Annotated in this window: 63 protein-coding genes and 2 tRNA genes (2 of these 65 running past the window's edge); 32 read left to right on the top strand and 33 right to left on the bottom strand. The window is 60.9% G+C overall.

Features of this window, described 5'->3' with window-relative positions; translation table 11 throughout:
* The 3 genes from EGN72_RS10560 to irrA form a co-directional block, all read right to left on the bottom strand.
* Positions 1–707, bottom strand: the 5' portion of a protein-coding gene (locus tag EGN72_RS10560; protein WP_158623176.1) for an ion transporter. Its footprint begins 139 nt before the window's first position; only the first 707 of its 846 coding nucleotides appear in the window; its start codon is at positions 705–707; its stop codon lies off the left edge, out of view.
* 239 nt (positions 708–946) lie between these two features.
* Complete coding sequence (locus EGN72_RS10555; protein WP_127047320.1) at positions 947–1,609, bottom strand: DUF2161 domain-containing phosphodiesterase; 663 nt, start codon at positions 1,607–1,609, stop codon at positions 947–949.
* Positions 1,610–1,618: 9 nt separating this feature from the next.
* A complete protein-coding gene (irrA, locus tag EGN72_RS10550) occupies positions 1,619–2,038 on the bottom strand; it encodes an iron response transcriptional regulator IrrA (RefSeq protein WP_127047318.1) in 420 nt (139 codons plus the stop codon).
* 161 nt (positions 2,039–2,199) lie between these two features.
* On the opposite strand from irrA, the gene fabA reads away from it, so the two are divergent.
* Genes fabA through EGN72_RS10535 form a run of 3 tightly spaced genes read left to right on the top strand, consistent with a single transcriptional unit; the run spans position 2,200 to position 4,764 of the window.
* Complete coding sequence (gene fabA, locus EGN72_RS10545) at positions 2,200–2,709, top strand: bifunctional 3-hydroxydecanoyl-ACP dehydratase/trans-2-decenoyl-ACP isomerase (protein ID WP_127047316.1); 510 nt, start codon at positions 2,200–2,202, stop codon at positions 2,707–2,709.
* Positions 2,710–2,742: 33 nt separating this feature from the next.
* The gene (gene fabB / locus EGN72_RS10540; protein ID WP_127047314.1) at positions 2,743–3,969 is read left to right on the top strand and encodes a beta-ketoacyl-ACP synthase I; all 1,227 of its coding nucleotides are present in this window, start codon (positions 2,743–2,745) and stop codon (positions 3,967–3,969) included.
* A gap of 3 nt (positions 3,970–3,972) precedes the next feature.
* Positions 3,973–4,764 carry an enoyl-ACP reductase gene (locus EGN72_RS10535; RefSeq protein WP_127047312.1) on the top strand — a complete coding sequence of 264 codons (792 nt, stop codon included), beginning with the start codon at positions 3,973–3,975 and terminating at the stop codon, positions 4,762–4,764.
* Positions 4,765–4,805: 41 nt separating this feature from the next.
* Here the strand turns inward: EGN72_RS10535 and EGN72_RS10530 are convergent, their stop codons facing one another.
* The 5 genes from EGN72_RS10530 to EGN72_RS10510 form a co-directional block, all read right to left on the bottom strand.
* A complete protein-coding gene (locus EGN72_RS10530; protein WP_127047310.1) occupies positions 4,806–5,093 on the bottom strand; it encodes a hypothetical protein in 288 nt (95 codons plus the stop codon).
* Positions 5,094–5,105: 12 nt separating this feature from the next.
* Positions 5,106–6,452, bottom strand: coding sequence for a hypothetical protein (locus tag EGN72_RS10525; RefSeq protein ID WP_127047308.1), 1,347 nt, complete (start codon positions 6,450–6,452; stop codon positions 5,106–5,108).
* 113 nt (positions 6,453–6,565) lie between these two features.
* Positions 6,566–6,639: transfer RNA gene (locus EGN72_RS10520), tRNA-Gly, on the bottom strand.
* 65 nt (positions 6,640–6,704) lie between these two features.
* A complete protein-coding gene (locus EGN72_RS10515) occupies positions 6,705–7,367 on the bottom strand; it encodes an SOS response-associated peptidase (RefSeq protein WP_127047306.1) in 663 nt (220 codons plus the stop codon).
* Positions 7,368–7,478: 111 nt separating this feature from the next.
* Positions 7,479–8,999, bottom strand: a complete 1,521-nt coding sequence (locus EGN72_RS10510) for a bifunctional UDP-sugar hydrolase/5'-nucleotidase (protein ID WP_158623175.1) — start codon at positions 8,997–8,999, stop codon at positions 7,479–7,481.
* Between the two features lie 150 nt (positions 9,000–9,149).
* Here EGN72_RS10510 and EGN72_RS10505 point away from each other — a divergent pair, with 150 nt between their 5' ends.
* Together EGN72_RS10505 and EGN72_RS10500 are read left to right on the top strand one after the other, a co-directional pair.
* Entirely contained in the window at positions 9,150–9,518 is a 369-nt protein-coding gene (locus tag EGN72_RS10505) for a DUF952 domain-containing protein (RefSeq protein ID WP_127047303.1), read from the top strand.
* Entirely contained in the window at positions 9,515–10,573 is a 1,059-nt protein-coding gene (locus tag EGN72_RS10500; protein ID WP_127047302.1) for a quinone-dependent dihydroorotate dehydrogenase, read from the top strand. Before EGN72_RS10505 ends, EGN72_RS10500 begins: the two co-directional genes overlap by 4 nt.
* 93 nt (positions 10,574–10,666) lie before the next feature.
* On the opposite strand, the gene EGN72_RS10495 is transcribed toward EGN72_RS10500, so the two are convergent.
* The 5 genes from EGN72_RS10495 to EGN72_RS10475 all read right to left on the bottom strand — a co-directional run bounded on the left by EGN72_RS10495 (position 10,667) and on the right by EGN72_RS10475 (position 15,832).
* Positions 10,667–10,903 (bottom strand): Lrp/AsnC ligand binding domain-containing protein, encoded by a 237-nt coding sequence (locus EGN72_RS10495; protein WP_127047301.1) that lies wholly within the window; start codon positions 10,901–10,903, stop codon positions 10,667–10,669.
* A 56-nt stretch (positions 10,904–10,959) separates the two neighbouring features.
* On the bottom strand, positions 10,960–12,483 hold the full coding sequence (locus EGN72_RS10490; protein ID WP_127047300.1) for an ATP-dependent RecD-like DNA helicase: 1,524 nt from the start codon (positions 12,481–12,483) through the stop codon (positions 10,960–10,962).
* Positions 12,484–12,680: 197 nt separating this feature from the next.
* On the bottom strand, positions 12,681–12,881 hold the full coding sequence (locus EGN72_RS10485; protein ID WP_127047298.1) for a hypothetical protein: 201 nt from the start codon (positions 12,879–12,881) through the stop codon (positions 12,681–12,683).
* Between the two features lie 172 nt (positions 12,882–13,053).
* Complete coding sequence (gene ccrA / locus EGN72_RS10480) at positions 13,054–14,346, bottom strand: crotonyl-CoA carboxylase/reductase (RefSeq protein ID WP_127047296.1); 1,293 nt, start codon at positions 14,344–14,346, stop codon at positions 13,054–13,056.
* A 115-nt stretch (positions 14,347–14,461) separates the two neighbouring features.
* A complete protein-coding gene (locus tag EGN72_RS10475) occupies positions 14,462–15,832 on the bottom strand; it encodes a 1-acyl-sn-glycerol-3-phosphate acyltransferase (protein ID WP_370323243.1) in 1,371 nt (456 codons plus the stop codon).
* 41 nt (positions 15,833–15,873) lie between these two features.
* On the opposite strand from EGN72_RS10475, the gene EGN72_RS19175 reads away from it, so the two are divergent.
* Together EGN72_RS19175 and EGN72_RS10470 are read left to right on the top strand one after the other, a co-directional pair.
* Positions 15,874–16,053, top strand: a complete 180-nt coding sequence (locus tag EGN72_RS19175; RefSeq protein WP_233587105.1) for a hypothetical protein — start codon at positions 15,874–15,876, stop codon at positions 16,051–16,053.
* Positions 16,050–18,017 carry a protein meaA gene (locus EGN72_RS10470; protein ID WP_127047292.1) on the top strand — a complete coding sequence of 656 codons (1,968 nt, stop codon included), beginning with the start codon at positions 16,050–16,052 and terminating at the stop codon, positions 18,015–18,017. The genes EGN72_RS19175 and EGN72_RS10470 overlap by 4 nt, the downstream gene beginning before the upstream one ends.
* Before the next feature lie 62 nt (positions 18,018–18,079).
* Here the strand turns inward: EGN72_RS10470 and lpdA are convergent, their stop codons facing one another.
* From lpdA to mdh, 10 genes are all read right to left on the bottom strand, one after another.
* Positions 18,080–19,465 (bottom strand): dihydrolipoyl dehydrogenase, encoded by a 1,386-nt coding sequence (gene lpdA / locus EGN72_RS10465; protein WP_127047290.1) that lies wholly within the window; start codon positions 19,463–19,465, stop codon positions 18,080–18,082.
* Between the two features lie 79 nt (positions 19,466–19,544).
* Positions 19,545–19,940, bottom strand: a complete 396-nt coding sequence (locus tag EGN72_RS10460) for an MAPEG family protein (RefSeq protein ID WP_127047288.1) — start codon at positions 19,938–19,940, stop codon at positions 19,545–19,547.
* Positions 19,937–20,257, bottom strand: a complete 321-nt coding sequence (locus tag EGN72_RS19675) for a nucleotidyltransferase family protein (protein WP_127047286.1) — start codon at positions 20,255–20,257, stop codon at positions 19,937–19,939. Before EGN72_RS19675 ends, EGN72_RS10460 begins: the two co-directional genes overlap by 4 nt.
* Complete coding sequence (gene odhB, locus EGN72_RS10450) at positions 20,254–21,765, bottom strand: 2-oxoglutarate dehydrogenase complex dihydrolipoyllysine-residue succinyltransferase (protein WP_127047284.1); 1,512 nt, start codon at positions 21,763–21,765, stop codon at positions 20,254–20,256. The genes EGN72_RS19675 and odhB overlap by 4 nt, the downstream gene beginning before the upstream one ends.
* Positions 21,766–21,770: 5 nt before the next feature.
* Positions 21,771–24,731: a 2-oxoglutarate dehydrogenase E1 component gene (locus EGN72_RS10445; RefSeq protein ID WP_127047282.1), complete on the bottom strand. Its 2,961-nt coding sequence runs from the start codon at positions 24,729–24,731 to the stop codon at positions 21,771–21,773.
* A 95-nt stretch (positions 24,732–24,826) separates the two neighbouring features.
* Positions 24,827–25,711, bottom strand: a complete 885-nt coding sequence (gene sucD, locus EGN72_RS10440) for a succinate--CoA ligase subunit alpha (RefSeq protein ID WP_127047272.1) — start codon at positions 25,709–25,711, stop codon at positions 24,827–24,829.
* A 46-nt stretch (positions 25,712–25,757) separates the two neighbouring features.
* On the bottom strand, positions 25,758–25,955 hold the full coding sequence (locus tag EGN72_RS10435; protein WP_127047270.1) for a hypothetical protein: 198 nt from the start codon (positions 25,953–25,955) through the stop codon (positions 25,758–25,760).
* A 99-nt stretch (positions 25,956–26,054) separates the two neighbouring features.
* Positions 26,055–26,558: a hypothetical protein gene (locus EGN72_RS10430; RefSeq protein WP_127047268.1), complete on the bottom strand. Its 504-nt coding sequence runs from the start codon at positions 26,556–26,558 to the stop codon at positions 26,055–26,057.
* Between the two features lie 5 nt (positions 26,559–26,563).
* Positions 26,564–27,757, bottom strand: a complete 1,194-nt coding sequence (sucC, locus tag EGN72_RS10425; protein WP_127047266.1) for an ADP-forming succinate--CoA ligase subunit beta — start codon at positions 27,755–27,757, stop codon at positions 26,564–26,566.
* A gap of 295 nt (positions 27,758–28,052) precedes the next feature.
* Positions 28,053–29,015 carry a malate dehydrogenase gene (gene mdh / locus EGN72_RS10420; RefSeq protein ID WP_127047264.1) on the bottom strand — a complete coding sequence of 321 codons (963 nt, stop codon included), beginning with the start codon at positions 29,013–29,015 and terminating at the stop codon, positions 28,053–28,055.
* 153 nt (positions 29,016–29,168) lie between these two features.
* Between mdh and EGN72_RS10415 the strand changes: the two genes are divergently transcribed.
* Positions 29,169–29,912 (top strand): sulfite exporter TauE/SafE family protein, encoded by a 744-nt coding sequence (locus EGN72_RS10415; protein ID WP_127047262.1) that lies wholly within the window; start codon positions 29,169–29,171, stop codon positions 29,910–29,912.
* Between the two features lie 4 nt (positions 29,913–29,916).
* Here EGN72_RS10415 and EGN72_RS10410 read toward each other — a convergent pair whose 3' ends face one another.
* The gene (locus EGN72_RS10410; RefSeq protein ID WP_127047260.1) at positions 29,917–30,234 is read right to left on the bottom strand and encodes a hypothetical protein; all 318 of its coding nucleotides are present in this window, start codon (positions 30,232–30,234) and stop codon (positions 29,917–29,919) included.
* 214 nt (positions 30,235–30,448) lie between these two features.
* Here EGN72_RS10410 and EGN72_RS10405 point away from each other — a divergent pair, with 214 nt between their 5' ends.
* The 18 genes from EGN72_RS10405 to EGN72_RS10325 all read left to right on the top strand — a co-directional run bounded on the left by EGN72_RS10405 (position 30,449) and on the right by EGN72_RS10325 (position 42,279).
* Positions 30,449–31,297, top strand: coding sequence for a CoA ester lyase (locus EGN72_RS10405; protein WP_127047258.1), 849 nt, complete (start codon positions 30,449–30,451; stop codon positions 31,295–31,297).
* Positions 31,298–31,312: 15 nt separating this feature from the next.
* Positions 31,313–31,855 carry an NnrU family protein gene (locus EGN72_RS10400; RefSeq protein ID WP_127047255.1) on the top strand — a complete coding sequence of 181 codons (543 nt, stop codon included), beginning with the start codon at positions 31,313–31,315 and terminating at the stop codon, positions 31,853–31,855.
* A gap of 3 nt (positions 31,856–31,858) precedes the next feature.
* Positions 31,859–32,062, top strand: a complete 204-nt coding sequence (locus tag EGN72_RS10395; protein WP_127047253.1) for a DUF1737 domain-containing protein — start codon at positions 31,859–31,861, stop codon at positions 32,060–32,062.
* A gap of 98 nt (positions 32,063–32,160) precedes the next feature.
* Positions 32,161–33,189 (top strand): MaoC family dehydratase, encoded by a 1,029-nt coding sequence (locus EGN72_RS10390; RefSeq protein ID WP_127047251.1) that lies wholly within the window; start codon positions 32,161–32,163, stop codon positions 33,187–33,189.
* Position 33,190: 1 nt separating this feature from the next.
* Positions 33,191–33,748: an ankyrin repeat domain-containing protein gene (locus EGN72_RS10385; RefSeq protein WP_127047249.1), complete on the top strand. Its 558-nt coding sequence runs from the start codon at positions 33,191–33,193 to the stop codon at positions 33,746–33,748.
* An 85-nt stretch (positions 33,749–33,833) separates the two neighbouring features.
* Entirely contained in the window at positions 33,834–34,556 is a 723-nt protein-coding gene (locus tag EGN72_RS10380; RefSeq protein ID WP_158623173.1) for a DUF4344 domain-containing metallopeptidase, read from the top strand.
* A 48-nt stretch (positions 34,557–34,604) separates the two neighbouring features.
* A complete protein-coding gene (locus tag EGN72_RS10375) occupies positions 34,605–35,249 on the top strand; it encodes a hypothetical protein (protein ID WP_127047245.1) in 645 nt (214 codons plus the stop codon).
* A 215-nt stretch (positions 35,250–35,464) separates the two neighbouring features.
* The gene (sdhC, locus tag EGN72_RS10370) at positions 35,465–35,851 is read left to right on the top strand and encodes a succinate dehydrogenase, cytochrome b556 subunit (protein ID WP_127047243.1); all 387 of its coding nucleotides are present in this window, start codon (positions 35,465–35,467) and stop codon (positions 35,849–35,851) included.
* 13 nt (positions 35,852–35,864) lie between these two features.
* Positions 35,865–36,236 carry a succinate dehydrogenase, hydrophobic membrane anchor protein gene (sdhD, locus tag EGN72_RS10365; protein WP_127047241.1) on the top strand — a complete coding sequence of 124 codons (372 nt, stop codon included), beginning with the start codon at positions 35,865–35,867 and terminating at the stop codon, positions 36,234–36,236.
* Positions 36,237–36,245: 9 nt separating this feature from the next.
* On the top strand, positions 36,246–36,821 hold the full coding sequence (locus EGN72_RS10360) for a hypothetical protein (protein WP_127047239.1): 576 nt from the start codon (positions 36,246–36,248) through the stop codon (positions 36,819–36,821).
* A 45-nt stretch (positions 36,822–36,866) separates the two neighbouring features.
* A complete protein-coding gene (sdhA, locus tag EGN72_RS10355) occupies positions 36,867–38,669 on the top strand; it encodes a succinate dehydrogenase flavoprotein subunit (protein ID WP_127047237.1) in 1,803 nt (600 codons plus the stop codon).
* On the top strand, positions 38,669–38,989 hold the full coding sequence (locus EGN72_RS10350) for a hypothetical protein (protein ID WP_127047235.1): 321 nt from the start codon (positions 38,669–38,671) through the stop codon (positions 38,987–38,989). Before sdhA ends, EGN72_RS10350 begins: the two co-directional genes overlap by 1 nt.
* 8 nt (positions 38,990–38,997) lie before the next feature.
* Positions 38,998–39,309: a hypothetical protein gene (locus EGN72_RS10345; RefSeq protein ID WP_127047233.1), complete on the top strand. Its 312-nt coding sequence runs from the start codon at positions 38,998–39,000 to the stop codon at positions 39,307–39,309.
* The gene (locus EGN72_RS10340) at positions 39,306–40,061 is read left to right on the top strand and encodes an FkbM family methyltransferase (RefSeq protein ID WP_233587104.1); all 756 of its coding nucleotides are present in this window, start codon (positions 39,306–39,308) and stop codon (positions 40,059–40,061) included. The genes EGN72_RS10345 and EGN72_RS10340 overlap by 4 nt, the downstream gene beginning before the upstream one ends.
* A 13-nt stretch (positions 40,062–40,074) precedes the next feature.
* Positions 40,075–40,851 carry a succinate dehydrogenase iron-sulfur subunit gene (locus EGN72_RS10335; RefSeq protein ID WP_127047229.1) on the top strand — a complete coding sequence of 259 codons (777 nt, stop codon included), beginning with the start codon at positions 40,075–40,077 and terminating at the stop codon, positions 40,849–40,851.
* A 141-nt stretch (positions 40,852–40,992) separates the two neighbouring features.
* Positions 40,993–41,124: a hypothetical protein gene (locus EGN72_RS19575; protein ID WP_255417432.1), complete on the top strand. Its 132-nt coding sequence runs from the start codon at positions 40,993–40,995 to the stop codon at positions 41,122–41,124.
* Between the two features lie 44 nt (positions 41,125–41,168).
* Positions 41,169–41,384, top strand: coding sequence for a hypothetical protein (locus EGN72_RS10330; protein WP_127047227.1), 216 nt, complete (start codon positions 41,169–41,171; stop codon positions 41,382–41,384).
* A gap of 31 nt (positions 41,385–41,415) precedes the next feature.
* Positions 41,416–42,279 (top strand): DUF1989 domain-containing protein, encoded by an 864-nt coding sequence (locus tag EGN72_RS10325; RefSeq protein WP_127047225.1) that lies wholly within the window; start codon positions 41,416–41,418, stop codon positions 42,277–42,279.
* A gap of 4 nt (positions 42,280–42,283) precedes the next feature.
* Here EGN72_RS10325 and EGN72_RS10320 read toward each other — a convergent pair whose 3' ends face one another.
* Together EGN72_RS10320 and glyA are read right to left on the bottom strand one after the other, a co-directional pair.
* Complete coding sequence (locus tag EGN72_RS10320; RefSeq protein ID WP_127047223.1) at positions 42,284–43,267, bottom strand: aldo/keto reductase; 984 nt, start codon at positions 43,265–43,267, stop codon at positions 42,284–42,286.
* A gap of 54 nt (positions 43,268–43,321) precedes the next feature.
* Positions 43,322–44,644 (bottom strand): serine hydroxymethyltransferase, encoded by a 1,323-nt coding sequence (glyA, locus tag EGN72_RS10315; RefSeq protein ID WP_127047221.1) that lies wholly within the window; start codon positions 44,642–44,644, stop codon positions 43,322–43,324.
* A gap of 96 nt (positions 44,645–44,740) precedes the next feature.
* On the opposite strand from glyA, the gene EGN72_RS10310 reads away from it, so the two are divergent.
* The gene (locus tag EGN72_RS10310) at positions 44,741–45,613 is read left to right on the top strand and encodes a LysR family transcriptional regulator (protein ID WP_127047219.1); all 873 of its coding nucleotides are present in this window, start codon (positions 44,741–44,743) and stop codon (positions 45,611–45,613) included.
* On the opposite strand, the gene deoD is transcribed toward EGN72_RS10310, so the two are convergent.
* The 4 genes from deoD to EGN72_RS10290 all read right to left on the bottom strand — a co-directional run bounded on the left by deoD (position 45,610) and on the right by EGN72_RS10290 (position 48,268).
* Positions 45,610–46,317: a purine-nucleoside phosphorylase gene (gene deoD, locus EGN72_RS10305; protein ID WP_127047217.1), complete on the bottom strand. Its 708-nt coding sequence runs from the start codon at positions 46,315–46,317 to the stop codon at positions 45,610–45,612. The genes EGN72_RS10310 and deoD overlap by 4 nt on opposite strands.
* 70 nt (positions 46,318–46,387) lie before the next feature.
* Positions 46,388–46,759 carry a DUF6455 family protein gene (locus EGN72_RS10300; RefSeq protein WP_127047215.1) on the bottom strand — a complete coding sequence of 124 codons (372 nt, stop codon included), beginning with the start codon at positions 46,757–46,759 and terminating at the stop codon, positions 46,388–46,390.
* Between the two features lie 77 nt (positions 46,760–46,836).
* Positions 46,837–47,505 carry a GntR family transcriptional regulator gene (locus EGN72_RS10295; protein WP_127047213.1) on the bottom strand — a complete coding sequence of 223 codons (669 nt, stop codon included), beginning with the start codon at positions 47,503–47,505 and terminating at the stop codon, positions 46,837–46,839.
* Between the two features lie 76 nt (positions 47,506–47,581).
* A complete protein-coding gene (locus EGN72_RS10290; RefSeq protein WP_127047211.1) occupies positions 47,582–48,268 on the bottom strand; it encodes a M48 family metallopeptidase in 687 nt (228 codons plus the stop codon).
* 239 nt (positions 48,269–48,507) lie between these two features.
* Here EGN72_RS10290 and EGN72_RS10285 point away from each other — a divergent pair, with 239 nt between their 5' ends.
* The gene (locus EGN72_RS10285; RefSeq protein WP_127047209.1) at positions 48,508–48,849 is read left to right on the top strand and encodes a TIGR02300 family protein; all 342 of its coding nucleotides are present in this window, start codon (positions 48,508–48,510) and stop codon (positions 48,847–48,849) included.
* Positions 48,850–49,011: 162 nt separating this feature from the next.
* Positions 49,012–49,087 (top strand) — tRNA-Ala (locus EGN72_RS10280).
* A gap of 66 nt (positions 49,088–49,153) precedes the next feature.
* Here EGN72_RS10280 and EGN72_RS10275 read toward each other — a convergent pair.
* A complete protein-coding gene (locus EGN72_RS10275) occupies positions 49,154–50,104 on the bottom strand; it encodes an alpha/beta hydrolase (protein ID WP_127047207.1) in 951 nt (316 codons plus the stop codon).
* Positions 50,101–51,801, bottom strand: coding sequence for an adenine deaminase (gene ade, locus EGN72_RS10270; RefSeq protein ID WP_127047205.1), 1,701 nt, complete (start codon positions 51,799–51,801; stop codon positions 50,101–50,103). The genes EGN72_RS10275 and ade overlap by 4 nt, the downstream gene beginning before the upstream one ends.
* Positions 51,802–51,925: 124 nt before the next feature.
* Between ade and EGN72_RS10265 the strand changes: the two genes are divergently transcribed.
* The 3 genes from EGN72_RS10265 to msrA all read left to right on the top strand — a co-directional run bounded on the left by EGN72_RS10265 (position 51,926) and on the right by msrA (position 53,890).
* The gene (locus tag EGN72_RS10265) at positions 51,926–52,846 is read left to right on the top strand and encodes a DMT family transporter (protein ID WP_127047203.1); all 921 of its coding nucleotides are present in this window, start codon (positions 51,926–51,928) and stop codon (positions 52,844–52,846) included.
* A 76-nt stretch (positions 52,847–52,922) separates the two neighbouring features.
* Positions 52,923–53,381 carry a peptide-methionine (R)-S-oxide reductase MsrB gene (msrB, locus tag EGN72_RS10260; protein ID WP_127047201.1) on the top strand — a complete coding sequence of 153 codons (459 nt, stop codon included), beginning with the start codon at positions 52,923–52,925 and terminating at the stop codon, positions 53,379–53,381.
* Entirely contained in the window at positions 53,378–53,890 is a 513-nt protein-coding gene (msrA, locus tag EGN72_RS10255; RefSeq protein ID WP_127047199.1) for a peptide-methionine (S)-S-oxide reductase MsrA, read from the top strand. The genes msrB and msrA overlap by 4 nt, the downstream gene beginning before the upstream one ends.
* 41 nt (positions 53,891–53,931) lie before the next feature.
* Here msrA and EGN72_RS10250 read toward each other — a convergent pair whose 3' ends face one another.
* Positions 53,932–54,107: the 3' end of an RNA pyrophosphohydrolase gene (locus tag EGN72_RS10250; RefSeq protein WP_370323241.1), read on the bottom strand. 313 nt of this gene lie beyond the right edge of the window; 176 of the gene's 489 nt are visible here — the last part of the coding sequence; its start codon lies off the right edge, out of view; the stop codon is at positions 53,932–53,934.

Raw genomic sequence — 54,107 nt, 5'->3', positions numbered from 1 at the left:
TCGCGCACATCGGTTTCCTTGGCCTGTTCCATCGCGTCGACGATGATCCCGAACAACAGGTTCAGCGTTGTGAACGTGGTGAAAACGATGAAAACGACAAAGAATATCCACGCCCGCGGGTGTTTTTCGATCACGACCGACGCAATATCGGGCCAGCCTTCCAGTGTCATCATTTTGAAAAGCGTGAAAAAGGTTGTCCCCAGATCACCGAAATGCTGCGGCACTGTTTCGCCAAACATGCTGATCCCGATGATCGCGCCGACGTAATACATCACAAACAAAACCGCCGCGACCGAGGCCCCGCCGGGCAGCGCCACGAACATGCCATTGATCACCCGGCGCATCGACGGAATGGCCGTCAGCAACCGCATCAGCCGCAAGACCCGCAACGCCCGCAAGACAGAAAGCGCCCCGGTTGTGGGCAGCAAGGCGATACCGACAACGATGAAATCAAATATATTCCAGCCGTCCCGAAAAAAGCGCCCGCGCCAGACAATCAACTTCAGCGCCAGCTCGGCGCAAAAAATCGCCAGACATATCTGGTCAATCAGGTTCAGCAACCCCATGGCCGCGGGCGACAGATCGAGCGTCATCAGCCCCAGCACAACGGCATTCAACAAGATCACCGCAATAATAAACCCACTCAACCTGCCATCGCCAAGCAGCGTTTCCAGTGTTTTCAAAATGGAATACTCCCAATCAAGCACCACGCAGAAAAAGCTGCGCGCCTTTTTCGTTCCAAGTTCAGAAAAAACAGCGGCATCAGAACCGCCAATACTACCGCCCAAATTGGCGTGGATGTGCTTTGATAATTATGCCCGCCAAGCCTAGCAGATTCGCGCGAATTGTCTCGCACGATCTTGCGGGCAAATATGGGTTCAAGGCTTCGCCTAAACGCCCCCGGCGCAGGCTGGGCGCGCAGGTGCTGGGTTTCATCGAAACGGGGCTACTTTGCCAAAACCTCTGCCATCTCGGCATGTTCCAGCAGGGCCGCCTGCCCCTTTGGGGTCAGTTGATAGATTCCGCGTTCCACCCGTTCGAACCAGCCGTAATGGTCATGCCGCATTTGCTGCGCCGCGCGGGAAACCCCGGCGGCTTTTGCCACCTCTGACGCCTTGCACGGGCCTGCTTGCAAATGCAGCGCGCAACGCAGGGCATCCTGACGATAAGCGGTCATCTTCTTGACGCCGGTAATGCCGCCTTCGTTGGGGTCGCCGACGCGGCGGTCAAATTCCCGCAGCAATCGGGCGGCGGGTTTGGCCTTTAGCCGGGGGGCATAGGGCGCAGGGTCCAGATGTGCCTCTACCCCCTTTGGCCCCACGGCAAGCAGGCCCAGCGACAGGCGGCGGCACAGCGCGATGATGTCGCGGTAGCGCAGCTTCCAGCCTTTGCTGACAGGAACCGCCAGATAGACATGATCAAACAGGCCCTGACGCACCACGCCTTGCATCACCAGTTGCAGCGAAAAGGTCAGCTTCATTTCCACGATGATCGCAGGCTCATCCCCGCGCCGCGCCATGATATCGCAATCGCCGATCTCGGCCTTCACCTCATAGCCTTGCGCTTCAAGATAGGCCTTCAACGGGGCGTATAGATCAGCCTCACGCATGGGGCGGGATCAGGCCTTGCGGCGCAGGCGGATCACCACATCAACCTTGGAAATCTCGGTCCCCGGCGGCAGATCGGGCAGGCGGGCAATTTCCAACTGATCGGCGCGCGCATCGGTCAGTTCGGCGCTGTCTTCCCAGTAGAAATGCGGGTGATCATCCATCCGCGTGTCGAAATAGCTTTTGGAGCCATCGACCACGACTTCCTGCATCAGCCCCGCTTCGCAGAAGGCGCGCAGGGTGTTGTAAACCGTGGCAAGGCTGACGCCGTCGCCCGTGTCGGAGGAGGCGGCGAACAGGCTTTCTGCGGTGACATGACGGTCTACCCCGTCGCCCACCAGCAAGCTTGCCAAGGCCACACGCTGACGCGTCGGCCGCAAGCCACCTTTGGCCAGCCATTCCGTCCCGCGCTGCACTGCTTGATCAAGCATATTCCATCCGTCCCGTTGTCTTCCCCTATATAAGCCCCTGCGCCCAAGTTTTTCAACCCGAATGCACGGAAGGGAGGCCTGCAATCCGCCACCGCCCTTGCCAGTATTCAAGTCTGGGTGTTATTGGGGACAAAAGAGCGGTCAGGGAGGGGAATTGCCGGATGGCACAGTTTCCAACGAGTTTCGATAAAGAAGGTTTGCTGAAATGCGCGCGGGGCGAATTGTTCGGCCCCGGAAATGCGCAATTGCCCGCGCCGCCGATGCTGATGATGGACCGGATCACCGAGGTGTCGGCCGATGGTGGCGAACATGGCAAAGGCCATATCGTGGCCGAATTCGATATCACGCCCGATCTGTGGTTCTTTGACTGCCATTTCCCCGGCAACCCGATCATGCCCGGCTGTCTTGGCCTAGACGGGCTGTGGCAGCTGACCGGTTTCAACCTTGGCTGGCGTGGCTGGCAAGGGCGCGGCTATGCGCTAGGTGTGGGCGAGGTCAAGCTGACAGGCATGGTCCGCCCGGATCGCAAGATGCTGCGCTATTACGTCGATTTCACCAAAGCCATTCAGACCCGCCGCCTGACCATGGGCGTGGCCGATGGCCGGGTCGAGGCGGATGGCGAAACCATTTATCTGGTCAAGGACATGAAAGTCGCCCTGTCCGAAAGCTGACCCCAAGGATTTCCAGGAATAAGGAGTGCGCCCATGCGCCGCGTTGTCATCACAGGTATCGGTATTGTCTCGTCCATCGGGAACAATGCGGCCGAGGTTGAAGCCAGCTTGCGTGCTGGTAAATCCGGTATCGTTGCGGCCCCCGAATATGCCGAACATGGGTTCCGCAGCCAGATCCACGGCATGCCGCAGATCACGCTGGAAGATCACATCGACAAACGCGACCTGCGCTTCATGGGGCCGGGTGCGGCCTATAACTTCATCGCGATGGAGCAGGCGATTGCCGATGCCGGCCTGACCGAGGCCGAAGTCTCCAACGAACGCGCGGGCCTGATCATGGGGTCGGGCGGTCCGTCCACCTCCAACTTCTTTGCCGCGCATAATATCGTCATCGAAAAAGGCGCGCCCAAGCGGATGGGCCCCTTCATGGTGACGCGCTGCATGTCCTCCACCAACTCGGCCTGCTTGGCCACGCCGTTCAAGATCAAAGGCGTGAACTATTCGATCACCTCGGCTTGCTCTACCTCGGCGCATTGCATCGGCAATGGCGCGGAACTGATCCAGATGGGCAAGCAAGACATTGTGTTCGCCGGTGGTGGCGAGGAACTGGATTGGACGCTGTCTTGCCTGTTCGACGCGATGGGCGCGATGTCCAGCAAGTATAACGACACGCCCGAACTGGCCGCGCGCGCCTTCGATGCCACCCGTGACGGGTTCGTCATCGCAGGCGGCGGCGGCGTTGTGGTGCTGGAGGAATTGTCCCACGCGCTGGCCCGTGGCGCCAAGATTTACGCCGAAGTCACCGGCTATGGTGCCACATCCGATGGGGCCGATATGGTGGCCCCGTCCGGCGAGGGTGGCGAGCGGTCGATGAAACTGGCCATGTCCACCCTGCCCGAAGGGCGCAAGGTTTCCTATATCAACGCGCATGGCACCTCGACCCCCGCAGGCGATGTGACCGAGGTGAAAGCCATTCGCCGCGTCTTTGGCGAAAATGCGGTGCCGCCGATTTCCTCGACCAAGTCGCTGACAGGCCACAGCCTTGGCGCGACCGGCGTGCATGAGGCGATTTACAGCCTGCTGATGATGCAAGGCGGGTTTATCACCGCCTCGGCCAACGTCACCCAGCTTGACCCGGAACTGAAACCCGAAGAAATCGCGACCGCATACCGCGAGGTGGAGCATGACAGCATTCTGTCCAACTCTTTCGGCTTTGGTGGCACCAATGCCACGCTGCTGATGTCCAAGTATAAAGGGTAAACCATGGCCGATCTGATGAAGGGCAAGCGGGGCCTTGTGATGGGCGTCGCGAATGAACGGTCCATCGCATGGGGCTGCGCGCGCGCGCTGGCGGCAGAAGGGGCAGAGCTTGCCTTCACCTATCAGGGCGACGCCTTTGGCAAGCGGCTGGAGCCGCTGGCGGCATCCGTCGGCTCATCTTTGATGGTCGATGTGGATGTGACCGATGATGCCTCGCTGGACCTCGCGTTTCAGCGCATCAAGGACGAATGGGGCAGCCTTGATTTTCTGATCCATGCCATCGCCTATTCCGACAAGAACGAATTGACGGGCCGGATCAGCAATACCAGCCGCGCCAATTTCAAGAACTCGTTGGATATCAGTTGCTTCAGCTTCATCGACGTGTCGCGCCGTGCGGCGGAACTGATGCCGGATGGCGGCTGTTTGATGACGATGACCTATGGCGGATCAAACCGCGTGACGCCGAATTACAACGTGATGGGCGTGGCCAAGGCGGCGTTGGAATCGGCAGTGCGCTATCTGGCGGCAGACCTTGGGCCGCAGAAAATCCGTGTGAACGCGATTTCGCCCGGCCCGATGAAAACCCTTGCCGGGGCAGCCATTGGCGGGGCACGCGCAACTTATCGCCACACCGAAACCAACGCGCCGCTGCAAACCAATGCCTCGCTGGAATCGGTGGGCGGCACAGCGGTTTACCTTGCCTCTGACTACGGGATGCACACCACCGGCGAGATTATCCGCGTCGACGGCGGCTATCACGTTCTGGGCATGCCACGGGCCGAACATATTTCCTGACCCTGTTCGGGGGCAGGGCCAACCTGCCCCCGAACGGTGCATCACCCCCGCGCGGGGTAAGCGCCCCCTTCAAACAGATAGCCATAGATTGCGGCCAGATAGGCCTGATACTCGGCATCGTCTTCGAATTCGTCATCCGTCAGCGCCTCATATTCGCTGCGCGACAAGGCCCCTGCCATCAACTCCCGCCATTCCGCCTGAAAGATCGCCCGAACCTCGCCCGCCTCGGGGTCATCAAGGTTGTCGCGCAATTCTTCGTAATCCTGCGAATTGACATGCACAAAATTCCGCAAACGATCCTTGAGGATCTCAAATTTCTCAAAACTCATCGGGGCGCCTCATCATTTGGGGTTCGGGAACATTGTGATCAAAGTCATACTGCCGTCGCGCGCAATCTGATACCGCGCAATCAGATCGCAGTTCTCCAGATTGGTATCCACTGATCCGGTCGGATGGTTCCGGCTGCCCGTGCGCGTTTTGCCTTCGACATATTTCTTGTAATCATCGCCCAACACCTCTTTCAGCGGCACGATCACCTCTATCCGGTTGCTGCGAAAACGGATTGCATTGCGCTTTGCTGCCACGGTTCGGCGATCGTTGCGCATGAATTCTTCGGCATCGACATAAGCTCCCGGATCGGTAAACCGCGTCGCGTCCTTTCCGTAGCCATGCGGCTTGGTTCGCGCGACATCATCGAACTTCGTGCCTGTCTGCGGGTTGATCCCGTTTTTCGCCCGATCACTCAGTTGGGCTGGCGTCACCGCCCCCTCATGACGCTGCGGGCCATGGCCTTGAAATTTCAGATCTTCCAGGAAAAGGTCATCCAGCTTTTCCTTCATTTTCTTCAGCTTGGCCAATTCCTCCTCCGAGGGGTCATCTGCGATGGCCTGTTTGAAACTGTTGCGCAAATCCCGCAGACGGCTGGCGGACTGGACAAAGAACGTGCGATCGCCCAGCGCCTTTTTCACCACCGTATCCACCTGCCCGGCCTTTTCCAGCAAAGCGGCCTTGTCCACTTTGCCCTTCGGCGTCTTGCCCGGATCAATCTGTGACGGTTTGGCAACCGAGATCAGCCCTTCGCGCAAAATGGTCAGCTTTTTCAAGGCGTCGGCATAGTCCTCGCGGGCCATTGCATCCTTGAAGGCTTTTATCGCCCCAAGGATCGGGGCTTGGTCGATGGGCTTGCGTGCGGCGATTTCCTGTTTCAGCAGGGGCGCGAATTTGTTGAACGCATCCTCCAGCTTGCTGCGCAGGTCTTTCTGCGCACCGTCCTCGCTTGGTGCGGTTGGGGCATCGCCCGAGGCCTGCGTGTCGTCCTCCTCGTCGCCCTCCAGCACCTTGCCCGCGAAATCGAGAATCATGACCTTGAAATTCAAGCCCCGCTCCTTGAGGTGGATCTTGAATTTGCGGCCAAGCATGGCGGGCGGGTCTTCCCCTTCGGCGCAGGTGAATTTCAGCGTCTTGCCTTCAATGTCCACGATGCCCAACGCGCCCTTTGCGGCATTGCCACCCGCCGTTTTCGCCTCCGTTTTCAACGCGATGGTCGATTTGGTCTTATGCACCGCCAGATGCACCGCATCGCTGCCCATGAGCAGTGCGAAATTATGCGGCCCTTTGCGAATATCGGCGATGGCGCTGGTCAGGACTTTGCCTTCTTCGACCAGCTCGGCTTTGGTCTTTTTGGCCATGAAACACCCATTCAAATCAGGGGGAAAAGCAAGTGAAAATAGCGGAACAATGCCAGCAGCCTGACGCAAGCTGACCCGTCAGGCAATCAAAATTTTCAATGGGGAGAAGAAGGTGGAGCGGGTGACGGGAATCGAACCCGTGTCTCTAGCTTGGAAGGCTAGGGTCTTACCATTACACAACACCCGCGCTGCGTTTGGTATAATCAGCATCCCCGCCCTGTGCAAGCCGCCGAGGCGCGATCCGGCGCAAAATCAGGCCTCGATGGGCTCTATCAACTCTGGCCCCTGCGCCCGGTTGGAATTCACCGCCGGTGAGACGCGATGCGCCTGCAACACGCCCGGCCCACGCGCCACCATCAAAGGTGCGGCACCATGCCCCGCCTCGCCCAGCCACAGCGGCCAATCATCCGGCTCAAGGATCACAGGTTCGCGGTGATGGATCGCCGCAAGGCCGGGGCCTGCCTCGGTCGTGACCATGGCGCAGGTGGTCAGATCGCCCCAATCCTGCCAGATCGCGGCAAAGGCCATGGGCGCACCATCGCTGCGCGTTACCAACCACGGCAGGCGTGCGCCCCCCTCGCCCGCCGACCATTCATAAAACCCATCCGCCGGAATGATGCAGCGCCGCTGGCGCACCGCCGCGCGAAAGGCTGGTTTCTCGGCAATCGTATCGGCGCGCGCATTGATGATCAGCGGGCCGTCAGTGGCGGTTTTATACCACTGCGGCACAAAGCCCCAGCGCATCTTGCGCAAGCGCCGCGCTTCGGCCCCCGTAGCCGACGCCGTGACCACCGCCACATCCTGCGTTGGGCAAATGTTATAGCGCGGCACCTCGGGCAGATCATTGTCAGGCGCCGCCCCGAACAGCCGCGCCATCGCGTCATTGGGATGCGTGATCAAGAAACGTCCGCACATTGCCCGCTCCCTTTCCCTTCATCTTGGCCCAAATACCTATAGGGCGGCAGCCCAAAGCACAAAGGCCACGCACAACGCGCGGCCTTTGCCAAGCTTACAGGTCTGGCTGGATCACTCGCCAACTTTCTTGATGCGGCCTTCGACCTTGCTGGTCACCCCGCCCATCTTCACGATGTAATCCATCACATCATTGGCCATCAGATTGCCATTGCCGCCATTGATCAGCACATTGCCGCCCCCCAAAGCCGAGAACCCATCGCCCCCCGCAAGGATGAAATCATTGGCCGCAACCTTGTAAACCTTGTTCGGGTCCAAAGGCGCATCACCCACCATCGCTTCGGCAATCCGCGATCCCGCCGGGGCGGTCGGATCATAAACGATGCTTACGCCCGAAAGCTGCAAGAACCGCCCTGCACCCTTCTCAACCTGGCTCACCCCATTTTCCAAAGCCGCCAGCACCTGACTGCCCGGCAATTCGGTCAGCACGGTCGCATTGCCAAAGGGCAGCTCGGTCAGCACATCGCGGCGCGTCAGCATCCGGCCTGCATCATAGGTCGTATCGCCGCGGATACCGCCACCATTGGCAAAGCCGATATCCGCCCCTGTCGCATCACGAATCGCATCCGCGATCAGGTTGCCCATGGCCGATTCCTCACCCCGGATCACGTTGCGGCGCGAATCCAGCATGTTTTCCGTGACCCCGATCTCGACATTCAGGCTTTCATCCAGCTTGGTCTGGAACGCATCCACCATTGCCTGGCTTTCGGGGTCCGGCTCTACCGCTGCGGTGTCGATAAAGCGGAACATCGGCGTCCATTTCACCGACCGTTTGCCATCCTTTTCTGTGACATCAACCATCAGGTCCAAAGGCGACAGAAACTTGCCGTCGATCGAGGTTTCGACATAGGCCGTGATCCCGTCATAGGACGTGCCATAGCTGTGGTCATCGCCTGACAAGATCACGTCAAACGCCTTGGAGGCGATCAGCAACTCGTCATTCGCCTTGTTGGTCTGCACCACACCAACCACCAGATCGGCACCATCTTCGCGCGCTTGGCGGGCAGCGGCCACACCCATATCGACCGTGGGGCCGAACTTCAGATCACCCGTTGACGACACCGAAGGCGAAGTATCCTGCGCCACCGGAATCAGCGCGACTTTCAAGCCCCCCACCTCTTTCATCATCACACCGCCGACACCCGGCAAGGGCGAGCCATCGGCCTGGGTGATATTGATCGCGGCCCAAGGGTATTTGGACGCAGCGACTTTTTCATAAAAGTTTTCGGGCCCGAAATCGAACTCATGGTTGCCCGGAACCGCCAGATCAAACGGCACGAGGTTGGTCAGATCAATCGTGTTCTGCCCCTTGTCAAACCCCGACAGGATCGAGGGCGACAGCATATCGCCATCAAACACATAAATCGTGTTGGGGTTGGCCGCGCGCTCTGCCTTGGCAATCGCGTTCAGACGGGCAAAACCACCCCGGCCATTGTCATCGGCAAAGCTGTAGATGTCGCCAACGCCCAGCAGGGTCAGCTTGATGGTTTCGGCCAGCGCCGCATTCAGCGGAAAGGCCACCAAAGCCGTGGCCCCCATCAGCAACGCCGAAATGCGCTTGGTCAGCATGGTCATGTTCATTCTCCCCATAGGTGTATGGCCGTATCATTGCGCCGCAGGATCAGCCTGTCAAAGCCCTTTGCAACTTTGCCGCGTCTGGATGACAGCGCCGTGACGGAACGCGCCCCATTGACGCAAATTTCCGCGCAGTGCATGAACACGGCCATGTTGATATACAAAATCTTCCGCCGCCCCGAATGGAACCATCTGCGCGACACCGGCGAAACCGCAGGTGCGCCGATAGATCTGGCCGATGGCTATGTGCATTTTTCGACCGCCGCTCAGGTGGCCGAAACCGCCGCCAAATACTTCGCCGATCAATCCGATCTGGTGCTGGTCGCGGTGGAGGCTGACACGCTTGGCCCCGATCTGAAATGGGAAGCCTCTCGCGGCGGGGATTTGTTCCCGCATCTCTACCGCGCCTTGCGCCTGTCGGATGTGACATGGGACAAGGCGCTGCCACTGGGGGCCAGCGGCCATATCTTCCCCGAGGCCCATATGTTCCACGGCCCCAAAACCGGACCCAGCGCATGACCCCTGTTGAACGTATCGCCCTTTCCGCCCTGCACACACTGGACCCAGAGCGCGCACATGGGCTGTCTCTGCTGGCCCTGCGCATGGGGCTGGTGCCAAAACCCGGCCCCTATACCTCGCCCCGCCTTGCCAGCACGGTCGCGGGCCTTGCGCTGCCCAATCCGGTCGGGCTGGCCGCAGGCTATGACAAGAACGCCGAGGCGCTGCCTGCCTTGATGCGCGCGGGCTTTGGCTGGCTGGAAGTGGGAGCCGCCACACCGCTGCCGCAACCGGGCAACCCCAAGCCGCGCCTGTTCCGTCTGACCGAAGATCACGCCGCCATCAACCGCTTTGGCTTCAACAATCAAGGGATGCAGGCGATTGCCCAGCGCCTTGCCGCACGGCCAAACGGCGTGCCGGTGGGCCTTAACCTTGGGGCCAACAAAACCTCTGCCGATCGCGCGGCCGATTTCGCGCGCGTGCTGGCCCATTGCGGCCCCCATGCCGATTTCGCAACCGTCAATGTCTCCTCTCCCAACACCGAAAAGCTGCGCGACCTGCAAGGGCCGGCCGCCTTGGCAGGCCTGCTGGCCGGGGTGATGGAGGCCCGCGCCACCTTGCCAACCCCAATCCCGGTGTTCCTGAAAATCGCCCCGGATCTGACCGCCGATGAACTGGCCCAGATTGCCGAAGTGGCGCTCTCCTCTGGCCTCTCGGGCATCATCGCCACCAATACCACCCTGTCCCGCGATGGCTTGCACAGCCCGCAGCGCGACCAAGCGGGCGGCCTGTCCGGTGCGCCCCTCTTTGAAAAATCGACCCGCGTTCTGGCCCAGCTTTCCAAATTGACCGAGGGCAAACTGCCCCTGATCGGGGTCGGTGGCATCAGCACCGCCGATCAGGCCTATGCCAAAATCCGGGCCGGGGCCTCTGCCGTGCAAATCTACACAGCGATGGTCTATCACGGCCTCAGCCTCGCAACCGATATCGCAAAAGGCCTCGATGCGCTGCTCCAGCGGGATGGCTACAGCACCATCGCGCAGGCCATCGGCACCAACCGCGACAGCTGGCTCTGACCCGCTTTCTTTTCGGCACAAATATCCTCGGGGGGGTGAATTTGCCTCAAGGCAAAGAGGGGGCGCGATCGCCCCCTGCCCGGCCAGCGCGGCTTAGAACGCCTTGAAGGTCATCGTCGTCAGCGTCCGCACGATGCCCGGAATGTCGAACAGCGATTCTGACAGATAATGCCCCACATCCTGCCCCTCAGGGATATAGATCTTGGCAATCAGATCATATTCGCCCGAAGTGGAATACAGCTCCGACACCACCTCACGCGCATAGATCGCATCGGCCACCTCATAGGTCTTGCCGGGGGTGCAACGAAACTGAACGAAAACGGCGGTCATGGCAGGCTCCTGTGCTTTGCCCAAAACATAAGCGCCGAATGCCCGCGCGGAAAGCCCTATTCCTCGGATTGCAGTTCAAGCGGCGCGGGCTTGGCGATCAGGTCTGACACGCCCAATTGTTCCACCGGGCGGGCAAGCCGGTTGCGCACCACCCATAGCAGACGATCCTGCGCGCGGGTGATAGCGACATAGGCCAAGCGTTTCCACAAGGGCATCCCGGCCTCCATCCGTCCGGCCTGCGCTGCCGCCCACAGATCCGGGGCAAAGACCTGCACCGTATCCCATTGCGACCCCTGCGCCTTGTGAATCGTCACCGCCGCCCCATGCAGAAACGCCGCCCCCATCTTGGCCGCCGATGGGATGAAGGGTTCATCCTCATCGGGCTTTTCGATCTTGATGATGCTGGCGGCAGAAACCTGCGGCTCCTCGGCGCCCACCACATGCAAGCGCGCGAACCCGTCGCGGTTGCCCGGCCCCAGATAGATCACCTGCGCACCTTTGATCAGGCCGCGCGCCTCCAGATCAATGCGCTTCTTGCGATGCTTCAAGGGCAATTCGATACCGTCACAGATCAACGGCTCACCGGGGATCAACTCAAACTCCGGCGCGCCATGGGCGGCACGGAAGGCCGTGATCAGGCGAATGCGCGTGGCATTGCGCCACACCAGCACAGGCGAGCGCGCCATCAGATCGCTGTCCACCCGCTGCGCCATTTCCACACGCGGGTCGCTGGCGGCGGCATCTTCGACCATCCGCTCAAACTGCTCAAAGGTCAGGTCCGGGTCGGCAAGTGCATGGGCCAGATCAAGGATCGGGTTGCCTTCGGCCTGACGGTGGATGCGGTTCAACTCCAGCCGCCGCGTGGGGCCAAGCTTGTCAAACACCATCTCGCCGGAGTTGCCGACCGGGGCCAATTGCGCCGGATCGCCAAACAGCACCAGCGTCGGAAAAATCTCGCGCAGGTCATCGAACTGGCGCTGGTCCAGCATCGAGGATTCGTCGACGAAGCCCACATCCAGCGGCTCCTCCCGCCGCTTCCAGCCTTTGATGAAGTCGCTGCCGCGGAGACCTGCCGCCGCCAAAGCACCGGGGATAGAGGCAACCGTGTCATAAAACGCCTTGGCCCGGTCCAGCGCCAAATCCCCCAAACCTTCGACCACCGGGCGCGGGCCATTACCCGCCAACCACTCGGCGATCATCTCATATTGTGGGTCATACAGGGGGGTATACAAAATGCGGTGAATGGTGGTGGCAGGCACGCCGCGCAACCGCAGCACCGATGCTGCCTTGTTGGTCGGCGCCAGAATCGCCAAAGTCCGCCGATCCTTGCGCTTTTTGCCCTCATAATCACCCGAAACCACGTCCACACCTGCCGCGACCATCGCCTTATACAGGCTGGCCAACAGCATGGTCTTGCCCGACCCGGCCTTGCCAACAATCGCCATCACGCTGGCCTTGCCTTCGGCCCCCGGCGTCAGGCTGGCGTCATCCAGATCAATCCCCATGCCGCGAAGCTGGTCGGCAAGCCGATCCCAAGCCTCTGCCTGATCATCCGAGAAGGTAAGTGCGGTGTTTTTCATCGCGCGACCATAGCCAAGCCGCGCCGCCAAGACCAGCGAGAGCGACAGGCTTTCCGCCCGAATTCATCCAAATCTTGCCAAACCTGCGCGGCAAGGCATCAACCGAAGGCTGTCAAAGCACCCACCCGGCTTCGGCAAAGCCTGCGCGGATTCCCTGCCATCACCAGCCGGGAAAAACGGGCCACGTCCAGCAAACCCTAATGCGCGCGGCGCCGCTTTTCGGCCAAGTCAAAAAGCCTGTCCTCCAGCCCCGAAGACACAGGGCCGGGCGCTGCACCGATTTCCAGTTCCGCCACTTTTTGCAAAACGGAAACCTGTTCCGCCAAGACAGGCAGGTTATTCGCATCCGCATAGGTCCGCAAATCGGCCAATACGTCAAAGATCCAGTCATGGCGCATTGCGCCCCCAATTCAACACGTTGAACAATAAAACCAACCGCAGATCGGCCTGTCATCAACTTATCCGTCAATCCGTCAATAAATAGTAACCAGCGGAAATAAACCATCAAACAAGCGAAAAGCCGCCGCTCTTTTCAAGGGCGGCGGCTTTGCGATAGCGATGCAAAAGAGATCAGCGGTTCTTGCTGGCTTCCAGCGTGTCCTCAAAGGTTCGCAGCCCGGTGCGCGGGGCCTGCACCAGCACCGACATATTGCCGGGCTTATGCTCATTGCGGCGCATTTTCATATGGGCCGCAGGGATTTCATCCCATGGGAACACTTCGGACATGCAAGGATCAAGGCGACGCTCCAACATCAGCTTGTTGGCCGAAGAGGCCTGCTTGAGATGGGCAAAATGGCTGCCCTGAATGCGCTTTTGGTGCATCCACAGATAGCGCACGTCAAAGGTGCAATTGAACCCGGTTGTGCCTGCGCAAATCACCACCATGCCGCCCTTTTTGCAAACGAGTGTGGACACAGGGAAGGTTGCCTCGCCGGGGTGTTCAAACACCATATCGACGTTGTTGCCCTTGCCGGTGATGTCCCAGATCGCCTTGCCAAATTTGCGCGCCTCGGTGAACCATTCCTTGTATTCGGGGGTATTCACCTTGGGCAATTGGCCCCAGCAATTGAATTCCTTGCGGTTGATCACGCCTTTCGCGCCAAGCCCCATGACAAAATCGCGCTTGTCCTCTTCCGAGATCACGCCAATCGCGTTCGCACCAGCCGTATTGATCAACTGGATCGCATAAGACCCAAGCCCGCCCGAGGCGCCCCAGACCAGCACATTCTGGCCGGGTTTCAGGTCATGCGGCTCATGGCCGAACAGCATCCGATAGGCGGTGGCCAGCGTCAAAGTGTAGCAGGCGCTTTCTTCCCATGTCAGATGCTGGGGGCGCGGCATCAACTGCTGGGCCTGCACATTGGTGAACTGCGCAAACGACCCATCCGGGGTTTCATAGCCCCAGATGCGCTGGCTGGTGGAAAACATCGGGTCGCCGCCGTTGCATTCTTCATCATCGCCATCGTCCTGATTACAGTGGATCACCACCTCATCCCCGACTTTCCAGCGCTTGACCTTATCGCCTACGGCCCAGACGATGCCCGAGGCATCGGAACCCGCGATGTGGAACGGTTGCTTGTGGCCATCAAACGGACTGATCGGCAACCCAAGCGAGGCCCAGACGCCGTTGTAATTCACCCCGGCGGCCATCACCAGAACCAGCACCTCGTTGCTGTCGATCTTGGGCGTATCCACCACCTCAACCAGCATCGCGGTATCCGGCTCACCATGACGCTCGCGGCGGATGGTCCAAGCATACATCTGCTTGGGCACAAAGCCGAGCGGAGGCATTTCGCCGATTTCGTAAAGGTCCTTCTCGGGTGCATCATAGGCAACGATATTGTGCTGCGTATCCAGTGCCATGCGGGCCTCCTGTCTCAGTGTTTCATGCCGCATCGCAGAATCGATGCCAGCTTGACAGCAGGAATACGCAGGCTTGCGCAATATTGCAATAGCTCAACTGGTGTTTTTTGTAATTTTATGTCTGCCGCGTTGCGGCATTGCCTGCGATGCCTTCCAAAGCCTGCTCCACCGAGGCGGCGTAATAGGCAAGCATAGCGGCCTCCGCTTCGGCCACCCGCAACTGCCCCCCCTGTTCCAGAACCACTCCGCGCTGCACCAAAGGCGGCAACCCATCCGCGATGGCTTCTGCCTCTTTTCCCAGCCGCAGGGCATAGCCATGGCTCCGCAACAGGGCCGCTTTCCGGGTAATCGCATCGACCAGTTCCGCGCGGGTCGTGGCGCCGGAACGCAGTGCGGCGGCAACCATTGGCACAGGCAGCACCGGCACCGAATGGGCAATCCGCGCCATCAGATCGGCGGCCAAAGCCTCTGCCCCCGGCTCGGGCGCGGTTGCCTGCCAATTGCGCAACGACACCGGCGCCCCGAATCCGGCAGAAGCGACCCCAAAGCCCTGAAACCGCCCGCACAGTTTTTGCCAGATCATGCGCCCTGCAAAGCGCGCCATCACCCACAGCCGCGCGCGAAACTTTCGCGTGCCGGTCGCCCGCGCCTCGGCCAGCACCCGATCTTCCAGCACGCGATCATAGGTCAACCCAACCGGCACAAAAACGACATCGCGCCCCGCCGGGTCAAACCCCTGCACGATATAGCTGAGCAGCCCCAGCTTGGCCGCGCCCACCCGGCCATCAAGGCTTAAGCCGCCTTCGGGGAACATCGCCTGCGTGGTGCCTTCCGCCGTTGCCATCTGCACATAGCGGGCCATCACCCGGCGATACAGCACGTTGCGGCTGCGGCGCCGGATGAAATAAGCCCCCATCGCCCGGATGATCCGGCTGAGTGGCCAGACCCGCGCCCATTCCCCCACCGCATAGGACAGGGCAGAGCGATCCGCGACCAGCCAAGTGACCAGCAGATAATCCATATTGCTGCGGTGGTTGATCACAAAGATCACCGTGGCCTCCGGGTCTATGCCCTTCAACTCAGCATCAATGCGGCCAATTTTGACGCGGTAAAGCTGCATGGTCAGCCAGCGCGTCAGACGGGTTGCCACACCGAAATACAGCAAGGTCGAAAAGCCGGGCACAATCTCGCGCGCATAGGATTTGGCTTCCTCAAACACTACGTTTTGCGGGCGATTGGTGTCGCGCGCGTGGTCTGCAATCGCCTGCATCACCTGCGGGTCATAGATCAGCCGCACAATCTTGTCCTGCCGCCGCATCAGCTTGAACGGGTCCACCGGGCGCTGCAACCGCGCGTTCAGCCGTGCCAGCCCACGCTCTGCCCGCCCCCGCAAAAACCAGCGCACCGAAGGAAACAGGAAATGCGACGCAAAGGTCACCGCCCCGAAAAGCAGGATCAGAACAAGCAGCCAAATCGGTAGGGTCACTGTGCCGGTCATGCAATCCAGCCTAACGCATTGTCGGGCCGGTGAAAGCCTTGGCCGTGCGTTTTCTGCACGCGGTGACGCGAATTCCACGCGGGGTCGATGCCGCAGGTGCAAATCAAACCCCGCTGCATCGCAGCGAATTGACATTGGCACAAAATTTCGCCTATCAATCCCTCAACGTAAGAAAATTGCGCGACCTGATTCAAGGAGGCCCGCCATGACCACCCAGAGCAAAGACAAACCTTGGCTGTTCCGCACCTATGCCGGCCATTCGACGGCAGCCGCGTCCAATGCGCTTTACCGCAGCAATCTGGCCAAGGGGCAAACCGGGTTGTCGGTGGCCTTCGACCTGCCCACCCAAACCGGCTATGACAGCGACCATGAACTGGCGCGGGGCGAGGTGGGCAAAGTGGGCGTGCCAGTGTGCCATTTGGGCGATATGCGCCGCCTGTTTGCCGATATTCCGCTGGATCAGATGAACACCTCGATGACCATCAACGCCACGGCGCCTTGGTTGCTGGCGCTGTATATCGCCGTGGCCGAGGAACAGGGTGCAGATATCGCGGCGCTGAATGGCACCGTGCAGAACGATATCATCAAGGAATACCTGTCGCGCGGCACCTATATCTGCCCGCCCGCGCCCAGCCTGCGCATGATCACCGATGTCGCGGCCTATACGCAAAAGCACCTGCCGAAATGGAACCCGATGAACGTCTGTTCCTATCACCTGCAAGAGGCGGGGGCGACACCGGAACAAGAGCTTGCCTTTGCACTTGCCACCGCCTGCGCGGTGCTGGACGATTTGAAAGGCAAGGTTCCGGCCAAGGATTTCCCGAATATGGTGGGGCGGATTTCGTTCTTTGTGAACGCAGGCATCCGTTTCGTGACCGAAATGTGCAAGATGCGCGCTTTTGTCGACCTTTGGGATGAGATTTGTCTGGAACGCTATGGCGTGCAAGACGCCAAATACCGCCGCTTCCGCTATGGCGTGCAGGTGAACTCGCTGGGCCTGACCGAGCAGCAACCGGAAAACAACGTCTATCGGATCTTGATCGAGGCGCTGGCCGTGACCCTGTCGAAAAAGGCCCGCGCCCGCGCCGTGCAATTGCCCGCCTGGAATGAGGCGCTTGGCTTGCCGCGCCCGTGGGATCAGCAATGGTCGCTGCGGATGCAACAGATTCTGGCCTATGAATCCGATCTGCTGGAATATGATGACCTGTTTGATGGCAACCCCGCCGTGGATCGCAAGGTCGACGCGCTGAAAAAAGGCGCGCGCGAAGAACTGGCGCAGATTGACGCGATGGGCGGCGCGGTGGCCGCGATTGACTATATGAAGGGCCGCCTGGTGGAGGCGAATGCCGAACGTATCGCGCGGATCGAAAGTGGCGAGACAACCGTGGTCGGCGTCAACCGCTGGGTGGAAACCACGCCCAGCCCGCTGACGGCGGGGGACGGTGCGATTATGGTCGCGGACCCGGAGGCCGAGGCCGATCAGATTGAACGCCTGACCGATTGGAAAACAGCCCGCAGCTCGGCGGCCATTGAGGCCGCGCTCGCCGCGCTGCGCAGTGCCGCGCAGAGTGGTGCCAATATCATGCCGCCCTCCATCGCCTGCGCAAAAGCGGGGGTGACAACCGGGGAATGGGGGGCCACCATCCGCGCCGCCTTTGGCGAATATCGCGCGCCGACCGGGGTATCGCGTAACCCGTCCAACCGCACCGAAGGGCTGGAGCCGATCCGCGAGGCGGTGCAAGCGGTTGCTGCGAAACTGGGACGGCCCTTGAAGTTTCTGGTGGGCAAGCCGGGGCTGGATGGCCATTCCAACGGGGCCGAGCAAATTGCCGCCCGCGCCCGCGATTGCGGGATGGATATCCATTATGAGGGCATCCGGCTGACACCGTCGGAAATCGTCTCGGCGGCGATTGACCAGAAGGCGCATGTGGTGGGCCTGTCGATCCTGTCCGGCTCTCATCTGCCGCTGATCACCGAAACGCTGGAGAAAATGCGCGCGGCGGGGCTGACAGATACGCCTTTGGTCGTGGGCGGGATCATCCCCGAAGAGGATGCCGCCAAGCTGCGCGCGCTTGGCGTGGCCGCAGTTTACACGCCCAAGGATTTTGAGCTGAACCGGATCATGATGGATATTGTGACGCTGGTGGACAGCCAAACGCTTGCGGCCCAGTAACGCAGAACGGGCACCGTTTGGCGCGGTGCCCGTTTCCTTTTTGCGGCAGATCGCGCCCCGCCTCAGGCGTGGATCGCGCCATCGCCACAGGCCAAAGCCGCCTCACGCACGGCCTCGCTATAGGTCGGATGCGCGTGGCAGGTCAGCGCCAGATCCTGCGCAGAGGCCCCGAATTCCATGGCGACACACACCTCATGAATCAGATCGCCAGCCATCGGCCCGATGATATGCGCGCCCAGGATACGGTCGGTTTCTTTGTCTGCCAGAATTTTCACAAAGCCTTCGGCCTGAAAGATCGCCTTGGCGCGGGCATTGCCCATGAAAGAAAACTTGCCAACCTTATAGGCGCGGCCCGCTTCTTTCAGTTGCTCTTCGGTCTTGCCGACAGAGGCCACTTCCGGCGTTGTATAGACCACACCGGGGATCACATCGTAATTCACATGGCCCGCCTTGCCGGCCAGAATTTCGGCCAGCGCCATGCCTTCATCTTCGGCCTTATGGGCCAGCATCGGGCCGACAATCGCATCCCCGATGGCATACAACCCCTTGATATTGGTCGCGAAGTGATGGGTTTTGACTTGGCCGCGCTTCTCCATCTCAACGCCCAAAGCCTCTAGCCCCAGACCGTCGACAAAGGGTTTGCGGCCCGTGGCGACCAGCACACAATCGGCATCCAGCACGGCCTCGCTGTCATCTTTGCGCAGCTTGTAGGTCACCTTGGCTTTGCCGTTCTTGGTGGCAACACCCTGCACGGCGGCACCCAGAATGAATTTCAGGCCCTGTTTGGTCAGGATTTTCTGGAAGGATTTGGCCACTTCGGCATCCATACCGGGGGTGATCGCGTCCAGATATTCCACCACCGTCACCTCGGCCCCGAGGCGGGCATAGACCGAGCCCATTTCAAGCCCGATCACGCCCGCGCCGATCACCACCAGCGATTTCGGCACTTTGTTCAGCACCAAGGCCCCGGTGGAGGTGACGACGGTTTTCTCATCAACGTCAACGCCCGGCAGGCTTGCGGCTTCGGAGCCGGTGGCGATGACGATATTCTTGGCGTCATGCACCTCGTCGCCGACCTTGACCTGACCCGGCGCGGGGATGGAGCCCCAGCCCTTCAGCCAGGTTACCTTGTTCTTTTTGAACAGGAATTCGATGCCCTTGGTGTTGCCGTCCACCACGTCCTGCTTATAGGCCTTCATCTGATCCCAATCGACCGAGGGGCTTTTGCCCTTCAGGCCCATCTTGGCGAAGTTGTGTTCCGCCTCGTGCAGGGAATGGGTGGCATGCAGCAGGGCCTTGGAGGGGATGCAGCCGACGTTCAGGCAGGTGCCGCCCAGCGTGTCGCGGCCTTCGACCACCGCGGTTTTCAGGCCGAGTTGCGCGCAGCGGATGGCGCAAACATAGCCGCCGGGGCCTCCGCCGATGATGATGACGTCAAAGCTTGCCATGGGTTCGGTTCCTTGTTTTGGACTCAGAGCCGGGGGCTGTCTGCCCCCGGACCCCCGAGGATATTTAAAAATAGATGATTTACAGCAGAGCTGCGAGGATCATCGAGATGGTTGCAAAGAAGCCTATGCCCCAGATCGCCGAGCGCCAAGGGCGCCAGCCGAAGGCATAGGCGGGGATATAGAGGATGCGGGCGGCCAGATAGGCCCAGGCGCAAGCGGCGGTGACGCCGGTGGACTGGTTGCCGAGGGTGACCACAACGGTTGCGATGGTAAAGAGGATCAGCCCTTCGAAATGGTTGTTCATCGCGCGTTGCAGGCGGGCGGTGCGGTCTGACAATTGGCGGCTGGGGGGGCGGTCACGCGCCGAGGAGGTGTAGCCGGTGCCGAGTTCCATATTCGCGGGAATGGCGAAGAGGAGGAATTGGATCGCTTGGAGCAGGGCCGCGAGGGCAAGGGCGGTGAGTTCTGGGGTCATGGCTTATTCCTCCTATACACTAGGACGCCGTGTTCGAGGATTGCAGCTTCAACCACCGAGTTTTCAAGGCTCCCTCCGCCGCGAAGCAGGTGAACTGGTGGAGCGACCAACATGTCCAACTCTGCGCGCCACGTTTCTGACTCATAGAACCAATCACTATAACCGTGCCCGTCCAGTAGGAGAACGGCAATATCTAAATCACTGTCTGCGGTTGCACGACCGGTGGCCCAGCTTCCGATGATGAAGACTTCACTTACCTTTGGGTTTGAAGCCGCCCAGTTTCGGACGGCTTCACTCCAAGTTGTCAGAGCAGTCACAGATCCATCAGCAACCGGCGTGGATCTTCCAGTGCTTCTTTCACGCGCACGAGGAAGGTCACGGCGCCTTTGCCGTCGACGATGCGGTGATCGTAGGACAGGGCCAGATACATCATCGGGCGGATGACGATTTCGCCGTTCACCACGACCGGGCGGTCCTGGATCTTGTGCATACCCAGAATGCCCGATTGCGGCGGGTTCAGGATGGGCGAGGACATCAGCGAGCCATACACACCACCGTTGGAAATGGTGAAAGTGCCGCCTTGCATTTCGGCCATGCTCAGCTTGCCATCACGGGCGCGCGCGCCTTTTTCGGCAATCGCCTTTTCGATTTCGGCAAAGGACATCGCATCGGCATCGCGGATCACCGGGACCACGAGGCCCGTGGGTGTGCCCGCCGCAACGCCCATGTGGACGAAGTTCTTGTAGACGATATCTGTGCCGTCAATCTCGGCGTTGACTTCCGGCACTTCTTTCAGTGCATGGCAGCAAGCCTTTGTAAAGAATGACATAAAGCCAAGGCGGACTTTGTGCTTTTTCTCAAACTCGTCTTTGTATTGATTGCGAAGGGCCATCACCTCGGACATGTCGACCTCATTATAGGTGGTCAGCATGGCGGCGGTGTTCTGGCTTTCTTTCAGGCGGCGCGCGATGGTCTGGCGCAGCTTGGTCATTTTCACCCGCTCTTCACGGCTGGCGTCCGAGGCCGGGACCGGGGCGCGCGGAATGGCAGCGGGGGCGGGTGCTGCGGCGGCGGCTGGGGCGGCGGCGGCTTTGGCCACATCTTCCTTCATCACGCGGCCATCACGGCCCGAACCTTGCACCTGATCACGGCTCAGACCTGCTTCTGCCATGGCTTTCTTGGCAGAGGGGGCATCTTCCACATCCTTGGCGCCGGAGGCAGGCGCTGCCGCCGGGGCAGCCGCAGGTGCCGCAGCAGGGGCGGCCGCATCCGCAGAGGCCCCTTCGGCCACCACGGCCAGCTTGGCATTGGCGGAAACCGTTGCCCCTTCGGCGGCGATGATTTCAGTCAGCACACCGGCCACCGGGCTTGGCACTTCGACGGAGACTTTGTCGGTTTCCAGCTCGCACAGCATTTCATCTTGCGCGACCATATCGCCCACTTTCTTGAACCAAGTGGATACAGTGGCCTCGGACACGGATTCGCCAAGAGTTGGCACATTCACGTCAGTCATTTTACCCTCTTTCACGCTGGCCTCGGCCTTTGCGCCTTTGTCATTGTTGGTCGGGGAGGCCCCGGCATTTTCGGATGCGGCACCGATCTGGGCCAAGAGCGCATCAACGCCCACGGTGGTCCCTTCGGTCGCGACGATTTCGGTCAGGGTGCCGGCAACCGGGCTTGGCACCTCAACCGTGACTTTATCGGTTTCCAGCTCACACAGCATTTCATCGACTGCGACCGTGTCACCCAGCTTTTTATACCAGGTGGCGACGGTGGCTTCGGTGACGCTTTCGCCCAGCGTGGGAACGCGGATTTCGGTTGCCATGCGCCTTAGCCCCCCGTCAGCGCATCTGCGATCAGCGCCTCTTGTTCCGACTTGTGGCGGCTGGCCAGACCGGTGGCCGGCGAGGCCGAGGCATGACGCCCGGCATAGCGCGCGCGTTTGGATTTGCCATTCACCTTGGTCAGGACCCATTCGATATTGGGTTCAACAAAGCTCCAATAGCCTTGGTTTTTCGGCTCTTCCTGACACCAGATCACCTCGGCATCCTTGAACCGCTCCAATTCCTTGACCAAGCTGTTGGCCGGGAAGGGGTAGAACTGCTCCAGCCGCAGCAGATAAACATCATCCAAGCCCTGCGCATCACGGGCGGCCAGCAGGTCATAATAAACCTTGCCCGAGCACATGACGACGCGCTTGATTTTGGCATCGGCTTTCAGCTTCAGATCCGAATGGCCCTTTTGCGCATCATCCCACAACACGCGGTGGAAGGAAGAGCCTGACAGGAAATCCTCGGCATCTGACACGCACATCGGGTGACGCAGCAAGGATTTCGGCGTCATCAGGATCAGCGGTTTGCGGAAATCGCGATGCAACTGGCGGCGCAAGATGTGGAAATAGTTGGCGGGGGTAGAGCAATTCGCCACAATCCAGTTTTCATTCGCCGACATCTGCAAGAAGCGTTCTGGCCGTGCGGAGGAATGTTCCGGCCCCTGCCCTTCATAGCCATGCGGCAACAGGCAAACGAGGCCCGACATCCGCAACCATTTGCTTTCGCCCGAGTTGATGAACTGATCAAACATGATCTGCGCGCCATTGGCGAAATCACCGAACTGCGCTTCCCACATGGTCAGGGCATTTGGTTCCGACAGCGAATAGCCATATTCGAAGCCAAGCACCGCATATTCCGACAGCATGGAATCGATCACCTCATAGCGGGCCTGACCTGCCTTGATGTGATTGAGCGGGTAGTAACGCTCTTCGGTGGATTGGTTGATAAAGGCCGAATGACGCTGGCTGAACGTGCCACGGGTGCAATCCTGCCCGGACAGACGCACCGGGAAACCTTCGGTCACGAGGCTGCCAAAGGCAAGCGCTTCGGCGGTTGCCCAGTCAAAGCCGACGCCATCTTCGAACATCTTTTTCTTGGCGTCCAACTGACGGCCAACGGTTTTGTGCAGGTCAAATCCATCCGGCACCTTGGTCAGTGCCGCGCCGATTTCGGCCATCGCCTCTTTGGTGATCGCGGTTTTACCGGGCTCATACTTGTCGCCCTCGCGCGACATGTTCTTCCAGCGGCCATCCAGCCAATCGGCCTTGTTGGGCTTGTAATCCTTGCCCGCTTCGAACTCATCGTTCAGATGGGCTTGGAAAGCAGCCTTCATATCCTCGATCTCACCCTCGGGGATCAGGCCATCCTTGACCAGACGCTCTGTATAAAGCGACAAGGTGGTCTTGTGCTTTTTGATCTGGGTATACATCGCCGGGTTGGTGAACATCGGCTCATCGCCTTCGTTGTGACCAAAGCGGCGGTAGCAGAAAATATCCAGCACCACATCCTTGTGGAACTTCTGGCGGAACTCGGTCGCCACCTTTGCGGCATGCACCACAGCTTCCGGGTCATCGCCGTTGACGTGGAAAATCGGGGCTTCCACCATCAGCGCGATATCGGTCGGATAAGGGCTGGAGCGGCTGAAATGGGGCGCGGTGGTAAAGCCGATCTGGTTGTTCACCACAATATGAATGGTGCCGCCCGTGCGGTGCCCGCGCAGGCCCGACAAGCCAAAACATTCCGCCACAACACCCTGCCCCGCAAAAGCCGCATCGCCATGCAGCAGGATCGGCAGAACCTGATACCGCTCGCTATCGTTGATCTGGTCTTGCTTGGCGCGAACCTTTCCCAGAACAACCGGATTCACCGCTTCAAGGTGGCTGGGGTTCGCGGTCAGCGACAGGTGGACGGTGTTGCCATCAAACTCACGATCCGAGGAGGCGCCGAGGTGGTATTTCACATCGCCAGAGCCATCCACATCTTCGGGTTTGAAGCTGCCGCCCTGAAACTCGTTGAAAATCGCGCGATAAGGCTTTTGCATCACATTGGCCAGCACGCTTAGGCGGCCCCGGTGCGGCATACCGATCACGATTTCCTTGACGCCCAAGGCACCGCCGCGCTTGATGATCTGCTCCATCGCAGGGATCAGGCTTTCGCCGCCATCAAGACCGAAACGCTTGGTCCCCATGTATTTCACATGCAGGAATTTCTCGAAGCCTTCTGCCTCGACCAGCTTGTTCAGGATCGCTTTGCGGCCCATTTTGGTGAAGGCGATTTCCTTGCCATAACCTTCAATCCGCTCTTTCAGCCAGCTTGCCTGCTCCGGGTCGGAAATATGCATGTATTGCAGCGCGAAGGTGCCGCAATAGGTGCGCTTCACGATGTCGATGATCTGCCGCATGGAGGCGACTTGCAGACCCAGAACATTGTCGATGAAGATCGGGCGATCCATATCGGTTTCGGTGAAACCATAGGATTTCGGGTCCAGCTCCGGGTGGTTGGAGCGGTCTTGCATCCCCAGCGGGTCCAGATCAGCGGCCAGATGGCCCCGGATACGATAAGCGCGAATGATCATCAGCGCGCGAATGGAATCCAGCACAGCACGTTGCACCTGCGCATCCGACAAGGACACACCCGCGGCGGCGGCCTTTTCCACGATTTTCTGCCCTGCGGCCTTGCCCTCTTTCGACGGCATCACCGGCCATTCACCCGTCAGCGCGCCAGTCAGATCGTCGCTTGGCACCGGCGGCCAATCCTTGCGCGCCCATGAGGGCCCATCGGCTGCGGCTTGCGCCACGCGGTCCGCCTCTCCCAGCGCGTCGAAAAACGCGGCCCAGCTTGCATCAACGGATGCAGGGTCTTGCGCATGTCTCGCCGCCATCTGGTCGATGTAATCGGCATTCGCCCCATCCAGATAGGATTCGGCGCGGAATTGGGCTGTGGGGGATTGCTCGGTCATTTTTGGACCTCTTTGGGGTTGGGGCCGGGTGTAGGGCGGACAAGAACCACCACTACGAAAAGAGTGTGAAGGCGGGGTTTCCCCCGCCCCGCACATTACGCCTTGATGGCGGCCATCACAGCCTCGCCCAGATGAGCCGGGCTTTCGGCAACCACGATCCCGGCGGCTTTCATCGCCTCGATCTTGCTTTCGGCATCGCCTTTGCCACCGGCGACAATCGCGCCTGCGTGGCCCATGCGGCGGCCCGGAGGGGCGGTGCGGCCTGCGATAAAGCCAGCGGTCGGCTTCCAGCGGCCTTTCTTGCGCTCATCCGCGAGGAACTGCGCGGCTTCTTCCTCGGCAGAGCCACCGATTTCACCGATCATGATGATCGCGGTGGTTTCCGGGTCGGCCAGGAACATTTCCAGCACGTCGATATGCTCGGTCCCTTTGATCGGGTCGCCGCCGATGCCAACAGCCGAAGACTGACCAAGGCCCAGATCGGTGGTTTGCTTCACCGCCTCATAGGTCAGCGTGCCCGAGCGCGACACAACACCAACCGAACCGCGGCGGTGAATATGGCCCGGCATGATGCCGATCTTGCACGCGTCCGGGGTGATGACGCCGGGGCAGTTCGGCCCGATCAGCCGGGATTTGGAGCCTTCCAGCGCGCGCTTCACCTTCATCATGTCCAGCACCGGGATGCCTTCGGTGATGCAGACGATCAGTTCCATTTCGGCGTCGATCGCCTCCAGAATGGAATCTGCGGCAAAGGGCGGCGGCACATAGATCACGGATGCGTTGGCCTGCGTGCGGTCCTTTGCCTCATGCACAGAGTTGAACACCGGCAGGTTCAAATGGGTGGAACCGCCCTTGCCGGGGGTCACGCCACCGACCATCTTGGTGCCATAGGCGATGGCCTGTTCCGAGTGAAAAGTGCCTTGGCTTCCCGTGAAGCCTTGGCAGATCACACGGGTATTTTCATTGACGAGTACGGCCATTCGGGCCTCCTTATGTAGTCATCTTGGCACCGAATGGTGCCGGTTATCAGTAACCGGGGCGGGCATAGCCGGGGCAGGTGATGGTGATGTCGCCGCCACCAATCTTGCCCGATTGTGCCCAACGGGATTGTTCATCACACACAGCCGCTTCATTGCCATCGCTGCCAGTCGTGCCAGAGGTCACGCCGCCGCCGCAGGCTGCCAGCATCAACAAAACCACTGACCCCATCAAAACCTTTTGCATTTCATACCCTTTCACCACTGTTGACGTTTTCCGCAGCCTGTCAGGCCGAATGCGGTTTGTGTGCCGGGGGCCAATCGGCCCCCGCTGCGCTTTGTGGCCCTACAGGCCAAAGGTAAAACGGGCGTCACTGCTGCTGTCAGATTGGCACACAGGGTCCTGCCCAGAGGAGGTAAGCGAGGCAATGCCCAGCTCTGGCATCACATAGGCTGCGCAACCGCCTTCGCCTTCGGTCGGGGTGATCGGCCAACCGGCAAGGGCGAGTGTGGCCACCAACGAGGATTCAGTGCTTGCGGTGCCCAGCACTTCACTGGTCACAGAACAAATGCGCCCGCCGTCATACAGCGTAACAGCAACTACGCCATTGCTGCCCGCCAGTTCGGTGACGCCCATTTCACTGTCATCCGTGCGGGTCCAGCCCGCTTGGGTGAACAGTGCCGCCGTCGCCTCAACATCGCCTTTGCCCAGAATGCAGGCCGCATAAGCGCCCAGCACAACTGTGTTTCCTTCGGCGGTCAGCTGCCGAAGCTGAAGCCCCATCATTTGCTCATCCTGCGCAACGGCAGGGCTGACCATCAGGGCTGACAAAAGCAATGTGCGGAGCATGGTGATCAGCCCTTCACCGCTTTCACGATCTTCTGTGCGCCATCTTTCAGGTTTTCCGCCGCGATCACGGCCAGCCCGGAATTGTTGATGATGGCCTTGCCTTCTTCAACATTGGTCCCTTCCAGACGCACCACCAGCGGCACCTTCAGGCCCACTTCCTTAACCGCAGAAATCACACCTTCCGCGATCACATCGCAGCGCATGATGCCGCCGAAGATATTGACCAGAATACCTTTGACGTTCGGGTCCGAGGTGATGATCTTGAACGCTTCGGTCACTTTTTCCTTGGTCGCGCCGCCGCCGACATCAAGGAAGTTCGCAGGCTCTGCGCCATACAGCTTGATGATATCCATCGTTGCCATCGCAAGGCCCGCACCGTTGACCATGCAGCCAATCTCACCGTCCAGGGCGATATAGTTCAGGTCGAATTTCGAGGCCGCCAGTTCTTTCGGGTCTTCTTCGGTTTCGTCCCGCAGTGCCAGAATGTCGGAATGGCGATACATCGCGTTGCCGTCGAAGGAAACCTTGGCGTCCAGCACCTTGATGTTGCCTTCCGGGGTCACGATCAGCGGGTTGATCTCCAGCATTTCCATGTCTTTTTCGACAAAGGCTTTGTAGAGGATCTTGATCAGCCCCACGCATTGCTTGACCTGACCACCGGTCAGACCCAAGGCAAAGGCCACGCGGCGGCCGTGGAAATCAGACAGGCCCGAGGCCGGATCAACGGTGAAGCTGACAATCTTCTCCGGGGTTTTCGCGGCGACTTCTTCGATATCCATGCCGCCTTCGGTCGAGGCCACAAAGGAAATCCGGCTGGAGGCACGATCCACCAGCAGCGCGAGGTAAAGTTCGCGCGCGATGTCGGAACCGTCTTCGATATAGATGCGGTTGACCTGCTTGCCCGCAGGGCCGGTCTGGTGCGTCACCAGCGTGCGGCCCAGCATCTGCTTGGCCATCTCTGCGGCTTCGCCCACGGATTTTGCCAGACGGACGCCGCCTTTTTCACCGGCTTCGGCTTCTTTGAAGCTGCCTTTGCCACGCCCGCCGGCATGGATCTGCGCTTTCACAACCCAAAGCGGGCCATCAAGCTCACCTGCCGCCGTCTTCGCCTCTTCCGCGCGCAAAACCACAAGGCCGTCAGAGACCGGCGCGCCATAGCTGCGCAAAAGGGCCTTGGCTTGGTATTCGTGAATATTCATCGGCTGTCCCATCGGTAAGGAATTTGCCCCGTGATGCCATAAAAATAAGCCGTTTCAAAAGGGATTTATTGGAAATGCGGCTTTTCGCAGAAAATTCCGACATTTGTGATCACAGCTTTGAAAAGTGTGATCACAAACCCTGCGACTTTAACGGACTGTTATGATTCGCGGGGCGCGGAAACAGGAAAAACACGGGCGGGACGCAGCGGTCGGGCGCCCATCTGCCGAAAATCAGCCCCCTGAAATGCAAAAGGGGCACCCCAAAGGATGCCCCGATCTGTCTGTCCCGAATGGCTTAGGCCAGCGACGGGTCGATGCCTTTGCAGGCGGCCACAAGGCCCTTCACCGCGTCGACGGATTTGTCGAACATGGCTTGCTCGGCCGCGTTCATCTTGATTTCGACGATGCGTTCAATCCCGCCAGCGCCGATGATGGTCGGCACGCCGACATACATATCCTTCACGCCCAACTCGCCATCGCAATAGGCAGCGCAGGGCAGCAGACGCTTCTGGTCTTTCAGATAGGCCTCAGCCATCTCGATCGCGCTGGTTGCAGGTGCATAGAAGGCGGACCCGGTTTTCAGCAGACCAACGATTTCGGCACCGCCATCACGGGTGCGCTGGATGATCGCATCCAGCTTGTCCTGCGTGGTCCAGCCCATTTCAACCAGATCCGGCAGCGGCACGCCGCCAACGGTGGAATAGCGTGCCAAAGGCACCATCGTATCGCCATGGCCACCCAGCACAAACGCGGTCACATCGCGCATGGAGACGTTGAATTCCAGCGACAGGAAGTGACGGAAGCGCGCGGAATCCAGCACGCCGGCCATGCCGACAACCTTGTTATGCGGCAGGCCCGAAAATTCGCGCAGGGCCCAGACCATCGCGTCCAGCGGGTTGGTGATGCAGATCACAAAGGCATTCGGGGCGTGCTGCTTGATGCCTTCGCCAACCGATTTCATGACCTTGAGGTTGATGCCCAGCAGGTCATCGCGGCTCATGCCCGGCTTGCGCGGCACGCCTGCGGTCACGATGCAGACATCGGCGCCGGCGATATCCTCATAGGAATTTGCGCCTTTCATGGCGGCGTCAAAGCCCTCGGACGGGCCAGATTGCGCGATATCCAGCGCTTTGCCTTGCGGGGTGCCTTCAGCAATATCGAACAGGACGACATCGCCCAATTCCTTGATCGCGGCGAGATGGGCGAGCGTGCCGCCAATCTGCCCCGCGCCGATAAGTGCAATCTTGGGTCTGGCCATGATATCAATCTCCGGGTCGGGTTGTTTTGATGGGGGGATGCCTAGCCCCTTGTTTCGCATTAAGCAAGGGCGCTGCAACGCGGCATGACGTCGGGGCCTGTTGTCAGCGCGATGTTTGCGCTAAAGCGAATTCAAAAGCGGATGGAGCGGGCAATGGAAGGCACGGCATTCTGGTGCGCGGCGGTGATCGCGTCGATATCGGTCGGCCTGTCCAAGGGCGGTTTGCCCGTGGTGGCGATGATGTCGGTGCCGATTCTGTCCCTGGTGATGCCACCTTTGCAGGCCGCAGGGTTGATGCTACCGATCTATATCGTCTCCGACTGGTTCGGCGTCTGGGCCTATCGCCGCGACTATGATCTGCGCGTGCTCAAGATCATGTTTCCCGCAACGGCCATCGGCATCGGGATTGGCTGGGCCACGGCAAACCTGATCTCGGAACATATGGTGGGGGGTGTCATCGGGGCCTTGGGCAGCATCTTTGCCATCAGCCGCCTTTTGGGCCGGGGGGCCAGCGCCGCGGCCAAAGAGGCACGGGTCGGCCCCGGTGTGTTCTGGGGGATCGCGGCAGGCTTTACCAGTTTTGTCAGCCATGCGGGCGGGCCGCCCTATCAAATCTACACTTTGCCGCTGCGCATGCCCAAGGCGGTTTTCGCCGGAACCTCCACCATCCTGTTCACATGGGTCAACGCGGTGAAGCTTCCGGCCTATTGGTCCATTGGCATCATGTCCTTTGACAGCCTGCCGGTCGCGATCTGGCTTATCCTGCCTGCAACCCTTGCTGTCTTTGCCGGGGTGCGGCTGGTGCGTATTCTGCCGGAAAAGCAGTTTTACCTTCTGGTGCTTTGGGCCTTGCTGCTGCTGTCACTGCGCATGCTTTGGGTGGCCGTCACCGGCTGAGGCGTCAGGCCGGGTCGCCTTTGGCGGGCAGTTCTTCGGCCATCGCCTCAAACCCCTGACCCGAGGCGACAAGGCAGGTTTGCCCTTGCGGCGTTGTCACCGTGATCGTCCAGCTTTGCGAGGCGTCCGAGGCAAAAACCTCCATCACCATGTTATTGGCCGCCAGCCCCATAGAGCGGCGGGTTTCGCCATAGCGGTCGGCCAGTTGCGCAACAACGGCTGCGCGCGGCCCACATTGCGGGGCTTGCGTTTGGGCATGGGCCTGCGTGATCAGGATCAAGGCGCCAAACCCGAGTGACAGGGCGAAAACTGCGTTTTTCATCTGTAAACCTTTCCGTTTGGACCAGCCCGCGTGCTTGCGCCTTGGGCCGGGAACATCACATCCGACTGATCCAAAGCCTGCGCCTGAAATGCGCAAAAAAGGTTAATCGCGCGGCCTGCGGCCCGGCATCAATGCTGCGCTGCGGCAAATTTGGGGTTGAAGAATGTGCCAAAATCGTGACCCATAGCGCAACAAAGTTGCTTGAGAGAGAATCATGTCCACCACCCGCCCCTATCGCTCCGTCCTCTACATCCCCGGCTCCAAAGAGCGTGCGTTGGAAAAGGCGCAGAGCCTCGCCACCGATGCGATCATCTTTGATCTGGAAGATGCCGTCGCCCCCGATGAAAAAACCGCCGCGCGCGCGCTGCTGGTCGAAACGCTGGCACAGGCTGATTACGGCAACCGGGCGCGGATTGTGCGGGTGAATGGCTTGGATACCGAATGGGGCGCGGATGATATTGCTGCCTTTGTCGGGGCCAGGATTGACGCGCTGCTGATCCCCAAGGTGTCCACCCCCGAGGATCTGGATGCCGTGGCCGAGATGATCCCCGATACCCCGCTCTGGGCGATGATGGAAACCGCGCTGGGAATGCTGAACGCCACAGCGATTGCCGCCCACCCAAGGCTGGCGGGCATGGTGATGGGCACCAATGATCTGGCCAAGGAACTGAACAGCCGCTTCCGGCCTGACCGTTTGCCGATGCAGTCCGGGCTTGGCCTGTGCCTGCTGGCGGCCAAGGCGCATGATCTGGTCATCATCGACGGGGTCTATAACGCCTTCAAAGATGAGGACGGCCTGCGCGCCGAATGTGAACAAGGCCGCGATATGGGCTTTGACGGCAAAACCCTGATCCACCCGGCACAGTTGGAGATTGCCAACACCGCCTTCGCCCCGTCCGAGGCTGAAATCACCCTCGCCCAGCGCCAGATTGATGCGTTCAACGCGGCAAAAGCCGAAGGGCAAGGCGTGGCGGTTGTGGATGGCAAGATCGTTGAGAACTTGCATATTGTCACCGCAGAGGCGACCTTGGCCAAAGCAAAGGCCATCGCGGCGATGGCCTGAACCGAAAGGCGCGTCATGTTTCTTATCCTCCTTGGCCTTCTGTTGTGGTCCGGCCTTCACTTCTGGAAACGCATCGCGCCCGTCAACCGCGCGCGGTTCGGTGACAAGGGCAAGGCGATTGTGGCGCTAGGCTCTGTGTTGGCGATTGTGCTGATGGTGATCGGCTATCGCGGGGCAGAGGGGGCGTTTTTCTGGGGCCGCAGCCCGGCGATGACAGGCATCAACAACCTGTTGATGCTGTTTGCGTTTTATCTGTTTGCCGCGTCCGGCGCGAAAACCCGCATCACCAAATGGGTGCGCAACCCGCAACTGACCGCCGTGAAGGTCTGGGCCATTGCGCATCTGCTGGTGAATGGCGATACACCGTCCTTCCTGCTGTTTGGCGGGCTGTTTACTTGGGCCTTGGCCGAGGTGATCGTGCTGAACCGCGTGGCCCCGCCCGGCCCCTACCATGCCGTGCCGGTGAAAAAGGAAATCACCGCTGTCGTGGCCACAGTCATCGTCTTTTCGCTAACCGCCGCCGTGCATATCTGGCTCGGCTATAATCCGTTTGGGTGAACCATGAAGCTCTACCGCCTGCTGACCGAAGAAGACACATCGGCCTTTTGCCACAAAGTCACCGATGCGCTGAACAAAGGGTGGGAGCTGCATGGCTCGCCCACCTATGCCTGGGATGCCGCCAAAGGCGTGATGCGCTGCGGGCAAGCCGTGGTGAAAGAGGCCCCCGGCACCTACACGCCCGAAACCAAACTGGGCCAACACTGACCCACAGGTGGCGGTGGGCAGATTGCCCACCCTACCCTGCCCCCTCGTAGGGTGGGCAATCTGCCCACCCCCCTTTTACCGCCCCAAGGACCATCCCCATGAAAACCAATCCCGGCCGCTTTTTCGAAGATTACACCTTGGGCGAAACGATCCAACACGCCGTTCCCCGCACCGTGGCCGAAGGCGAGCGCGCGCTGTATCATGCGCTTTACCCTGCCCGCCATGCGCTTTATTCCTCTGATGATTTCGCTGCGCGCTGCGGGCTCGAAGGCTCGCCCTTGGACGACCTGATCGCCTTTCACACCGTCTTTGGCAAAACCGTCCCTGACATATCGCTGAATGCCGTTGCAAACCTCGGCTATGCCGATGGTCGCTGGCTTGCCCCGGTTTACCCCGGTGACACGCTACGCTCGGAAAGCACGGTGATCGGCCTCAAGCAGAACTCCAACGGCAAATCCGGGGTCGTCTATGTGCGCACGACAGGCCTGAACCAACGCGATGAACCGGTGCTGGACTATGTGCGATGGGTCATGGTGCGCAAGCACCGCGACACGCCCGCCCCCGAAACCGTGATCCCCGACCTGCCGCAAAGCGTGGCCGCAGACCGCCTTGTCATCCCCGAGGGCCTCGATTTCACCGATTACGATTTCACCCTCGCGGGGGAGCCGCACCGCTGGGGCGATTATGCCATTGGCGAGCAAATCGACCATGTCGACGGTGTGACCATCGAAGAGGCCGAACACATGCTTGCCACCCGTCTGTGGCAAAACACGGCCAAGGTGCATTTTGATGCCACCAACCGCGATGATGGCCGCCGCCTGATCTATGGCGGCCATGTCATCAGCCTCGCCCGCGCGCTGTCTTTCAACGGCTTGGCCAATGCGCAGATGATCGTCGCCCTGAACGCAGGCGCCCATGCCAACCCCTGCTTCAGCGGCGATACCCTGCGGGCTTGGTCCGAGGTGCTGGACAAGGCCGAAACAGACGCGCCGGGCGTCGGCGCGATCCGCTTGCGGCTGGTTGCGGTGAAACACGGGGCACCCGCCTTTGCGCTGCGTGGCGAGGACGGAAAGTATCACCCCGATGTGCTGCTCGACCTCGATTACTGGGCGCTGATGCCGACCTGATATGCGCACATTGCTTGGCCTTCTGGCGGCAGTCTGGCTTGCCGCGCCGCTCAGTGCCGCTGACATCGCGGCAGAAGATCTGGAACTGTTCTTCGAACTCATCGCCGTGGGCCCCCTGACGGCGGTAGAGGCCACCTTGTCCGACACGCCCACCATCGCCACAGCCCGCGATCCCGATGGGTTCGCGCCAATCCATATGCTGGATTACGCGGATTTCGACGCCAAGCTGGCCCTGCTTCTGGCCCATGGCGCGGATATCAACACCCAGAACGCGGACGGCATCGCGCTGATCCATATTCTGATCGACCCTGACTTCCTGCCCGCAGTGCTGGCGGCCGGGGCCAATATCAACCTGCCAGACACACAAGGCCGCACGCCCTTGATGCTGTTCGCCCAAGAGCCGGAGGGCGCGGATATGGTGCGCGCCTTGCTGGCCGCAGGGGCGGATGCGGGATTGCGCGATGCGCAGGGCCATAGCGTGATGTATTACGCCAGCGAAAGCGGGCAGGACCAAGATCTGCTCGATGATTTGCAATCCGCAGGCGCCCCTCCCGGTTGATCGCCACCTGATCCAAAATCTCCCTTGCGCGGCTACCTTCATTCGCGGCACAGTGGGTTATGCGTATTTTGCACAGGTTCGCCCGATGAAACCGTTGCGTTTTTCCCTTTTTGCCTTCCTCCTTTTCGCCCAGCCTTTGCATGCCGATGGCGCGCAGGATTTCGTGACCGCCAACATCATTTCCACGCTTTATCACGAATTTGGCCACGCCCTGATCGACCTGACCGATGCGCCCGTTCTGGGGCAGGAGGAGGATGCCGCCGATATCCTGTCGATCCTGCTGCTCGACGCGTTCTGGGAGGAAGACAGCGCGCAATCCATCACGGCGCTGACCGCGCTGTCCTTTGAACTTGCCGCGCAAGAATCCGAAGACCCCGCCTACTGGGATGTGCATGGCCTTGATATGCAACGCTATTACAATCAGGTCTGCCTGTTCTACGGGGCCGACCCCGACACCCGCGCCACACTGGCCGAGGATTTTGAACTGCCCGAGGCCCGCGCCGAAACCTGCGTGGAGGAGTTTGATCTGGCCGCCGCATCCTGGGCCACTGTGCTGGAACCGCTGGAAACCCGCAAACCTGCGCAATCCATCGCTTTTTCGGGCGAAACCGACAGTGAAATCAGCGCGCTTCTGGCCGATGAGGTGGCCGCGCTGAATGAAACCTACAAACTTCCGCGCCCGCTTGCAGTCACGCTGGAAAGCTGCGGCGAGGAGAATGCTTTTTACATCTCAGAGACGGCGACCATCACAATTTGCACCGAATTTGTCGAATTTCTGGAACGGCAGGCGGTCGCCAATGATTTGTGATCACAAACCCCACGCGCCCGCAGGGCAGAAAGATCAAGAGGCGATGACATGAACGCAAACCGCCACGCTATCCCCTTGATTTTGGCCCTGTGCTTGCCCATCGGCGCGGCCCGGGCCGAAACGCTGGTCGTTTCTGGCGGTGTCAAACTGCTCAGCGACAGTATCTCCAACGGTCATACGCTTTCGAACGGCAAAGCCTCGGCGCAGGCCTATGTTGAGGCGGAAATCGCTGGTTTCTTTGCCGAAATCTACTTTGCCACGGTCCGCAACGGCACCGATGACACCGAGATTGACTACACGCTCGGCTATCGCAACGCGCTGGACTCGGGGCTGCATTACCAACTGTCCTATTCGCGCTATACGCTGAACAATTCGGGCAATTGCTGCGGGCAGATCAGCTTTGAACTGGGACAACAGTTCAATGATCAGATCGACCTGACAGGCACCATCGCCTATGATCCCAGCGCCAAGATCGTAGATACGAACGTAGAGCTGACCTATACGCTCAGCGACCAATGGTCGCTGGCGGCCAAGCTGGGCCGGGAACAACAGTCGCACAGCTATGCAAGCCTCGGCGTCACTTACTGGGCCAGTGAAAACACATCGCTGACGCTGCGATTGCACGATTCCAGTGATGAAAAGCCCCGGATCGCGGGTCTGCTGGAATATGACTTCACCCTGTTGAGCCGGTAAGCCGGCCGGAACCGCCTGCCCACGCGGGGCAAATATGTGATCACAGGCTTCAAAATTGTGATCACATGCACTGTTTTTCTGCATAGGCAGCCGCGAAAACGGCTGTTTTTTCTGTTCGGGACAGGTGACTCAAGCCAAAAATGCGCTATTCATAGTTCAAAGCAGCAAGCCTGTGGCGGGCAGATCCCGCAAGGCGCAGCCACGAGGGATGAACCATGGCAGAAGCAAAGCGGGTTGAACGCCCCCTTTCCCCCCACTTGCAGATTTACCGCCCCCAGCTCACGTCGATCACGTCGATCCTGACGCGGATCACGGGCAACGGCCTGATCGTCGGGACCATTCTGGCGGTCTGGTGGCTTCTGGCCGCCGCAACCTCGCCCGAATATTTCGCAACGGCGGATGCGGTTGTGACCTCTTGGTTCGGCGATCTGGTGTTCACTGCGTCCCTGTGGGCGATCTGGTATCACTACCTTGCAGGGCTGCGTCACCTTTACTTTGACGCGGGCAAGGGCCTTGATATTCCCACCGCGGAAAAGCTGGGCTGGGCCTGCATCGGCGGTTCGGTCATCCTGACCATCATCACCATCATTCTTGTGCAATAAGGGGGCAGCGATCATGCGTTACCTGACAGACCGCAAGCGCGCCATGGGCAAAGGCTCCGCCCACTCTGGCACCGAACATCACTGGTATATGACGGTCTCTGCCGTCGCCTTGGCCTTTATGGTGCCGACATGGCTTTACATCTTCGGCTCGGCCCTTGGTGGCACGCAGGCAGAGGTTGTCGCCACCTTCGCGCGCCCCTTCCCGGCTATCCTGACCGGCCTTGTGCTGTTTGTCGGCATGCAGCATTTCGCCAAAGGTGCCACCATGATGATCGAGGATTACGCCCGCGGCTCTGCCCGCAAGGCACTGGTGATCCTCGCCATTTCCATCTCCTACGCGATCACCGCGACCGGGCTGTTCGCCCTCATCCGTATCGCGCTTTAAGGCAGCAGAATGTCTGAGTTCACCGATTACATGCAGGTCTTGACCGATGCAGCCAGCCTCGCGGCGCTGCGCGGTCAGCTCGTGCAATCTGTTGGCGCAGCCACCGTCCCGCTGCTGGACCTGCCCTATGACGTGATCGACAGTGAAAGCGCTGCCGAGGCCGCTTGGGCCGCATTGCCAAAACCGCGCTGGGTGATGCTTGGCACTGACGCGGGTGTGACGGATCTGGCCAACATCGGCCCGGCCTTTCACCTGCTGGTCGAAGAAGACTTCATCTCGTGGAGCGTGGTCTTGATCTGCGGCACAAACCGCTGGAACTACGCCTTCCTGCGCCAACCCGATATGTATCGTGAGGCGACAGCCCAATACGGCGACACCCTGCTGTGGGATGGCGCCCTGCATAAAACCGAATTGGCCCAGATGGCTGCCTGCCTTGGCACCACCGCGACCGCACTGGAACCAACATTCATCGCCGATGGCGGGCAGGCGTTTTCTGCCCTGATCGGCGCTCATTACGAACAAATGGAGGATCTGTCCTATCCCGACTTGGCCCATGGCACAGTCGAGTTTCCCTTCACCGAGTGAAGGCACATTGGGGCAAACCCTCGCGAAGGAGCGATTGAGGATATCATGGCTGCATACGAATACGAGACGCATGAATATGACGTTGTTGTCGTGGGGGCTGGCGGTGCTGGTTTGCGCGCCACGCTTGGCATGGCCGAACAGGGCCTGCGCACCGCTTGCGTGACCAAGGTTTTCCCGACCCGTTCGCACACTGTCGCGGCCCAAGGCGGCATCGCGGCCTCGCTGTCGAACATGGGGCCCGACAACTGGCAGTGGCATATGTATGACACCGTCAAAGGGTCGGACTGGCTGGGTGACACTGACGCGATGGAATACCTTGCGCGCGAAGCACCCAAAGCCGTGTATGAGTTGGAACATTACGGCGTGCCGTTTTCGCGCACCGAAGAGGGCAAGATTTACCAGCGCCCCTTTGGCGGCCATACCACCGAATTCGGTGAAGGCCCGCCCGTGCAACGCACCTGTGCCGCCGCTGACCGCACCGGCCACGCCATTCTGCACACGCTCTACGGTCAAAGCCTTAAGAACAATGCGGAATTCTTCATCGAATATTTCGCGCTGGACCTGATCATCACCGATGGCCGCTGCACCGGAATCGTTGCGTGGAAGCTGGATGATGGCACGATCCATGTGTTCAACGCCAAGATGGTCGTGCTGGCCACGGGCGGCTATGGCCGCGCCTATTTCAGCGCCACTTCGGCCCATACCTGCACCGGCGATGGTAACGGCATGGTCGCGCGTGCGGGCCTGCCGCTGCAAGATATGGAATTCGTGCAGTTTCACCCCACCGGCATCTACGGCTCTGGCTGCCTGATCACCGAAGGCGCGCGCGGCGAAGGCGGTTATCTGACCAACTCGGAAGGTGAGCGGTTCATGGAACGCTATGCGCCGACCTACAAAGACCTCGCAAGCCGCGATGTGGTGTCGCGCTGCATGACGATTGAAATCCGCGAAGGTCGTGGCGTTGGCCCGAACAAGGACCACATCCACCTGAACCTGAACCACCTGCCCAAAGAAACGCTGGACCTGCGCTTGCCCGGCATTTCGGAATCCGCCCGCATCTTTGCTGGCGTCGACCTACAAAAAGAGCCGATCCCGGTGCTGCCGACCGTGCATTACAACATGGGCGGTATTCCGACCAATTACTTTGGCGAGGTGCTGAACCCCACCAAGGATAGCCCGGATGCCATCTTCCCCGGCCTGATGGCTGTGGGTGAGGCAGGCTGCGCCTCGGTGCATGGGGCGAACCGTCTTGGCTCCAACTCCTTGATCGACCTTGTGGTCTTTGGCCGCGCCGCTGCGATCCGCGCGGGTGAAATTGTGAACCCAAAGGAACGCAACGCCCCGGTGAACAAGGGTGAAGTGGACAAGGCGCTTGGCCGTTTTGATGCCGTGCGCCATGCCAAGGGCAACGTGCCCACCGCCGAACTGCGGTTGGAAATGCAGAAAACCATGCAGGCTGATGCCGCCGTGTTCCGCACCGACAAGACGCTGGCCGAAGGCGTGGTGAAAATGACCGCCATCGCCGCCAAGATGGATGATCTGAAGGTCACGGACCGGTCGATGGTCTGGAACTCTGACCTGATGGAAACGCTGGAACTGGGCAACCTGATGCCGAACGCGCTGGCGACGATTGTGGCGGCCGAGGCGCGCAAGGAATCCCGTGGTGCCCACGCGCATGAGGATTACCCAGAGCGTGACGACAAAAACTGGCGCGTCCACTCCCTTGCGCATGTCGATGGCAGCAAGGTCACGCTGTCCACCCGCCCGGTGCATATGGACCCGCTGACCAAGCAGGAAGATGGCGGGATTGATCTGAAAAAGATCGCGCCGAAAGCACGGGTGTATTAATGCACCACGCGCCGATCCTTGCTGCTGCCTTGGCCTTGCTTGCCGGGTGTGTTGCCCCAGGCAACATGCCCGACACGCCTGCGCAACGGGCAAAGGCAGTGATCGGCGCGTCGCTTGTCGGCACGGCACCGCAATACCTGATGCCTGCCATCGCCACTTGTGCCGCCCAAACCGCCACCCCGGCAGAGATGGACAGGCTGCAAGCGGCCATTGACAGCGCCCCGAATGCCCAGACCCGCCGCATCGCGCGCGCGATCATCTGGCGGGCCGAAACACAAGCCTGTCTCAATGCCAATGGCATTGTGCTGGCCAACCGGTAGAGGCGCCCATGTTCCGCATCCTGACTGCCTGCCTTTTGCTTTCGGCCTGTGTCGCCTCCAACCCGGTGGAAGCCGTGGCGCGCGCTTCGGCCAAATCGGTGGTTCTGCCCGTGGTGCAGCAACGCCTGCCCGGCCCACAGGCCGAGGCGGTGGCGGTTTGCGTGATCGACAATGCCACCACAGATGAGATTTTCGCCTTGGCCCGCGATGTCGGCACGCGTGCCGGCACCACCACCGTGCAAACCATCGCCACCATTCTGCAACGCCCCAACACAGTGCAATGCGTGCTGCGCGCAGGCATCCCGGGCCTGACGGTATGAGCATGGACATGGCGCCAAATCGCAAGCTCGACCGCAAGGACGTGAACCGCTTTTTGCGCCAGAAGGGGCTTGTCGCCCTTGCCGATAAATCCAACGCGGCCCATCTGCAATGCTTTGCCCTGACGCCCGATGTGGTGTTCGACATCGGCGTCGACAGCGGCACGCCGTTTCTGTATCAGGCCTTTCCCGAGGCGCATTTCGTGCTGATCGACCCAAGGGCGGAATCGGAAAAGACGCTCAGCACCCCCGATGCACCCGCAAAGGCCAGCTTTCACCAACTCGCCCTTGGGGCCGAAGCTGGCGAGATGACGCTGAACATCCCCTATTCCGACAAGGGCGAACAGGGGGCCATGGCCAGCCTGCGGCAACGTCAGGGCTATCTGGCCGACAAGATCGAATGGGTGGAAACCCGGCAGGTCGCGGTGGACAGGCTGGATAGCATCGCCGCCGCCTATCCGGGCCGGGTTGGCCTGAAGGTCGATACCGAAGGTTTTGAGGATGAAGTGCTGGCAGGTGCCCCGGAAACACTGGCGCGCTGCGACTTTGTGATCCTTGAAATGTCGCTGACACAGCGCTTTGATACCACAACGCCACCCAGCCAGATCATCGCCCGCCTAGCCGCTGCCGGGCTGGAATTCCGCGATGTGCTGCGCATGACAGGCGACGGGCGCGGCGGCCCCGCCCCGCGCCTGATGGATATACTTTTCACCCGTTGGGCAGCCGATGCCCCGGCCCCCCTAAACCACGCTTAAAGGAGACGGACCCATGGTTCAGTTCACCCTGCCCAAGAACTCGACGATCCGCACGGGCAAGACATGGCCCAAACCCAGCGGGTCCAATGTGCGCAAATTCAGCATCTATCGCTGGACGCCGGATGATGGCGAAAACCCGCGGGTCGACACCTATTTCGTCGATATGGATACCTGCGGCCCGATGGTTCTGGACGCGCTGATCAAGATCAAAAATGAGATTGACCCAACGCTGACCTTCCGCCGCTCCTGCCGCGAAGGGATTTGCGGATCTTGCGCGATGAACATCGGCGGCATCAACACGCTGGCCTGTATCTATGGCTTGGATGAGGTGAAGGGCGATGTGAAAATCTATCCGCTGCCGCATATGCCTGTGGTCAAGGATCTGATCCCCGATCTCAACCATTTCTACGCCCAGCATGCCTCGATCATGCCGTGGCTGGAAACCAAGACCAACACGCCCGCGAAGGAATGGAAGCAATCCATCGAAGATCGTGAAAAGCTGGACGGGCTGTATGAATGCGTGATGTGCGCTTGCTGCTCTACCTCTTGCCCGTCTTACTGGTGGAACTCGGATCGCTATCTTGGCCCGGCCGCTTTGCTGCATGCCTATCGCTGGATCATCGACAGCCGCGATGAGGCCACGCCAGAGCGTCTGGATGATCTGGAAGACCCGTTCAAACTCTATCGTTGCCACACGATCATGAACTGCGCCAAAACCTGCCCCAAGGGGCTGAACCCGGCCAAGGCGATTGCCGAGATCAAGAAGAAAATGGTCGAGCGCGTGGTTTGACCCACCCAAAGGGGCGCCGCAACCCCTTGGCGCCCCTTGCATTTTCCGCATAGCTGCATCGCAGAAACAACCGTTGAGGTGATGGCCTTTTGCGCCTAACCTTTCGCGCGGGAGGACCCTTCAGAACTGAAAGGTTCGAAAATGCAACGCGACCCGGAAACCCTTGCCCAACAAGCACTTGCGGCACTGGAACAGGCCTATGCCTATTTTGATGCCGAAGATGCAGCCCCCGAAGAAACCGTCGAATATTTCGAATATGTCGAGGCCGCATGAGCCTATTGCCTTGCAGCGCCTGATGGGCATGGCATAAGCGCGCCATGCCCATTCTTCTTCTTGCCCTCTTGCTGGGCACCTTGCTTTACATGTGGCTGTCACGCCGCCATTCCACGCTGACGCGGGCGTGCCGCTGGCGGCTGGACCGCACAGGCGGGCCAAACCATTATCGATGTGCGGCCTGCAATGCCGAAACCGATACCGCGCCCGGCAAATCCCCGCGCGATTGCTTGCGCAAACCGCCGTCATCTCGCGCTTGACGGGGCCTGCGATTAGACGCAGCCTGCCCGCATGAAACCGCAAAACCCATCCCATCCCGCCCCCGCCGATGCCGCCCTTCGGGCCGCCATCCGCCCTGTGATCTGCTATCCGGTCGAAGGGCTGCACCGCCCCGATCTGGCCCCTTTTCGCGCAGCGCGGCAAGGCTGGCGGAAGCTGTCGGAAACACGGGTGCCCGCCCGCGACGCGCGCTGCTTTTCGGTGCCTGCGGGGCATTTCTTTCGCATCACCTGCGTGGAGGGCCCGCAGGTCGGCGATTTGAACCTGTGGTCCGCGCATGACCTGTCAGAGCGGTTCTATTCCGGCAAAACCCGCGCGCTGCATGGCACGCATCTGTCCAGCGGCGACCGGATGTGGAGCAGTTTCCCTTCCCTGCGGCCGATGGCGCTGATCACCGATGACAGCCTTGATTGGTATGGGTTCGACGCCTTTGGCGGCGCGGTGCATGATGTGATCGGCACCCGCTGCGACCCCTATACCCACAACCTTCTGTCGCAGGGCGGGCAGTATCATCATTGCTGCCACTCCAACCTGACCCGCGCGCTGGCCGACCATGCCGGCCTGTCCTTGCAGCAGGCCGAGCAGCATGTGCATGACGTGCTGAATGTGTTCATGTGCACCGGGTTTACCCGCGACACGGGCCAATATTTCATGAAGGCCAGCCCCGTGCGCCCCGGCGATTATCTGGAATTCTTTGCCGAGATCGACCTGATCGGCGGGCTTTCTGCCTGCCCCGGCGGCGATTGCTCGGCGGAGCATTCGTCAGACACCGCCGCCTGCCAGCCGCTTCTGGTCGAGGTGTTCAAACCGGCCCACGCCCCCGCAGGCTGGGCCGCGCCCGTGGTCAACGGATATGACCGCAGCCACGGGCGCTAGACCTTCAGGCATAGCGTTCGGGGCCGATGTTCTGCCCTGCGTCATAGCGGTCGCCATGGGCGAAACCGGGGGGCAGAATGCGGTCAATCTCGGCCCGGTCGGCAACGGTCAGCACCAGCGCATCCACCCCGAGCCAATCGCGCAGATGGGTGGCCGTGCGGGTGCCGGGAATGGGGATCAGATGGTCGCCCCGGTCCAGCACCCAAGCCAGCGCCAGCGCCGCCGTGGAAACGCCTTTGGCCGCGGCAAAGGCGCGGAACGGTTCAATCGCGGCCCGGTTCGCGCTGAGGTTCGGTTCCTGAAAACGCGGGATATTGCGGCGAATATCACCCTCGCCCATCTGCGCCGGGTCGGGTTGCGCATCCGTCAGCATCCCGCGCGCAACAGGCGAAAACGGCACGAAGGCCACGCCCAGATCCTTGCAGGCGCGGATTACCCCCAGTTCCGGCAGGCGCGTCCACAGCGAATATTCATTCTGCACCGCCCGCACCGGATGCACCGCATGGGCGCGGCGGATGGTATGGGGGGCCACCTCTGACAATCCGTAACCGCCGATTTTGCCTTCGTCGATCAACCGCGCCATAAAGCCCGCAACATCCTCTACCGGGATATCCTGCTGGCGGCGGTGGATGTAATACAGCGCGACATGATCGGTTTTCAGGCGGCGCAGCGAGGCCTCCAACTCTGCCCGGATATAGGGTTCCGAATTGTTGAAGCCGCGCGGCGGGGTGGTCACGATGCCAACCTTGGTCGCCACCACCGCATCATGCCCGCGATCAGCCAGCCAATCGCCCAGCACGGTTTCCGACACGCCCGAACCATAGATATTCGCCGTGTCGTAAAAGGTGATCCCTGCCTCCCATGCCGCATCGAGTGCTGCAAAAGACTCCGCGCGATCCGTCGCGCCAAAGATGCCACCAAAGCTCAGGCAGCCAAGCCCAATAGCCGATACCTGTGGGCCATTTGCCCCAAGTTGCCGTTGTTTCATTCCACTATCCTTTTCCCGAAGGGCAGCGGAGTAGACCCGCGCGAATCGGTTGCGTCAACCCTTGCGAATGAAATGCAGGCCCTGAAACTGCGCCCGCAGCGCCTTGGTGCGCGGCGCGATGCTGGCCGGATCATTGGACCGCAAGGCCTCTGCGATCAGCGCGGCCAAGGCGGGGGCGTGGTCAGGCGTCACCCCACGCCGCACCAGTTCCGGCGTGCCGATGCGCAAACCGTTCAAATCGCCCGCAACCTCGGCAATCGGCAGGCCAATGCCACAGGCCAGAAACCCGGCCTTTCGCAGGGTTTTCGAGGCGGCTTGCCCACCCCCAAAACCCGCCGCTTCAATCGCGAATTGGTGGCTTTGGGTCTTGCCTTGCGCGGCCCCGAACACGGGCAGACCCTGCGCTGCCAAGGCGCGCGCCAAGGCTTGCGACAGGTCCACCATCGCCGTGGCATAGGCCCGCCCATGGTCGCGCCAATCCAGCAGGCTGATGGCAAGGGCGGCGGTTTTGCCCGCGTCAAAATTTGCGGTCATGCCGGGAAAGGCGATACGGTCCAGTGCCTCGGCAATCGCCGCGTCATTGGTCACGATCAGGCCACCCGCAGGCCCGCCAAGGGATTTATAGGTGCTCATCGTCATCAGATGCGCGCCCTGTTCCAACGGATTGGCCCAAGCGCCCCCCGCGATGATCCCGCATTGATGCGCCGCATCAAACAGCAGCTTCGCCCCCACCTCATCGGCAATCGCGCGCAACTCTGCCACCGGATGCGGAAACAGGTTCAGGCTGCCGCCAATGGTGATCAGCTTTGGCCGCAGCTTATGCGCCAAGTCCCGCAAAGCAGGCAGATCAACGCTATAGCCATCGGCATTCACTGGTGCCGCATGGCTGACAAGGCCGTAAAGCCCGGCGCAACCGGCTTTATGATGGGTCACATGGCCCCCCACGGCACCGGGCGGCACGATGATGCTATCCCCCGGTTTGGTCAGCGCCATAAAGCCGTAAAGGTTCGCCATCGCACCCGAGGCCACGCGCAATTCGGCATATTTCGCGTTGAAAATTTCGGCGGCGAGTTCGGCGGCGATAACCTCAATCTCCTCCATCGCCTCCAGCCCCATTTCGTATTTGTCACCGGGGTAGCCAAGGCTGGGGCGGCTGCTCAATCCGCGTGACAGTGCCGCCTCGGCCAGCGGGTTCATCACATTGGTCGCAGGATTCAGGTTGAAACAATCGACATCATGGATTTCGGCATTGCGGGCGATCAGCGCCTCAATCCGCCCCGCAACCTGCGCCGAGGCAGCAGCCGTCTGGGTCGCATAGCGCTGCACAAGCGTTTCACAGGCAGCAGGCACCCAAGGGCGCGGGGCAAGGCGGGGCATTGGCTCTCTCCGTTGTTTTGAACATTGTGGCAGGCCAAAACCCTTGCCAGCAAATCAGTTTTGCGGAAAATGAGGGTTAGAAAAATTGAGGCTGAAATGGCTGTTGCCCCACCCAAACCCAAAGTCCCGCCGCTGACGGCCTTGCGCGCCTTCGAAGCCGCGGCACGGCTGGGTGGGTTTGCTGCGGCGGGGGCGGAACTTGGCGTCAGCGCCGGGGCGATCACCGCCCATATCAAGGCGCTCGAGGCTGAATTAGGGGCTGACCTGTTTGAACGCCACGCCAAGGGCGTGCGGCTGACAGGTCTTGGCACGCGGGTCTTGCCCGAAATGTCTGCCGCCTTTGACGCGTTGGGCCATGCCGTTCAGGTGTTGCGCGCCGAAGCGGCCCCAAAGGTCGTGCATATCGCCACCCTGCCCGCGATTGCCCAGCTCTGGTTGTCGCCGCGCTTGCCCGCCTTGCGCGCAGCCTCACCCCAGATTTCAATCTCCATCACCGCAATGGAAGCGCCGCCGAACCTGAAACGTGCCGCCTTTGATCTCTGCCTGTTTTACGGCGATGGCATGGGCGAGGTCTTGACCGAAGATCTGATCTTTCCGGTCTGTTCCCCCGCCCTTGCCGCGCAGATACGCAGACCCGAAGACCTGCGCAACCTGCCGTGCCTCTCGGATGCTGTCTGGGCCGAGGATTGGAGCCTTTGGGCCCAAACGGCAGGCCTGCACGGGTTTGTGCCACGTGGGCCGGTATTTTCGCTTTATGCGCTGGCGGTTGAAGAGGCCGCGCATGGTGCAGGTGTCTTGATGGGCCACGGCGCGTTGGTCGCCGGACATCTGGCGCAGGGCCGGTTGGTCGCCCCTTTTGATTTGCATTGCGCCCTGCCCCGCGCCTTGCGCTTGTGGTCGGCGCGACCGCTTGCCAAGGGCAGCGCCGCGGCCATCGTCGCGGGCTGGCTCAAGGCCGCGGGGCCCTAGCCTGCGAAAGCCGCTTTCAGCGCAATCTCCACCATATCGCCAAAGCTGCGTTCGCGTTGGTCCGAGGGCAGCGCCTCATGCGTGACCAGATGGTCAGAAATGGTCAGGATCGCCAAGGCGCGGCGGCCATAACGGGCGGCTAGGGTGTAAAGCTCTGCCGCTTCCATTTCCACCGCCAGCACGCCGTGGCGCTGCATCTGTTCGGTCAGGTCCGGGCGTTCGTCATAAAACACATCCGACGAATAAATCTGCCCGACATGGGTGGCCACATCGCGCCCCTGTGCCGCGCGAAACGCCGCTTGCAGCATTCCGAAATCGGCGGTGGGGGCAAAGTTCAACTCTCGGAAAATCCCGCGCGACGGGGTGGACAAGGTGCAAGCCGACATCGCCAGCACCAGATCGCGCACCTTGATCCCCGGCTGCATCGCCCCGGCCGAGCCGATGCGGATCAGCGTTTGCGCGCCATAATCGCGGATCAACTCATTGGCATAGATCGACAGTGACGGCATGCCCATGCCCGACCCTTGGATCGTGACGCGGTGGCCCTGCCATGTGCCGGTATAACCCAGCATCCCGCGCACCTCATTCACCAGTTTGGCATCGTCCAGAAACGTCTCCGCTGCCCAGCGCGCGCGGTAAGGGTCGCCGGGCATCAAGACGGTTTCGGCAATCTCGCCGGGCTTGGCCCCGATATGAACTGTCATCGCACGCTCCTTGTTTTGGGCCAAGGATAGGCGCGGGGCAAACGACCTGAAAGCGAAAAACGCGCCGGGCTCAGTCTTTTACACTGGCCGTGCGCGCAAGGGCGGGTTGGGAATACAGCGTGGAATTGGGGCAAAACGCAGCCTCAGCCGCCGGGCTGTCCGGGCGGGCCAGAAACGATTTGCAACGCTTGGTCACGCCGCAAGAATCGCACGTCTCTACCGCTTCCAGATAAGAATCGCGGTCGTGCCGCAAGCGCGACATATCCACCCCTTGCACAGCCGCCATCTGCGACATGCGGGCCTCAACGGTGGGTGGCATGCCCGCATGGCGGCGCAGCGTATCGCGCCCAACCCCCAGATCGGCACATTCCCGATCCGACATCGCCTCTACCTGCGCCTGCGCCCGCCAGCGCGCAACGGTTTCTTTCACAGCATCAAACATACTGGCCCCTCCAGGTCCGGATAGCTGCGGATCTCTTTGCAGATCGGCGGGGGTTTGGCCTTGATGCAAATCAAGCCTCAGCTTGCCAGATGCCGCAGGCCCTGCGTCACATCGGTGCGGATCGCCAGCCGCAACCCCGGCTCATCTCCCGCTTTCAGCGCAGCAAGGATCAGGCGGTGATAGGGCGGCGGCTCATTCCGGCGCAAACGGCCATACAGCGCGCGCATCGTCGGCCCAAGTTGCAGCCAGACCGTTTCCGTCAGCGCCAGCATCGCCGGGGCCTGTGCGCGCAGGTAAAGCGTGCGGTGAAATTCCAGATTGGTGCGGATATAGGCCACCGCATCCTGTTTCTGCACCGCTTCGGTATTCGCCACATTGATCGCCGCCAAACGGTCGATCAGCGCGAAATGGGCGCGGGGCAGCGCGCGGGCAGCCAGTTCCGGTTCCAGCAATGCGCGGATCGAGGCCAGCTCCTCTATCCGTTCGGGCGAAAGTTCTGGCGTTGCCACCCGCCCCGAGGAGGACAGCGACAGCGCCCCTTCGGCGACCAGACGCCGCACCGCCTCTCTCGCAGGGGTCATCGACACGTCAAAGCTGCGGGCAATGCCGCGCAGGGTCAGCGCCTGCCCGGGGGGCAACTCGCCATGCATCACCTGGCTGCGCAGGCTGCGATACAGCCGTTCATGCGCCGCCGCATTCGGCACGACGGGACGGGACAGGGGGCTGGTGGGGCGCGCGGTCAACATGGCCGCCAGCCAAGCACCCATCGCGCGAAAGCGTCAAGCGCAATATCGTCCCCGTGAACATCGGCTCTGCGGCGGTTCATTCGCTGAACCGATAGCTGTGCAGCACATGGCCTTCGGATTTCAGCCATTTGCGAGGGCGCGCATAATCCGGCATCAGATCGGCCACGATGGCCCAGAACCGGTCCGAATGGTTCATCTCGGCCAGATGGGCCACCTCATGCGCGGCGACATAATCCAGCACCAAAGGCGGTGCCATGATCAGCCGCCACGAATACATCAACCCTGCCTCGGCCGTGCAAGAGCCCCAGCGCGACCGTGTGTCGCGCAGCGTCAGCGTGCGATAGCGCCGCCCGATGCGATGGGCATAATGGTCCGAGGCTTGCGCCAGCCGGTCCCGTGCCCGCGTCTTGAGGAAGGCCGCCACCCGCACGCCTGCCCGCGCCGCATCACCCGGCACCTGCAATTCATCGCCCGTCAGCACCACGCTGCGTCCCGCCCCCGGCACCACGCGCACCATCTGCCCCTCGACCGGGATCTCGGCGCCAAAGCCCACGGCATCCGAGGCGACCACATTGGCCAAAGCCTTGCGAATCCAGTCTTCCTGCGCGCGCAGGAAAGCCATCGCCTCTGCCTCACGCGCGCGGGGCGGCAAGGACAGCGTCACCCGACCATCCAGCCGCGACACCCGCAGCGACATCCGCCGCGCCCGCGCGGTGCGGCGCAGGGTCACTTCGACGGGGGGCAGTCCGGGCAGGATCGGCATGAGGCCTCTTTCAGCTTTGCCCCGCAAGATGCCCGCGCCCTGCACCCGCCGCAAGCCCATTTGCGGCCCGCACGCGCCCGCCACACAGCCTTTCAGCACGGCGCAAACCGCTTGCCATTGGGGTTTTCCGCGCAAAAGCCTTTGACAGCCGCCCGCGCCTGTGGCAATCGACGCCTTTGCCGGAATTGCGAGGCCCGCCATGGGCCCCCGTTTGAAGCCGATGTCACAAGGGGAATACCATGCCCAAAGAAGAATGGGGCACCAAGCGCCTTTGCCCCACCACCGGGAAGCGCTTTTACGACCTGAACAAAAACCCGATTGTCAGCCCCTATACAGGCGAAATCGTGGATATTGAAAGCGCGCGCCGCAAGATTTCCGTCACCACTTCGGCCTCCAAAGCCACGGCCAAGGATGATGACGAAGTGCTGGTCGACGATCTGGACGATGATGATGATCTGCTCGCCGTTGTCGAAGACGATGATTCGGATGATGTGGATGATGATCTGCTGGAAGATGACAGCGACGACACCGTTTCGCTGGACGATCTGGCCGATGTCAGCAGCCCGGATGACGAAAACTGAACAGGCTTTTGGCCGCGCCTGATCGGGCGCGGCTTTGGCGCTTGCGCGTCGGGCGCGGTTTGGGGCGGTTCGGGGATGATTTTGCGCGAGAGTGATTTTTCCTCTTGCAGCGCCATTCCCCCTCCCCTAAATAGCCCGAGTGATCTGCAAGGGTCGCATAGTGGGGTCATAGCTCAGTTGGGAGAGCGCTTGAATGGCATTCAAGAGGTCGGCGGTTCGATCCCGCCTGGCTCCACCAAATTCTCAAAAAAGCCGGGTTCGCGCCCGGCTTTTTGCGTTTCCGGGCTTGGGTTGGCGCTGCCCCTTATAAGGCCTCTGGCCAAGCCCCCTGCCCCAAGGCAGCAATCGCCCGCAGAATACGGTCAAAGCTGTGTCTGGCGCGGGTAACGCGGTGCCGCGCGCGCAGATAGCCATGCACAAGGCCCGGTTCTTCGATATGCAGCGCCCGCCCCCCTGCGGCCTGTAACCGCGCAGCATAAAGCGCGCCGTCATCTGACAGGGGGTCACATTCGGCGGTGATGGCAATCGTGGGCGGCAGGCCTGCGAAATCGCTGGCGCGCAGCGGCGAGAAGGATGGGTTCGCCTGCGCGGTATCATCCGCACTGGCACGAATCGCTGCATAGAACGCCATATCCTGCACCGTCAGCATCGGGGCCACGGAATGGGCTTTGGCACTATGCGTTTCCTCTGCTGCCCCAAGGCCGGGATAGACAAGCACCTGACCAATCGGGGCCAAATCCGTGCCACGCAGCGCCGCCGCCACCGCCGCGCACAGATTGCCGCCCGCACTGTCACCGACCAGCAGCACCGGCAGGCCGCGCGCGGCCTCGGCCCGTGCTGCGGCCAGCGCATCGTTGAAATCTTCGGGAAAGGGGTGTTCGGGCGAAAGCCGGTAATCCACCGCTGTCACATCATATCCAGTGGCCGCGCAAATCTCGGCGCAGACGTCATCATGGCTGTCCAAGCCCCCCACGACAAAGCCGCCGCCATGGAAATAGACCACCCGCGCAGCACCGCCGCCAAAGGTATAACGCCGGACGGGAATGGGGTGCGGCCCTGCGATCACGCCATCGGTCGCCTGCACCCCTTTGGGGTAGCCGGCATGAAAAGCGCGGCACATCTTGTTGTAAACCGCGCGCTGATCCTCGATCGTCAGGCCAATGGCATCGGGCGGATACCAGCTTTCGGTTTCGCGGATGAACGCCCATGTTTCGGCATCAATCAGCGCGTCATATTTCGGGTCATATCCGCTCATGGCATCACCTCAAACCGGTCTACATCCACCATGCCGTGATCGGTGATCTTCAGGTGCGGGATCACGGGCAGGCACAGGAAAGCAAGCTGCAAGAACGGCTCCTCCAGCGTTACGCCAAGGCCCCGCGCGGCGGCGCGCAGATGCTCCAGCGCCGCGCGCACCGCTTCAAACGGCTCCAGGCTCATCAAGCCAGCCACGGGCAGCGCCAGTTCGGCCAGCACGCGCCCGCTTTCGACCACGACAAAGCCGCCCTCAATCTGGCCCAGCCGCGCCACGGCCAAGGCCATATCGTCGTAATCCGCACCGACCACCGCGATGTTGTGATGGTCATGGCACACGGTCGACGCAATCGCTCCGCGCTGCAAGCCAAAGCCTTTGACAAAGCCGGTCGCGCGATTGCCGTTCTTTCCGTGCCGTTCAATCACGGCAATTTTGACCAGATCGCGGGCGATATCGGGGCGTTTGTCGCCACCTTCCGGCGCGATGTCATAGGTCAGATGTTCGGTGATGATCTTGCCGGGGATGATCCCGATCACAGGGGTTTCCACCCGGTTGCCCCCGGTGCGGAAATCTGCCGCCGCGATGGGGGGCGCCTTGACCGAGTGGCGGGCCACGGGCGGGATGGTCTTGCACGCGGCAAAGGCGGTATCTGTCACCTGCACGCCGCCCGCGAACACCATCGCGGCGCGGCAGCTTTCCAGACTGTCGATCACCACAATATCGGCGCGCTTGCCGGGGGCGATCAGCCCGCGATCCTTCAGACCAAACGCTTCGGCGGCCGAAAGACTGGCCGCGCGGTAAACCGCCAAGGGCGCGGCCCCCAGCGCAATCGCGGTGCGGATCATGTAATCCAGATGCCCCTGCTCGTTGATATCCAGCGGGTTCCGGTCATCGGTGCAAAAGGCGATATAGGGACTGTGGCGTTCGGTGATCAGCGGGGCCAACGCGTGCAAATCCTTGGACACCGAGCCTTCGCGGATCAACAGCCGCATGCCCTTGCGCAGCTTCTCCAGCCCTTCCGGGGCTGTCGTCGCTTCGTGTTCCGTGCGGATACCCGCCGCGATATAGCCGTTCAGCGCCTTGCCGCGCAGCAAGGGGCAATGGCCATCAATATGCCGCCCCTTGAAGCCTTCCAGCTTGGCCATCACCCCTGCATCCTGCATCAGCACACCGGGAAAATTCATGAATTCCGCCAGCCCAAGGCTGCGCGGATGGTCGCGCAGGGGCAGAATATCGGCGGCCTCCAACACCGCGCCGGCGGTTTCCATATGGGTGGAGGGCACGCAAGACGAAAGCTGCACGCGAATATCCATCAAGGTCAGCGATGACGCCTCAAGGAAATACTGGATACCGGTCAACCCGCAGACATTCGCAATCTCATGCGGGTCGCAAATCGCGGTGGTCACGCCCAAAGGCGTCACACAGCGGTCAAATTCGAACGGGGTGACAAGGCTGCTTTCGATATGCAGATGGGTATCAATGAAACCGGGCACCAGGATTTTGCCGCTGACATCGACCACCTCTGCCGCGTCATAATCGCCATAGACCCCGACAATCGTATCACCGCACAGCGCCACATCGGTTGCCACCAGATCGCCGGTGATCAGGTCAAACACCCGCCCGCCGCGCAAAACAGTGTCGGCAGGCTGGTCGCCCGCACCTTGGGCAATGCGGGCGGAAAGGGGGGCGGTGGTCATGGGCTTCATCCTTTGCTTTGCCACAGCAAAGCCGATGGCGCGGGCGGCGTCCAGCCCTTTGGGGGCTTGCACCCGGCGGCAAAGGATGGTCCACCAGTGGCACCCCTTTGCAAAGGCCCCAATCATGCGCCCGATGCGCGGCATCCTGTATAAGCTTTGCTCGGTCATGACCTTCATCGTCATGGCCGCGCTGATCAAGGCCACCGCCGACCATGTGCCACCGGGCGAGGCGGTGTTCTTCCGGTCGTTCTTTGCCATGCCGGTGATCGTGATCTGGCTGGCCATGCGCAAGGAACTGACAACCGGGCTGCGGGCCAGCGCGCCGATGGGCCATATCTGGCGCGGGGTGGTGGGAACCATGGCGATGGGGCTTGGCTTTGCGGGCCTTGCCTATCTGCCCCTGCCCGAAGTGACAGCCATCGGCTATGCCGCGCCCTTGCTGACCGTGATTTTCGCCGCGATGTTTCTGGGCGAGGATGTGCGGCTGTTCCGCATCTCGGCCGTCGTGCTGGGGCTGATCGGGGTGTTGATCGTGCTAAGCCCGCGCCTGTCGGTGGTGCCCGGCCCCGGCAATGATGCCGCCACGCTGGGCGCGATGCTGGTGCTGGGGGGCGCGGTCTTTGCCGCCCTCGCACAGGTGTTCGTACGCAAATTGGTGATGACCGAAAAAACCCCCGCGATTGTGTTCTACTTCTCGCTCACCGCTTCGGTGCTGTCGCTTGTCACCTTGCCCTTCGGCTGGGTCATCCCCGCCCCCCGCGAGGCGCTGCTGCTGGTGCTGGCGGGCCTCTTGGGCGGCGTGGGGCAAATTCTGCTCACCTCCAGCTACCGCGAGGCTGATGCCTCGGTGGTGGCGCCGTTCGACTATGCCTCCATGATCTTTGCGCTTGGCATCGGCTATTGGGTGTTTGACGAGGTGCCCACCCTGACCATGCTGGGCGGCGCGTCACTTGTGGTCACGGCGGGCGTGCTGATTATCTGGCGCGAACGCAAGCTGGGGCTGGAACGCGCCAAACAGCGCAAAGCGATGACCCCGCAAGGCTAAGCCCGCGCTACGGGGGCTTGGCGAAACGCGCCCATCGCCCCATATACTACCCATCACCAGAAAACGGGAGTGCGCCATGACTGACACAAAAACCGGGGCTTACACCAAAACCGGCGACGCCCTGTCCCGCCTGACGCCCGAGCAATTCCGCGTCACGCAGGAAAACGGCACCGAACGCGCCTTTACCGGCGAATATGACAAGCATTTCGAACCCGGTATCTATGTCGATGTGGTGTCGGGGGAGCCGCTGTTCGCCTCCTCGGCCAAGTTCAATTCCGGCTGCGGCTGGCCCGCGTTTTCCAAACCGATTGATAACGTGACCGAGCATCGCGATGTGTCGCATGGCATGGTCCGGGTTGAAGTGCGGTCCAAACACGCCGACAGCCATCTGGGCCATGTGTTCAACGATGGCCCGCGTGCGATGGGCGGCCTGCGCTATTGCATCAACTCGGCCAGCCTGCGTTTCGTGCCGAAAGACGAGATGGAGGCCGAAGGCTACGGCGCTTATCTGGATCAAGTGGAGGGACGGGCATGACCGAACGCGCAGTATTGGCCGGAGGCTGTTTCTGGGGCATGCAAGACCTGATCCGCAAGCGGCCCGGCATCCTGCGCACGCGCGTGGGCTATACCGGCGGCGATGTCGCCAATGCCACCTACCGCGATCATGGCAGCCATGCCGAAGGCATCGAGATCATCTTTGACCCCGCGCAGACCAGCTATCGCGAGATTTTGGAATTCTTCTTCCAGATCCATGATCCGACCACGCCGAACCGGCAAGGCAATGACCGCGGGCCAAGCTATCGCTCGGCGATCTATTACGTCGATGATGTGCAAAAATCCGTTGCCGAAGATACCATCGCCGATGTGAACGCCAGCGGCCTGTGGCCGGGCAAAGTAGTGACAGAGCTGGAACCGGTGGGCGAGTTCTGGGAAGCCGAGCCAGAGCATCAGGATTATCTGGAACGCCAGCCCAATGGCTATACCTGCCATTTCGCGCGCCCCGATTGGGTTTTGCCCAAGCGTGACACCCGCGCCGCCGAATAGCCGCACTGCAACCACGCCCGCTGAGGATGCTCAGCGGGCGATCACGCCAGCCAGTTGCGGAAAGCCGCGACAACCTCTTCATAAACGCCGCGCTTGAAGGGCACGATAGAGGCGACCATCTCCTCCGCCCCGATCCAGCGCCAGCGCGAAAACTCCGGGTGTTCGGTGGCGATGTTGATCTGATCATCCCGCCCGGTGAAGCGATACAAAAACCACT

This window comes from Pseudorhodobacter sp. E13, from assembly GCF_003991405.1.
GTDB lineage: Bacteria > Pseudomonadota > Alphaproteobacteria > Rhodobacterales > Rhodobacteraceae > Pseudorhodobacter.
This window is presented reverse-complemented; position numbering and strand designations above follow the sequence as displayed.

Bases quoted from the DNA above. Each gene is read 5' to 3' on its own strand.
- EGN72_RS10290 (WP_127047211.1), bottom strand. From the start codon at position 48,268: ATGCCGATCCTGCCCGGACTGCCCCCCGTCGAAGTGACCCTGCGCCGC.
- mdh (WP_127047264.1), bottom strand. From the start codon at position 29,015: ATGGCCAGACCCAAGATTGCACTTATCGGCGCGGGGCAGATTGGCGGC.
- EGN72_RS10360 (WP_127047239.1), top strand. From the start codon at position 36,246: ATGTCTGAGTTCACCGATTACATGCAGGTCTTGACCGATGCAGCCAGC.
- EGN72_RS10380 (WP_158623173.1), top strand. From the start codon at position 33,834: ATGAAACCGTTGCGTTTTTCCCTTTTTGCCTTCCTCCTTTTCGCCCAG.
- ccrA (WP_127047296.1), bottom strand. From the start codon at position 14,346: ATGGCACTGGATACGCAGCACAATATCGTTGCCTATGATGCACCCGAG.
- EGN72_RS10445 (WP_127047282.1), bottom strand. From the start codon at position 24,731: ATGACCGAGCAATCCCCCACAGCCCAATTCCGCGCCGAATCCTATCTG.
- fabA (WP_127047316.1), top strand. From the start codon at position 2,200: ATGGCACAGTTTCCAACGAGTTTCGATAAAGAAGGTTTGCTGAAATGC.
- EGN72_RS10350 (WP_127047235.1), top strand. From the start codon at position 38,669: ATGCACCACGCGCCGATCCTTGCTGCTGCCTTGGCCTTGCTTGCCGGG.
- EGN72_RS10490 (WP_127047300.1), bottom strand. From the start codon at position 12,483: ATGAAAAACACCGCACTTACCTTCTCGGATGATCAGGCAGAGGCTTGG.
- EGN72_RS10310 (WP_127047219.1), top strand. From the start codon at position 44,741: ATGGCTGTTGCCCCACCCAAACCCAAAGTCCCGCCGCTGACGGCCTTG.
- EGN72_RS10430 (WP_127047268.1), bottom strand. From the start codon at position 26,558: ATGCTCCGCACATTGCTTTTGTCAGCCCTGATGGTCAGCCCTGCCGTT.
- EGN72_RS10295 (WP_127047213.1), bottom strand. From the start codon at position 47,505: ATGTTGACCGCGCGCCCCACCAGCCCCCTGTCCCGTCCCGTCGTGCCG.
- deoD (WP_127047217.1), bottom strand. From the start codon at position 46,317: ATGACAGTTCATATCGGGGCCAAGCCCGGCGAGATTGCCGAAACCGTC.
- EGN72_RS10300 (WP_127047215.1), bottom strand. From the start codon at position 46,759: ATGTTTGATGCTGTGAAAGAAACCGTTGCGCGCTGGCGGGCGCAGGCG.
- EGN72_RS10385 (WP_127047249.1), top strand. From the start codon at position 33,191: ATGCGCACATTGCTTGGCCTTCTGGCGGCAGTCTGGCTTGCCGCGCCG.
- EGN72_RS10535 (WP_127047312.1), top strand. From the start codon at position 3,973: ATGGCCGATCTGATGAAGGGCAAGCGGGGCCTTGTGATGGGCGTCGCG.
- EGN72_RS10405 (WP_127047258.1), top strand. From the start codon at position 30,449: ATGTCCACCACCCGCCCCTATCGCTCCGTCCTCTACATCCCCGGCTCC.
- EGN72_RS10340 (WP_233587104.1), top strand. From the start codon at position 39,306: ATGAGCATGGACATGGCGCCAAATCGCAAGCTCGACCGCAAGGACGTG.
- EGN72_RS10460 (WP_127047288.1), bottom strand. From the start codon at position 19,940: ATGACCCCAGAACTCACCGCCCTTGCCCTCGCGGCCCTGCTCCAAGCG.
- EGN72_RS10390 (WP_127047251.1), top strand. From the start codon at position 32,161: ATGAAAACCAATCCCGGCCGCTTTTTCGAAGATTACACCTTGGGCGAA.
- sdhD (WP_127047241.1), top strand. From the start codon at position 35,865: ATGCGTTACCTGACAGACCGCAAGCGCGCCATGGGCAAAGGCTCCGCC.
- EGN72_RS10410 (WP_127047260.1), bottom strand. From the start codon at position 30,234: ATGAAAAACGCAGTTTTCGCCCTGTCACTCGGGTTTGGCGCCTTGATC.
- EGN72_RS10530 (WP_127047310.1), bottom strand. From the start codon at position 5,093: ATGAGTTTTGAGAAATTTGAGATCCTCAAGGATCGTTTGCGGAATTTT.
- msrA (WP_127047199.1), top strand. From the start codon at position 53,378: ATGACCGAACGCGCAGTATTGGCCGGAGGCTGTTTCTGGGGCATGCAA.
- EGN72_RS10320 (WP_127047223.1), bottom strand. From the start codon at position 43,267: ATGAAACAACGGCAACTTGGGGCAAATGGCCCACAGGTATCGGCTATT.
- EGN72_RS10335 (WP_127047229.1), top strand. From the start codon at position 40,075: ATGGTTCAGTTCACCCTGCCCAAGAACTCGACGATCCGCACGGGCAAG.
- sdhA (WP_127047237.1), top strand. From the start codon at position 36,867: ATGGCTGCATACGAATACGAGACGCATGAATATGACGTTGTTGTCGTG.
- EGN72_RS10470 (WP_127047292.1), top strand. From the start codon at position 16,050: ATGACCACCCAGAGCAAAGACAAACCTTGGCTGTTCCGCACCTATGCC.
- EGN72_RS10285 (WP_127047209.1), top strand. From the start codon at position 48,508: ATGCCCAAAGAAGAATGGGGCACCAAGCGCCTTTGCCCCACCACCGGG.
- EGN72_RS10485 (WP_127047298.1), bottom strand. From the start codon at position 12,881: ATGCGCCATGACTGGATCTTTGACGTATTGGCCGATTTGCGGACCTAT.
- irrA (WP_127047318.1), bottom strand. From the start codon at position 2,038: ATGCTTGATCAAGCAGTGCAGCGCGGGACGGAATGGCTGGCCAAAGGT.
- EGN72_RS10415 (WP_127047262.1), top strand. From the start codon at position 29,169: ATGGAAGGCACGGCATTCTGGTGCGCGGCGGTGATCGCGTCGATATCG.
- EGN72_RS10495 (WP_127047301.1), bottom strand. From the start codon at position 10,903: ATGACCGCCGTTTTCGTTCAGTTTCGTTGCACCCCCGGCAAGACCTAT.
- ade (WP_127047205.1), bottom strand. From the start codon at position 51,801: ATGACCACCGCCCCCCTTTCCGCCCGCATTGCCCAAGGTGCGGGCGAC.
- lpdA (WP_127047290.1), bottom strand. From the start codon at position 19,465: ATGGCAAGCTTTGACGTCATCATCATCGGCGGAGGCCCCGGCGGCTAT.
- EGN72_RS10525 (WP_127047308.1), bottom strand. From the start codon at position 6,452: ATGGCCAAAAAGACCAAAGCCGAGCTGGTCGAAGAAGGCAAAGTCCTG.
- odhB (WP_127047284.1), bottom strand. From the start codon at position 21,765: ATGGCAACCGAAATCCGCGTTCCCACGCTGGGCGAAAGCGTCACCGAA.
- EGN72_RS10325 (WP_127047225.1), top strand. From the start codon at position 41,416: ATGAAACCGCAAAACCCATCCCATCCCGCCCCCGCCGATGCCGCCCTT.
- EGN72_RS10345 (WP_127047233.1), top strand. From the start codon at position 38,998: ATGTTCCGCATCCTGACTGCCTGCCTTTTGCTTTCGGCCTGTGTCGCC.
- msrB (WP_127047201.1), top strand. From the start codon at position 52,923: ATGACTGACACAAAAACCGGGGCTTACACCAAAACCGGCGACGCCCTG.
- EGN72_RS10375 (WP_127047245.1), top strand. From the start codon at position 34,605: ATGAACGCAAACCGCCACGCTATCCCCTTGATTTTGGCCCTGTGCTTG.
- fabB (WP_127047314.1), top strand. From the start codon at position 2,743: ATGCGCCGCGTTGTCATCACAGGTATCGGTATTGTCTCGTCCATCGGG.
- EGN72_RS10265 (WP_127047203.1), top strand. From the start codon at position 51,926: ATGCGCCCGATGCGCGGCATCCTGTATAAGCTTTGCTCGGTCATGACC.
- sucC (WP_127047266.1), bottom strand. From the start codon at position 27,757: ATGAATATTCACGAATACCAAGCCAAGGCCCTTTTGCGCAGCTATGGC.
- EGN72_RS19575 (WP_255417432.1), top strand. From the start codon at position 40,993: ATGCAACGCGACCCGGAAACCCTTGCCCAACAAGCACTTGCGGCACTG.
- glyA (WP_127047221.1), bottom strand. From the start codon at position 44,644: ATGCCCCGCCTTGCCCCGCGCCCTTGGGTGCCTGCTGCCTGTGAAACG.
- sdhC (WP_127047243.1), top strand. From the start codon at position 35,465: ATGGCAGAAGCAAAGCGGGTTGAACGCCCCCTTTCCCCCCACTTGCAG.
- EGN72_RS10400 (WP_127047255.1), top strand. From the start codon at position 31,313: ATGTTTCTTATCCTCCTTGGCCTTCTGTTGTGGTCCGGCCTTCACTTC.
- EGN72_RS10515 (WP_127047306.1), bottom strand. From the start codon at position 7,367: ATGTGCGGACGTTTCTTGATCACGCATCCCAATGACGCGATGGCGCGG.
- EGN72_RS10275 (WP_127047207.1), bottom strand. From the start codon at position 50,104: ATGAGCGGATATGACCCGAAATATGACGCGCTGATTGATGCCGAAACA.
- EGN72_RS10555 (WP_127047320.1), bottom strand. From the start codon at position 1,609: ATGCGTGAGGCTGATCTATACGCCCCGTTGAAGGCCTATCTTGAAGCG.
- EGN72_RS10435 (WP_127047270.1), bottom strand. From the start codon at position 25,955: ATGCAAAAGGTTTTGATGGGGTCAGTGGTTTTGTTGATGCTGGCAGCC.
- EGN72_RS10330 (WP_127047227.1), top strand. From the start codon at position 41,169: ATGCCCATTCTTCTTCTTGCCCTCTTGCTGGGCACCTTGCTTTACATG.
- EGN72_RS10395 (WP_127047253.1), top strand. From the start codon at position 31,859: ATGAAGCTCTACCGCCTGCTGACCGAAGAAGACACATCGGCCTTTTGC.
- EGN72_RS10510 (WP_158623175.1), bottom strand. From the start codon at position 8,999: ATGACCATGCTGACCAAGCGCATTTCGGCGTTGCTGATGGGGGCCACG.
- EGN72_RS10500 (WP_127047302.1), top strand. From the start codon at position 9,515: ATGACCCCTGTTGAACGTATCGCCCTTTCCGCCCTGCACACACTGGAC.
- sucD (WP_127047272.1), bottom strand. From the start codon at position 25,711: ATGGCCGTACTCGTCAATGAAAATACCCGTGTGATCTGCCAAGGCTTC.
- EGN72_RS10505 (WP_127047303.1), top strand. From the start codon at position 9,150: ATGTTGATATACAAAATCTTCCGCCGCCCCGAATGGAACCATCTGCGC.